Annotated in this window: 52 protein-coding genes, 2 pseudogenes, 1 riboswitch and 1 other annotated feature; of the genes and pseudogenes, 18 read left to right on the top strand and 36 right to left on the bottom strand. The window is 48.2% G+C overall.

Annotated features, from left to right (window positions below; genetic code table 11):
* Positions 1-374: 374 nt before the first annotated feature.
* The 4 genes from LCF57_RS26345 to LCF57_RS26330 all read right to left on the bottom strand — a co-directional run bounded on the left by LCF57_RS26345 (position 375) and on the right by LCF57_RS26330 (position 3,985).
* Positions 375-1,745, bottom strand: coding sequence for an NCS2 family permease (locus LCF57_RS26345; RefSeq protein WP_226003303.1), 1,371 nt, complete (start codon positions 1,743-1,745; stop codon positions 375-377).
* A gap of 488 nt (positions 1,746-2,233) precedes the next feature.
* A complete protein-coding gene (locus tag LCF57_RS26340) occupies positions 2,234-2,620 on the bottom strand; it encodes a MarR family winged helix-turn-helix transcriptional regulator (RefSeq protein WP_413232236.1) in 387 nt (128 codons plus the stop codon).
* A gap of 180 nt (positions 2,621-2,800) precedes the next feature.
* Positions 2,801-3,121 carry an SGNH/GDSL hydrolase family protein gene (locus LCF57_RS26335; RefSeq protein ID WP_226003301.1) on the bottom strand — a complete coding sequence of 107 codons (321 nt, stop codon included), beginning with the start codon at positions 3,119-3,121 and terminating at the stop codon, positions 2,801-2,803.
* An 18-nt stretch (positions 3,122-3,139) separates the two neighbouring features.
* Complete coding sequence (locus tag LCF57_RS26330) at positions 3,140-3,985, bottom strand: LysR family transcriptional regulator (RefSeq protein WP_226003300.1); 846 nt, start codon at positions 3,983-3,985, stop codon at positions 3,140-3,142.
* A 131-nt stretch (positions 3,986-4,116) separates the two neighbouring features.
* Here LCF57_RS26330 and LCF57_RS26325 point away from each other — a divergent pair, with 131 nt between their 5' ends.
* Positions 4,117-5,247 carry a Gfo/Idh/MocA family protein gene (locus LCF57_RS26325; protein ID WP_226003299.1) on the top strand — a complete coding sequence of 377 codons (1,131 nt, stop codon included), beginning with the start codon at positions 4,117-4,119 and terminating at the stop codon, positions 5,245-5,247.
* A 99-nt stretch (positions 5,248-5,346) separates the two neighbouring features.
* Here the strand turns inward: LCF57_RS26325 and guaA are convergent, their stop codons facing one another.
* Entirely contained in the window at positions 5,347-6,885 is a 1,539-nt protein-coding gene (guaA, locus tag LCF57_RS26320) for a glutamine-hydrolyzing GMP synthase (protein ID WP_226003298.1), read from the bottom strand.
* 145 nt (positions 6,886-7,030) lie between these two features.
* On the opposite strand from guaA, the gene LCF57_RS26315 reads away from it, so the two are divergent.
* Positions 7,031-7,687 (top strand): DedA family protein, encoded by a 657-nt coding sequence (locus tag LCF57_RS26315; protein ID WP_226003297.1) that lies wholly within the window; start codon positions 7,031-7,033, stop codon positions 7,685-7,687.
* Here LCF57_RS26315 and LCF57_RS26310 read toward each other — a convergent pair whose 3' ends face one another.
* Positions 7,688-7,867, bottom strand: a complete 180-nt coding sequence (locus LCF57_RS26310; protein ID WP_226003296.1) for a hypothetical protein — start codon at positions 7,865-7,867, stop codon at positions 7,688-7,690. It lies immediately after the preceding gene.
* 276 nt (positions 7,868-8,143) lie between these two features.
* On the opposite strand from LCF57_RS26310, the pseudogene LCF57_RS26305 reads away from it, so the two are divergent.
* The 7 genes and pseudogenes from LCF57_RS26305 (at position 8,144) to LCF57_RS26275 (ending at position 13,405) form a co-directional block, all read left to right on the top strand.
* A pseudogene (locus LCF57_RS26305) lies at positions 8,144-9,677 on the top strand (spore germination protein).
* A gap of 2 nt (positions 9,678-9,679) precedes the next feature.
* Entirely contained in the window at positions 9,680-10,888 is a 1,209-nt protein-coding gene (locus tag LCF57_RS26300) for a Ger(x)C family spore germination protein (RefSeq protein ID WP_226003295.1), read from the top strand.
* A 5-nt stretch (positions 10,889-10,893) separates the two neighbouring features.
* Entirely contained in the window at positions 10,894-11,082 is a 189-nt protein-coding gene (locus tag LCF57_RS26295) for a hypothetical protein (protein ID WP_226003294.1), read from the top strand.
* Positions 11,083-11,124: 42 nt separating this feature from the next.
* Positions 11,125-11,772: a GerAB/ArcD/ProY family transporter gene (locus LCF57_RS26290; protein WP_264083827.1), complete on the top strand. Its 648-nt coding sequence runs from the start codon at positions 11,125-11,127 to the stop codon at positions 11,770-11,772.
* A gap of 2 nt (positions 11,773-11,774) precedes the next feature.
* Entirely contained in the window at positions 11,775-12,002 is a 228-nt protein-coding gene (locus LCF57_RS26285) for a hypothetical protein (RefSeq protein ID WP_226003293.1), read from the top strand.
* Between the two features lie 33 nt (positions 12,003-12,035).
* Positions 12,036-12,272 (top strand): hypothetical protein, encoded by a 237-nt coding sequence (locus tag LCF57_RS26280; protein ID WP_226003292.1) that lies wholly within the window; start codon positions 12,036-12,038, stop codon positions 12,270-12,272.
* A gap of 17 nt (positions 12,273-12,289) precedes the next feature.
* A pseudogene (locus LCF57_RS26275) lies at positions 12,290-13,405 on the top strand (GerAB/ArcD/ProY family transporter).
* 66 nt (positions 13,406-13,471) lie between these two features.
* Here the strand turns inward: LCF57_RS26275 and bcp are convergent.
* The 4 genes from bcp to LCF57_RS26255 are packed head-to-tail and all read right to left on the bottom strand — an operon-like array spanning position 13,472 to position 16,619.
* Positions 13,472-13,948 (bottom strand): thioredoxin-dependent thiol peroxidase, encoded by a 477-nt coding sequence (gene bcp, locus LCF57_RS26270; RefSeq protein WP_226003291.1) that lies wholly within the window; start codon positions 13,946-13,948, stop codon positions 13,472-13,474.
* Between the two features lie 41 nt (positions 13,949-13,989).
* Positions 13,990-14,778, bottom strand: a complete 789-nt coding sequence (locus LCF57_RS26265) for an ABC transporter permease (protein WP_226003290.1) — start codon at positions 14,776-14,778, stop codon at positions 13,990-13,992.
* A gap of 4 nt (positions 14,779-14,782) precedes the next feature.
* Entirely contained in the window at positions 14,783-15,577 is a 795-nt protein-coding gene (locus tag LCF57_RS26260; protein WP_226003289.1) for an ABC transporter permease, read from the bottom strand.
* Positions 15,570-16,619, bottom strand: a complete 1,050-nt coding sequence (locus tag LCF57_RS26255) for an ATP-binding cassette domain-containing protein (RefSeq protein ID WP_226003288.1) — start codon at positions 16,617-16,619, stop codon at positions 15,570-15,572. The genes LCF57_RS26260 and LCF57_RS26255 overlap by 8 nt, the downstream gene beginning before the upstream one ends.
* A 104-nt stretch (positions 16,620-16,723) precedes the next feature.
* Between LCF57_RS26255 and LCF57_RS26250 the strand changes: the two genes are divergently transcribed.
* The 4 genes from LCF57_RS26250 to trpS all read left to right on the top strand — a co-directional run bounded on the left by LCF57_RS26250 (position 16,724) and on the right by trpS (position 22,004).
* The gene (locus tag LCF57_RS26250; RefSeq protein ID WP_226003287.1) at positions 16,724-17,845 is read left to right on the top strand and encodes an LCP family protein; all 1,122 of its coding nucleotides are present in this window, start codon (positions 16,724-16,726) and stop codon (positions 17,843-17,845) included.
* A gap of 83 nt (positions 17,846-17,928) precedes the next feature.
* Positions 17,929-19,245 (top strand): glutamate-1-semialdehyde 2,1-aminomutase, encoded by a 1,317-nt coding sequence (locus LCF57_RS26245; protein ID WP_226003307.1) that lies wholly within the window; start codon positions 17,929-17,931, stop codon positions 19,243-19,245.
* 209 nt (positions 19,246-19,454) lie between these two features.
* Positions 19,455-20,402 carry a DMT family transporter gene (locus tag LCF57_RS26240; RefSeq protein ID WP_226003286.1) on the top strand — a complete coding sequence of 316 codons (948 nt, stop codon included), beginning with the start codon at positions 19,455-19,457 and terminating at the stop codon, positions 20,400-20,402.
* 55 nt (positions 20,403-20,457) lie between these two features.
* Positions 20,458-20,767 (top strand) — a binding site (T-box leader).
* A 241-nt stretch (positions 20,768-21,008) separates the two neighbouring features.
* Positions 21,009-22,004: a tryptophan--tRNA ligase gene (trpS, locus tag LCF57_RS26235; protein ID WP_226003285.1), complete on the top strand. Its 996-nt coding sequence runs from the start codon at positions 21,009-21,011 to the stop codon at positions 22,002-22,004.
* A gap of 170 nt (positions 22,005-22,174) precedes the next feature.
* Here the strand turns inward: trpS and LCF57_RS26230 are convergent, their stop codons facing one another.
* From LCF57_RS26230 to LCF57_RS26165, 14 genes are all read right to left on the bottom strand, one after another.
* Positions 22,175-22,576, bottom strand: a complete 402-nt coding sequence (locus LCF57_RS26230) for a sensory rhodopsin transducer (RefSeq protein WP_226003284.1) — start codon at positions 22,574-22,576, stop codon at positions 22,175-22,177.
* 47 nt (positions 22,577-22,623) lie between these two features.
* Positions 22,624-23,658: a glycoside hydrolase family 88 protein gene (locus tag LCF57_RS26225; protein WP_226003306.1), complete on the bottom strand. Its 1,035-nt coding sequence runs from the start codon at positions 23,656-23,658 to the stop codon at positions 22,624-22,626.
* Between the two features lie 71 nt (positions 23,659-23,729).
* On the bottom strand, positions 23,730-24,842 hold the full coding sequence (locus LCF57_RS26220) for a rhamnogalacturonan acetylesterase (RefSeq protein ID WP_226003283.1): 1,113 nt from the start codon (positions 24,840-24,842) through the stop codon (positions 23,730-23,732).
* A gap of 63 nt (positions 24,843-24,905) precedes the next feature.
* Positions 24,906-25,745 carry a carbohydrate ABC transporter permease gene (locus tag LCF57_RS26215; RefSeq protein WP_226003282.1) on the bottom strand — a complete coding sequence of 280 codons (840 nt, stop codon included), beginning with the start codon at positions 25,743-25,745 and terminating at the stop codon, positions 24,906-24,908.
* Between the two features lie 5 nt (positions 25,746-25,750).
* Entirely contained in the window at positions 25,751-26,659 is a 909-nt protein-coding gene (locus LCF57_RS26210) for a carbohydrate ABC transporter permease (RefSeq protein ID WP_226003281.1), read from the bottom strand.
* A 225-nt stretch (positions 26,660-26,884) separates the two neighbouring features.
* Entirely contained in the window at positions 26,885-28,177 is a 1,293-nt protein-coding gene (locus LCF57_RS26205; RefSeq protein WP_226003280.1) for an ABC transporter substrate-binding protein, read from the bottom strand.
* A gap of 173 nt (positions 28,178-28,350) precedes the next feature.
* Positions 28,351-29,910: a response regulator gene (locus LCF57_RS26200; protein WP_226003279.1), complete on the bottom strand. Its 1,560-nt coding sequence runs from the start codon at positions 29,908-29,910 to the stop codon at positions 28,351-28,353.
* Positions 29,888-31,666 carry a histidine kinase gene (locus LCF57_RS26195; RefSeq protein ID WP_226003278.1) on the bottom strand — a complete coding sequence of 593 codons (1,779 nt, stop codon included), beginning with the start codon at positions 31,664-31,666 and terminating at the stop codon, positions 29,888-29,890. Before LCF57_RS26195 ends, LCF57_RS26200 begins: the two co-directional genes overlap by 23 nt.
* Before the next feature lie 76 nt (positions 31,667-31,742).
* Positions 31,743-31,985, bottom strand: coding sequence for a hypothetical protein (locus tag LCF57_RS26190; protein WP_226003277.1), 243 nt, complete (start codon positions 31,983-31,985; stop codon positions 31,743-31,745).
* Positions 31,986-32,022: 37 nt separating this feature from the next.
* Positions 32,023-32,889, bottom strand: coding sequence for an inositol monophosphatase family protein (locus LCF57_RS26185; RefSeq protein ID WP_226003276.1), 867 nt, complete (start codon positions 32,887-32,889; stop codon positions 32,023-32,025).
* Between the two features lie 174 nt (positions 32,890-33,063).
* Complete coding sequence (gene uvsE, locus LCF57_RS26180; protein WP_226003275.1) at positions 33,064-34,065, bottom strand: UV DNA damage repair endonuclease UvsE; 1,002 nt, start codon at positions 34,063-34,065, stop codon at positions 33,064-33,066.
* A gap of 141 nt (positions 34,066-34,206) precedes the next feature.
* Positions 34,207-34,530: a hypothetical protein gene (locus LCF57_RS26175; protein WP_226003274.1), complete on the bottom strand. Its 324-nt coding sequence runs from the start codon at positions 34,528-34,530 to the stop codon at positions 34,207-34,209.
* Between the two features lie 64 nt (positions 34,531-34,594).
* Entirely contained in the window at positions 34,595-35,683 is a 1,089-nt protein-coding gene (locus tag LCF57_RS26170) for a D-alanine--D-alanine ligase (protein ID WP_226003273.1), read from the bottom strand.
* Positions 35,684-35,755: 72 nt separating this feature from the next.
* Complete coding sequence (locus tag LCF57_RS26165; protein WP_226003272.1) at positions 35,756-36,751, bottom strand: amidase domain-containing protein; 996 nt, start codon at positions 36,749-36,751, stop codon at positions 35,756-35,758.
* 428 nt (positions 36,752-37,179) lie between these two features.
* Between LCF57_RS26165 and acnA the strand changes: the two genes are divergently transcribed.
* Positions 37,180-39,891, top strand: a complete 2,712-nt coding sequence (acnA, locus tag LCF57_RS26160; protein WP_226003271.1) for an aconitate hydratase AcnA — start codon at positions 37,180-37,182, stop codon at positions 39,889-39,891.
* 73 nt (positions 39,892-39,964) lie between these two features.
* Here the strand turns inward: acnA and LCF57_RS26155 are convergent, their stop codons facing one another.
* The 3 genes from LCF57_RS26155 to LCF57_RS26145 all read right to left on the bottom strand — a co-directional run bounded on the left by LCF57_RS26155 (position 39,965) and on the right by LCF57_RS26145 (position 41,963).
* On the bottom strand, positions 39,965-40,312 hold the full coding sequence (locus tag LCF57_RS26155; RefSeq protein WP_226003270.1) for a DUF1648 domain-containing protein: 348 nt from the start codon (positions 40,310-40,312) through the stop codon (positions 39,965-39,967).
* 73 nt (positions 40,313-40,385) lie between these two features.
* Entirely contained in the window at positions 40,386-40,805 is a 420-nt protein-coding gene (locus tag LCF57_RS26150; protein ID WP_226003269.1) for an SdpI family protein, read from the bottom strand.
* A gap of 321 nt (positions 40,806-41,126) precedes the next feature.
* Positions 41,127-41,963 (bottom strand): YitT family protein, encoded by an 837-nt coding sequence (locus tag LCF57_RS26145; protein WP_226003268.1) that lies wholly within the window; start codon positions 41,961-41,963, stop codon positions 41,127-41,129.
* Positions 41,964-42,501: 538 nt separating this feature from the next.
* On the opposite strand from LCF57_RS26145, the gene LCF57_RS26140 reads away from it, so the two are divergent.
* Positions 42,502-42,654 (top strand): hypothetical protein, encoded by a 153-nt coding sequence (locus tag LCF57_RS26140; protein ID WP_010348453.1) that lies wholly within the window; start codon positions 42,502-42,504, stop codon positions 42,652-42,654.
* Between the two features lie 184 nt (positions 42,655-42,838).
* Here the strand turns inward: LCF57_RS26140 and thiC are convergent, their stop codons facing one another.
* A complete protein-coding gene (gene thiC, locus LCF57_RS26135) occupies positions 42,839-44,659 on the bottom strand; it encodes a phosphomethylpyrimidine synthase ThiC (protein ID WP_226003267.1) in 1,821 nt (606 codons plus the stop codon).
* Positions 44,660-44,840: 181 nt separating this feature from the next.
* Positions 44,841-44,953, bottom strand: a riboswitch (TPP riboswitch).
* Positions 44,954-45,049: 96 nt separating this feature from the next.
* Positions 45,050-45,793 (bottom strand): IclR family transcriptional regulator, encoded by a 744-nt coding sequence (locus LCF57_RS26130; protein WP_152380450.1) that lies wholly within the window; start codon positions 45,791-45,793, stop codon positions 45,050-45,052.
* A gap of 298 nt (positions 45,794-46,091) precedes the next feature.
* On the opposite strand from LCF57_RS26130, the gene LCF57_RS26125 reads away from it, so the two are divergent.
* Together LCF57_RS26125 and LCF57_RS26120 are read left to right on the top strand one after the other, a co-directional pair.
* Positions 46,092-47,129: an alpha/beta hydrolase gene (locus tag LCF57_RS26125; RefSeq protein WP_226003266.1), complete on the top strand. Its 1,038-nt coding sequence runs from the start codon at positions 46,092-46,094 to the stop codon at positions 47,127-47,129.
* Between the two features lie 229 nt (positions 47,130-47,358).
* Positions 47,359-48,723, top strand: coding sequence for a Fe-Mn family superoxide dismutase (locus LCF57_RS26120; RefSeq protein WP_226003265.1), 1,365 nt, complete (start codon positions 47,359-47,361; stop codon positions 48,721-48,723).
* A 43-nt stretch (positions 48,724-48,766) separates the two neighbouring features.
* Here the strand turns inward: LCF57_RS26120 and LCF57_RS26115 are convergent, their stop codons facing one another.
* From LCF57_RS26115 to LCF57_RS26080, 7 genes are all read right to left on the bottom strand, one after another.
* Positions 48,767-49,612 carry a biotin/lipoate A/B protein ligase family protein gene (locus LCF57_RS26115; RefSeq protein ID WP_226003264.1) on the bottom strand — a complete coding sequence of 282 codons (846 nt, stop codon included), beginning with the start codon at positions 49,610-49,612 and terminating at the stop codon, positions 48,767-48,769.
* A 144-nt stretch (positions 49,613-49,756) separates the two neighbouring features.
* Complete coding sequence (gene folE / locus LCF57_RS26110; RefSeq protein WP_226003263.1) at positions 49,757-50,350, bottom strand: GTP cyclohydrolase I FolE; 594 nt, start codon at positions 50,348-50,350, stop codon at positions 49,757-49,759.
* Positions 50,351-50,404: 54 nt separating this feature from the next.
* The gene (locus tag LCF57_RS26105; RefSeq protein ID WP_013369414.1) at positions 50,405-50,659 is read right to left on the bottom strand and encodes a YneF family protein; all 255 of its coding nucleotides are present in this window, start codon (positions 50,657-50,659) and stop codon (positions 50,405-50,407) included.
* 107 nt (positions 50,660-50,766) lie between these two features.
* Positions 50,767-52,515, bottom strand: coding sequence for a tRNA epoxyqueuosine(34) reductase QueG (queG, locus tag LCF57_RS26095; RefSeq protein WP_318840810.1), 1,749 nt, complete (start codon positions 52,513-52,515; stop codon positions 50,767-50,769).
* A gap of 102 nt (positions 52,516-52,617) precedes the next feature.
* A complete protein-coding gene (rnhA, locus tag LCF57_RS26090) occupies positions 52,618-53,055 on the bottom strand; it encodes a ribonuclease HI (RefSeq protein WP_226003304.1) in 438 nt (145 codons plus the stop codon).
* Between the two features lie 93 nt (positions 53,056-53,148).
* On the bottom strand, positions 53,149-53,733 hold the full coding sequence (gene lepB / locus LCF57_RS26085; RefSeq protein WP_226003262.1) for a signal peptidase I: 585 nt from the start codon (positions 53,731-53,733) through the stop codon (positions 53,149-53,151).
* A gap of 133 nt (positions 53,734-53,866) precedes the next feature.
* The gene (locus LCF57_RS26080) at positions 53,867-54,292 is read right to left on the bottom strand and encodes a GNAT family N-acetyltransferase (protein ID WP_413232235.1); all 426 of its coding nucleotides are present in this window, start codon (positions 54,290-54,292) and stop codon (positions 53,867-53,869) included.
* Positions 54,293-54,813: 521 nt separating this feature from the next.
* On the opposite strand from LCF57_RS26080, the gene LCF57_RS26075 reads away from it, so the two are divergent.
* Entirely contained in the window at positions 54,814-55,428 is a 615-nt protein-coding gene (locus tag LCF57_RS26075; protein ID WP_226003260.1) for a superoxide dismutase, read from the top strand.
* Positions 55,429-55,584: the final 156 nt, after the last annotated feature.

Raw genomic sequence — 55,584 nt, 5'->3', positions numbered from 1 at the left:
TAGCTCATGTTGAAACTGACGAGATAAAATATCTCATTGTTGATTTTGCGAACAAAATCATTACTCACTCGTTGTTCAGTTTTCAAAGATCAAACATTTCTTTTTGTTGACTTAGCTCATCGCCTTACCAACTCTTATATCTTATCACATCCGAACCAACCATGCAAGCTTTTTTTGAATCTTTTTTATTGCATTCACTCGCAACCTTGTATTTCTTGGCCGGAATTAGAATATACCACATACAAAAATAGTTTGCAAGTATTTATTATATATTTTTGAAACCTTCTATATTAAATGCGTTAAATCCTTAATAGACATAAAAAAAGAGCCCCTCCCTAAATACCAGGGAAGAAGCTCTAAATTCATCTACTATTCTATTCGGAGCCCATAAAGGCAAACCGAATTACTACAATAATAGCAAGCACCCACATAAGCCAGTGAATTTTAACTTTATTGCTGGTAAACAAATTACTGAACACTGCCAGCACAACGTAAGACAAAATACCAGCAGAAATACCGTTAGCAATCCCGCCTGTAAAAGGCATCAAAACAATAGTCAAAAACGCAGGGAATGCGAGCAGGAAGTTATCCCAGTCAATATTGCGAACCTGACTCATCATTAACACACCGACAATAATTAGAGCTGGAGCCGTAGCCGCAGAAGGTACAACCAGTGCCAACGGTGCGATAAAGAGGGCCAACAAGAACAGAATACCTGTCGTTACAGCGGTCAAACCGGTACGTCCACCTTCTTCTACCCCTGCGGAGCTTTCTACGAAAGCTGTGATTGTGCTTGTACCCAATATCGCACCGGTACTTACGCCAACAGCATCCACCAGCATCGCTTTACCGATGATTTTCTCGCCTTTTTTCTTATCCTTCATTATTCCTGCACGGGTAGCTGTACCCACCAATGTACCAAACGTATCAAACAACTCCACAAAAGTGAAAATGAAAATAATATCAAACAGCCCAATGTGCAGAGCAGCCTTCAAGTCTAACTGGCCTACCGCCAAGTTAGTGAAATCAGGAATCCAGTGCCCTGTTGTCAGGCTACTCAGATTTGTGACCCCCATCGGAATACCGATCAATGTTGTAGCTACGATTCCAATCAGCAAAGCACCTTTGACCCGAACAACCATCAGCGCTGCGATAATAAGCAATCCGATTAACGCCAGCAACGCATCCTTTTGGTGAACCAAGCTGCCGAGAACTAAATTAAAAGCATGACCTGGAACCGGTTGACCGACATCTGTACCTGGAACGATGCTGACCATAACCAAATTACAGAGCTTAAAGCCCACAATCGTAATGAACAAGCCAATACCTACCGTAATAGCTGTCTTTAAATTTTCCGGAACCGCAACAAGTAACATCTGCCTTACTCGTGTCACGGTTAAAATTAGAAAGACGATACCGGATATAAATACAGCGCCAAGTGCCGCCTGCCAAGTGATTACACCATTAGAACTCAAGACTACCGTCATAAAATAAGCATTTAAACCCATGCCTGGGGCCATGCCGATCGGCACATTAACGAATAACCCCATCAAAATGGTAACCAGACCCGCACCTACTGCTGTCGCAAAAAAGACAGCTTCACTAGGCATACCCGCACCAGTTGGCCCCAAAAAGGTATTATTGACCACCAGAATGTAAGCCATGGTCATAAAAGTAGTAATCCCCGCAATAATCTCGGTGCGGATGTTTGTTCCATGTTCCTTTAATTTAAAGAAACGCTCCATGAGTCGTAATTCCTCCTACGTAAAGCATACTCGTATTGTTGTCGTACATTTGCTGTAATATTCGCATTCATACAGCTATTACATCCGTTATTTTAGGCTCTCACCTACAGCTTGTCAACAGAAAAAGCGAATGTTGTAAATTGAACGCATATGCATTGTTCGGAAAACAGAAAAACCGCCAGGCTGTTATGCACCTGACGGGGTCTCATTTTAACAAATCAGATATTTTTGTACTTATCAAAGGCATTCGCTGCAGATTCTATGTTACCGACAGCATGGTGGGTCTCACTTAATGCGTGGGCGTTAATACAGTCCCTTTAGTGAAAAAGGAAACGCAGCTCCAACTACGGATTTTAGCGGTTACGTCGTATTCCTGTACCAACTCTTCGTCAAAATTGCTTACAATAGAAATGATTCACCCGGTATGCTTTTTTAGCACTTTAAAGCTATTTTCTGAACATCTCCACTGTTTTTCCTCCTCGCATATTTTACATACTCTTTACATTGGTAGACATACGTTGTAACACACCTGTCAAAGCTACAATTTCTTCATCTGTAAAATCACGCAACAGCTTGTCCTGAAAGACCTCTCTTTGCTTCGCCAAACCTTCCAGTTCTTGAACTCCTTGCTCGGTCAGGCAAATATAAGTGACACGCTTATCCTGCTCTTTTTTATTGCGGATAATCAGACCTTCCTGCTCCAGCCTTTTCAGGTGTCGGGTAACCGCTGCTCCGTCCAGTGCCAGTAAATGCTGAAGCTCCAACTGACTTAATTCCTGTCGTTGATGAATATGGTATAAAATCTCGACCTTGGTAAAGCTGGTTTTTGACTGCGCTTCAAAAACAGTATTCATTTCTTTACACAAAAGGTGCATACGATAAAACAGCTTGCTCTTATCCGTGCAATATTCGATGATATTTCCTCCTCCTCCAAATTAATTGACATATCAATTGATATGCCAAGTATTATACGCCCCTATTGAACATATTCAAGCTAAACAACCCGCCTGAGTATTTTCACTTCTGTTGTCCTTGCTATGATTCCGAGCATCTTACTATCGACAAAGAGTGGTGATGTATGTGTGTGCAGCACCGAACGGCGTTTCTCCCATGGAAAAGTCATTTCTTCCACCCATAAAAAAGATCACATCCGCGTGAGGATTCATTTTTTCATATCGCTCACACATCGGCTCAAAGCCCCCGCTGGCTACACTGCTGCCGGATATGCCGTGATTCTCAAAGCTTTGAAAACCCAGGGTGTCGCTGACGATATGCGGATAAGGCTTTTCCCCTTCTTTTAATTCATATCCAAAAGTAATGCTATCCCCCAAAAATACTGCATGGCTCCCCTGGTACTTGTTCTGATAAGTACTCATTGGACACTCTCCTATCCCTTAAATCGTATTATTGAGTTCGATAAATTTATGTTCAATGGCTGTCATCTTGTGATTGGGACGGGTTATTAAATATGTATACATGTAGCCAAAGGTGGGGGGAACCGACAAATAGGATTCCACATTAAATCGCCGTGCCAGCTTTTTGGACATCAAGGTGATTCCCATCCCCATTAAAACAAACTGCACCATCGTATCAAACACCCCTACCTCCACAACCTCGCCATGAGTTAATTGCATGTCCTGATACATCTTCTTCAATTGCGTAAGATAAAGGCAGCCATCCGACAGCACGATAATAGTGGCTCCTTGCAGGACTTGTTTGAGGTCTGAGCCTTCATGAATGTCTTTTCCCACCAGTACCAGATCTTCACGACAACATTTTTGATAATGGATATACGGGCTGGTAGAATAGCCTGTGACAAAGGCAAGATCGAGTTCACCTTCGAGGATCAACGTCTCTATTTCTGTGGTAGTGCCCGTTTTTAATGTCACAGAAACCTGTGGGTACAGCTCGTATATCTTCGTGAGCGCCCTCGTTACTTCGCCTGCCACAATGGACTGCATCGTGCCAATACGCAGTCTCTCCTCCTGCGGTCTCATTTTCATCTCTGTATCTTGCCACAGCAGCAAAATTTGTTTGAACTGAGCATATAGGATTTCCCCTGCGGGAGTCAGCTCCATGCCACGGGGTTTTCGGTAAAATAACGCTGTTTTATAATGGGCCTCCAACTTCTTTATTTTGGCCGTCATATTCGATTGTAAGTGGTTCAGCTTTTGGGCAGCTTCCGTAAGGCTTCTCAGTTCTGCTACTGACACAAATGCCTGCATATTCTCAATGTCCACATCTCCACTTCCCATTAAATAAAATGATATCTACATCACAAACAAACATTATTATTTATGTGTTAAGTGTATTATATTAACCTTGGGCACTATTTTCCAGCCTCATTTAATATTTAGGAGGGTTCCGCAGCATGATGAAAAAGAAGATTCGTACAGGAGTGGTCGGGGGATCAATGAATAACAAATGGGCCAGTCAAACGCACATTCCGGCTTTGCTAAAGCATCCGAACCTTGTTATCACAGCCATTGGTACCTCTCGCATGGAGAGCGCGCGAAAAAGTGCGGATGAAATAGGTGCAGCGCTGGCCTTTGATGATACTCAAAAACTTGCAGCTTCCGAAGACGTGGACATGGTGGTGGTGAGCGTCAAGGTCCCCCATCATTACGGAGCGGTGATGGCGACTATTCAAGAGGGGAAGCATATTTTTTGTGAATGGCCCTTGGGGGCAAATGCTGCGGAAGCTACCGAAATGGCTAAGGCAGCGGAACAGGCGGGCATTCATCATACAGTCGGCTTGCAGGCTCGGCAGGACCTTGAAGTGCAAACAATGAAAAAGCTGGTGGAGAACGGGGAGATTGGTGAAATTGTATCCTGTCACATGCAAGTAGCTACACGCGGGAAAGGAGGAAGTACAGATCAGGATACGGCTTATTTACTGAATAAAGCCAACGGCGCCAATTTGCTAACGATTAACGGCGGACATGCGCTGGATGCGCTGCAATACATCGTTGGTGAATTTCGCGAGCTATCAGCCATTACAGCATCACGCTATAGCCATGCCACGATTCAGGAAACAGGTGAAATTATCCCCAAGGATACAGCCGATCAGATTTTGATTCACGGGTTGTCGGAAAAGGGAACACCGATATCGGTTCACATTCAGGGTGGCGTAAACTCTAAATTTGAGATAGAGATTCAGGGGAAAAAGGGAGCATTGCGTTTGACACAAAAGCCTTCGCTTGGGCATGTTCAATTTGGCAATCTGACGCTCGAAAAACTTATGTATGATCCAGGTAGTAATAAGGGTTATGCGCCTAATGAGACCTTAGAACAAATAAGTATAACTGCTGAGCCTGATGGTGAACCGGATTTCCCCAAAGAAGGGGTAACCCTGAATGTGGCGAAGGTTCATCATATATTTGCCAAGGACATTTTAACGGACACCCGCTTCGCTCCTGATTTTAATCATGCCTTAAAGCTGCATCAGCTACTGGACCGCATTGAGGAATCGGCAGCAACCGGAAAAAAGATCGTGTGGTAAAAAGCATATAATTAGAACAACAAAGCCTTAAAGCAAAAAACCTTCAAAACCACGATAGATGTGGAGTTGAAGGTTTTTGTCTTGTTACCAGTCTACAGCCTATTCCCACTCAATGGTAGCTGGTGGTTTGGAGGTTACATCATACACGATACGGTTTACATTTTCTACTTCATTAACGATACGTACCGAAATTTTCTCCAACACGTCCCATGGGATACGCGCCCAGTCGGCGGTCATGCCGTCGATGGAGGTTACTGCGCGAATTCCTACGGTGTAGGAGTACGTACGGGCATCGCCCATAACACCAACACTCTTCATATTCGGCAGAGCGGTGAAGTATTGCCAGATTTCCCGATCCAGACCGGCTTTGGCAATCTCCTCGCGCAAAATATAATCCGATTCACGGACAATTTTGAGCTTGTCCTCTGTCACTTCGCCAAGTACACGAATGGCGAGACCCGGACCCGGGAATGGCTGACGCCATACAATTTCAGCTGGAAGTCCGCATTCTTCACCGACTTTACGCACTTCATCCTTGAACAATGCATTCAGTGGTTCGATCAGCTTGAACTTCATGTCTTCTGGCAAACCGCCCACGTTATGATGTGATTTAATGGTTTGTGCCGTTGCTGTTCCGCTCTCTACAATATCTGTGTACAACGTGCCTTGTGCCAGGAAGTCAAAATCATCAAATTGAGCTGATTCTTCTTCAAAAACATAGATAAACTCGTTACCGATGATTTTACGTTTTTGTTCAGGATCATCGACTCCTGCCAGCTTGGACAGGAAGCGCTCACGGGCATCAATTTTGACAACTTTCATATCAAATTTGCCAACGAACGTTTCCATTACACTTTCGGCTTCGCCCTTGCGCAGCAGTCCGTGATCAATAAACATACATGTCAGTTGATCACCGATGGCTTTATGAATGAGCATTGCTACAACGGAAGAATCCACGCCGCCACTTAAAGCACATAATACTTTCTTGTCGCCTACTTGCTGACGGATTTCACGGATTTGATCTTCAATGAACGATTCCATCGTCCAGTTGCCTTCACAACCGCACACTTCGTACAGGAAGTTACTAATCATCTCATTACCTTGAACAGAATGACGTACCTCTGGATGAAACTGTACTGCATACAGATTCCGTTCCGGATGACTCATAGCGGCAATCGGCGCACTCTCCGTTCCTGCATCCAGTGTAAAGCCGGATGGCAGATCTGTAACGTGATCCCCGTGGCTCATCCATACCGTTTGACGGGAATCCAGACCTTTAGCCAATCGGGAACCCTCATTGAATAGCACGTCTGCTTTGCCGTATTCACGCTTGCCCGCACGTTCTACCTTACCGTCCAGTTGGTGAGCCATCAGCTGCATACCATAGCAAATACCAAAAATAGGGATGCCAAGATCATAAATTGCCCGGTCCACCTGAGGGGCATTGTCTGTATATACGCTGGAAGGGCCGCCTGAGAAAACAATCCCTTTCGGCGCCAGCTCTCTCAGCTTCTCCGCAGACGTATTGTATGGAAGGAGCTCACTATATACACCGAGATCCCGAATTCTTCTTGCGATTAACTGGTTGTATTGTCCTCCAAAGTCGAGAACTACAACGATTTCATTAGGCTTATTCATTACCGTGCCTCCCTCAATTGTTCGTTTCATTATACGCAACGATAAAACAGGACGTCAAGAAATCATGCGGAGTTGAGTGGACATGAAAAGATTGTTAAAATAAATTGATTATAAATTACTTAATCTGTTCGTAGGAGTGTACACGATGGATGTGCTGAAGTGGATCGCGCAATTGTTCGAAGAATACGGATACGGCGTCCTTTTTTTCGGCTTGCTGCTTGAGTTTATTGCTTTGCCTTTTCCCGGGGAAACCACGATGGCCTATGCGGGATATCTCTCCTATTCGGGTACCCTTGAATTCGGTAAACTGGTGCTGCTGGCTTTTTTTGGCACAACCATCGGTATGACGATTACCTACTTTATCGGAAAATGGGCTGGACTCCCCTTTATTCAGAAATACGGTAAATGGATCTTCTTATCACCGGACAAGCTTCAGAAAACACAGAAGTGGTTTCAACGATACGGGTACTGGCTTATTTTCCTTGGATATTTTATCCCAGGTGTTAGACATTTTACTGGCTATTTTTCCGGAATTATTGCTCTTCCTCTCCGTAAATTTGCCTTGTATGCATACAGCGGTGCTCTGTTCTGGGTTATTTTATTTCTAAGCATCGGCAAGCTGTTTGGTCCGCAATGGGATGCCATTTTCCATTTGGTCGAGCTGTATGCACTACGAATTGCGGGAGTCGTTGGGTTCATGATCCTGCTGTATATGATTTACCGGTGGAGAAGCTTCCTGTTTAGCTCGCTACGCAAATCCGAAAAATCTGTGAAAACCAGCAACAAGGATGACACGGAGTAGTCAAACTCCTGCTGTCTTACGATTACGGATCCTAACGTAATACATCGAAATCACGATAGATATCATAACAAACCCCGCGCCCCCAGCCAAGCCCAACATACGAGGCTCCATCATTTCTACCGCTACCCCTGCTCCAAACATAGATAACCCGATTATCCCCTGGCTCCACGCTGTCAGCATGCCCAACAATGGACCCTATAAATGCAATGGGGTCTCCCGCATTACTAGTGTATCCAAACAAATGATCCCCACCCCACGCCGGGATATTCAGGTGATGAGCACACCCGCCACAGGTTAATCATATTCTTTAACTCCAATTCGAAAGGTAACATTTAAATTATAATCTAATTAGTTATTTATCTAATTTATAGGAATCACCAGTCAAACGATCAAGGATAAATTCATATATTCAGAGCATACTAAGCCAACAAACTCCAATATCGGAGGATTTTACGTATGCAAAATGAGAATAAAAGCTGCCCACTTACTCATGTGTCCTCTTGTTTGAAGGAGAATGTAAACCATATTGAAAACTCCTTTGGCAACAGTGGGGACATAATTATTAAAGAGCTATTATGGATGCAAAAATGGCCGTCAGCTTTGTTTTATATTGACGGTCTGGTTAATACTCAACTGCTCCATGATTCCGTTCTGCGTTCACTTATGCGGGTCAACGAACATCATGTACCGGAAGGCACCGAACCGTTCGACTATTTAAAGGATCAAGTATTGAGCTGGTAACTCCGGCAGTTTGGACGAAATGGATGCTCTATTCAACCGGATGCTATCCGGCGGTATTATCATTTTGCTGGACGGATACACCAAGGGCATATGGATTGATGCGGTTGGCTGGGAGGATCGCAATGTCAGCGAGCCCCAATCCCAGACCGTTGTACGCGGTCCAATGGAGGGCTTTACTGAAAATCTGCGTACCAATACAGCTCTGATCCGCAGGCGGATTCGCGATCCGCGTCTTTGGATGGAAACAAGACAGATCGGGCAAGTCACCCACACGAATGTGGCCGTGATGTATATCAAAGGCATCGCTGACGAAGGCGTTATTCAGGAGCTGAGAGAACGTCTGGACCGAATTGATATTGACGGCATTTTGGAAAGTGGCTACATCGAGGAGGAAATTCAGGATGTTACCCTTACTCTTTTTCCTACGATATACAACAGTGAACGGCCGGATTCGGTCGCTGCCAGTCTGCTGGAAGGAAGAATCGCCATATTGATAGACGGGACACCTTTTGTTCTGTTGATTCCTGCGCTGTTCGTGCAATTTTTCCAGTCGCCAGAGGATTATTATCAACGTGCCGATATCAGCACTTTGCTGCGTTTGCTGCGTTTCTTTTCCTTTTTTATCGCTATGCTTGCACCCGCAGTTTATATAGCGGTAACTACCTTTCATCAGGAGATGATCCCTACCAACTTACTGATCAGCCTCGCCGCACAAAGGGAAGGCGTACCATTTCCGGCTTTTGTTGAAGCCATGCTCATGGAAATTACTTATGAGATTCTGCGTGAAGCCGGGGTACGTATTCCCAAGACTGTCGGGCAAGCCGTATCCATTGTAGGCACACTGGTCATTGGGCAAGCAGCCGTAGAAGCAGGGGTTGTCTCGGCGGCTATGGTCATTGTCGTGTCCATTACAGCCATCTCCAGCTATGTTATTCCAGAAAACGGTCTGTCCATAGCGGTCCGAATTGTACGCTTTGCCTTAATGATGCTTGCCGCAGCCTTTGGACTTCTTGGAATATTGATGGGATTGATCGTACTTTTGCTGCACTTGACCAGTCTGCGATCCTTTGGAGTATCTTACATGAGTCCGTTTGGCCCCTATGTAGAAAGCGATATGAAGGATACACTATTCCGCTTACCCTGGCCTCGTATGACTACACGGCCTCAGTCCAACTCTATTCAAAATACGATTCGCCAAAAAACGAAAAAAAGACGGATCGGCAATAAATCACAAAGTAGAAGGGAATAACCATGAAACAGACAATTCATGTGCTCTTCGTCTGGGGGCTGATCGCATTACTATTGAATGGATGCTGGGACCGTAAAGAATTAAATGAACTAGGCATCGCTATTGGAATCGGGGTGGATATGGAAGGAGAGCAGTATCAGGTGACAGCTCAGGTGGTCATTCCTTCTGCAGTAGCTTCCAAGTCTGCAACAAGTGGAGGCTCCCCGGTAGTTACTTATCAGGCCACAGCGCCCACGATTCAAGAAGCTATTCAAAAAATGACAGATACAAGCCCACGCTCCATCTATTTATCACATATTCGTATGTTGATTTTAGGTGAAGCTTATGCAAGAAAAGGAATTTCCGATGTGATTGAGGCCTTGATGCGGGAGCCTTTTACAAGAAGTGATTTTTATATTGCGACAGCCAAAAATAATAAGGCTTCCACGATTTTAAAGATACCGACTGCTCTAGAGAAATTACCAGCTAATAAAATGTTCGCTTCATTGGATACCTTAACCAAAACATGGGCCCCTGCCACCAAAGTAACCATGGATCAATTACTTAGCAATCTGGCAGACCCTGACATCCAGTCCACTTTGCCCGCTTTGGAAGCTATTGGAAGCATAGAATCTTCCATAGACAAAGGCGTAGAAGATACCTCAAGCATATCTCCTAAAACTACATTGAGGTTCTCTGGTATCGGTGTATTAAAAAAAGACCGCTTGCTAGGATGGCTGAATGAACAAGACAGCAAAGGATTCAACTATATTCGGAATGAAGTGGAGACGACAACGGGGCATGCCGACTGCGAGGGGGGTGGTAATATCGCCTTGTTAACTTTAAACAGTGATACTAAAAATAAAGTCATAATCCGTGATGGAGAGCCTGTTATTGTAATATCGGTTACCAACAATAGTACTGTACGAGAAGTCAACTGTCAGCATATGAAGTTAAGCAGTATGGCCGATATTAAAGAAATTGAAGCCGCAAGTAATGAAAAAATTGTTGAAATTTTAAAGCATTCCGTAGAAACCGTACGACGTGAGTTTAAGTCAGACATTTTTGGATTTGGTCAGCTGATTTACCAGTCGAATCCCGAACTTTGGAAAAGGATGAAAGAAACCAAAGAAAATCCATTTATGGACTTGCAGATTGAATACAAAGCAGAAACAAAAATCCAAAAAATTGGTACCTTGTTTGAGTCATTCCAAAAACAAATGAAGGAGTGAGCTTGGTGGAGGAGAAAGGGCGTATAAGCATCAGGAATATAGCTGTACTCGTATTTTTGAGTATTTTCGGAGACTGTGTATTGGTATATCCCTCCATCATTACGGGCATTTCCAAACAGGATGCCTGGATTAGCTCATTTTTAAGTATCCCTGCAGGATTAGCTGTGCTGTGGCTACTCCTGCGGGTACATTAGCTTTATCCTGAACTCACCTTCATCCAACTCTGTCAGCGAATTTTGGGTCCATGGTTAGGCGCTATCATCTCTGTATGGTACTTGTTTCATTTATTGATGAATTCAGCGATTTATTTAAGAGAAGTCGGGGATTTTTTGAACAACCAAACTTACGTCGTTACCCCTCTCCCTGTGATCAATTTAATCTTAATCCTTGTCCTTATGTGGGGACTGTATATGGGGCTGGAGCCTATTGCACGTACTGCTCAAATATTATTTCCATTATGCTTGGCGTTCACTTTATTTTTAATCCTGTTTTTACTGCCACAATGCGACAGTCAGCAGCTTAAACCCATAATGGAGCAAGGTATTCCTACGATTATCGAAGGCAGCATTTTTGCAGTTTCGTATCCATACGGAGAATTAGCATTTTTACTGATGATTCTTCCTTATGTAAGCAAACAACCAGGTCTGAAAAAGTCCGTTTTACTATCTGGACTTCTGGCCATCATTTTGTTAAGCGTGCTGCTACTTGTTTCAATCATGGTACTAGGCCCTTTTGTAACAGAACACAGCGTGTACACCTCTTATACGTTATCCAAAAAGATTAGCATCGGGAATTTCTTGCAAAGAATTGAGTCCATGATGAGCACAGCTGGATTATCACTACCTTTGTTAAAACCATTTTGCACTTCTATGCCTTTACATTAGGAATGACTCAGCTACTGCGGTTAGACAATGTACGGACCTTTCTTGGCCCCAGCTTCATGATCCTGTTTGGTTTGATTATCGTTTCGGCACCCAATATTACATATTATCTGGACACGATCGTCCATGCCTTGATTTATTGGGATTTGACCGATTCGGTTGTCCTTCCTCTACTGCTGCTTGTTGTATACAAGTTTAGATCAAAAGGCAGTCACACTCTGGGACCCGGGTAACCCCCCTCACCCTTAACGGAAGGAGCAATATCATTGCTGATTACCATTACTGTCATCTGTATCGCTCTAGCCATTGCCGCCAAGGATTTACCAGGCTTGTATCGCAAGCGTCGGATTAAGGATATGTTAGTGTACGTCATTATGCTTGGATTAGGAATATGGCTTAGTGTCCTTGCTGCCAAATTAGAGGTTACGCCAAGCCCGCTGATTCTGATTGAAATAATCTATAACCCCGTTAACACTTTTGTGTCACATTTATTTGGTTTTTAGAAAGGAGGCAGCCACAAATGTCAAAAAAAGCACGTATCAGTGTTCGGCAAGTGACTGTCCTTATGTTTATGTGTTTAATCGGGGATATGCTCTTAATCTATCCGACTATTATTACGCATATTGCTCATCAGGATGCCTGGATCAGCTCTATACTGTCCATTCCGTTAGGCTTAATTGTTATTTACGTGCTCGTTCGCGTTCATGAGCTCTACCCGAGCCTTACACTTATTGAAGCGATCCGCAAAATTTTGGGGCCCGTGTTCGGAACCATTGTCTCCTGCTGGTATTTGTTTTATTTTTTAATGAACACCGCTCTTATTGCGAGAGAGGTGGGCGATTTCCTGACTACACAGTTATTTGTATAAACCCCTCTGCGTGTTCTGCTCGCTATGGGAATATCCTTAATGGTGCTTACTGCGCTAGCGGGAATTGAAGCTTTCGGTCGTGTTAGCGAGATGCTATTACCAGCGTATATATTAATCTTCTCTGCTCTGATCCTTGCACTCCTGCCACAAGTTCAGCTTTCTAATTTACGGCCTGTTTTGGAAAACGGGCTAGCTCCTGTTGCTAAAGGAATGGTTCCAGGCGTGGCTATGCCTTTTGCCGGAATGTCTATTATGCTCATGGTTTTTCCCTATGTAAACAAAAAAGCCCATTTTAAAAAGGACATGTTGCTCGCTTCTCTTATAGGCGGAATCGTGATTAGCCTGTTTCTGCTGCTCTCCCTTCTTGTGATTGGACCCTTTGTGACCAATTACAGTCCATACATTTCTTCTGTACTCACGACACAAATTAATGAACTGAATTATATTACACGCGTTGAATCGCTTGTTGCTATAACCTGGGCACTGGCTGCCTATTTCAAGGGAGTTCTTTTCTTCTACGCCTTCACTTTTGGAACACCCCAGTTGTTCCGAATTTCTAATAGTCGTCCATTCGTCATACCCGCAGGCGGGATTGTGTTTGGAATGACCATTTTAATAACACCAAATGTTTACTATTATGTAAGAACTCTTGTTTATCCATTGGCAGCCTGGAATATTACAAACGGCTTTATCATTCCGCTTTTGTTATGGGGTGTGTACCTTTGTCGTCAAAGGTGGAAGCAACGGCAGAATCTATCGAGAAATTAAAAAACCTTCATCAACCGGAGCATCTGCATATAGAAGCCGGTATCCGAAGGTTCTTTTTTTCTTAACTTACGCCTGTTCCCGAATGTACTCCAGGGCAGCATCGATATGCCCTTTGACTCTCAAGCCACGCCATTCATGAATTACAATACCATTCTCGTCGATCAGGAATGTAGAGCGGACGATGCCCATATACTGCTTGCCATACATTTGTTTCTGCTGCCACACACCGTACGTCTCAGCCACCTGATGCTCTGCATCGGATAGCAGCTGAAAAGGCAGCCCGTACTTGGCAATAAACTTGTCATGCTGCTTAAGTGGATCAGGGCTTACCCCCAGAATGACTGTATTCAAATCTTCAAACTCCGTATGCTTATCCCGAAAATCACACGCCTGTGTCGAGCAACTGGAGGTCAAATCCTTCGGATAGAAATACAGCAATACCCTGCTGCCTCTATAGTTAGATAGCCTAACGTTCTTTCCCTCACTTCCCGGCAATTCAAAGTCCGGTGCCGGTTGTCCAATAACGGTAGATGTCGTGGACACCTCATCATCTCCTATCTTTTGGGGTTCTGATGTGATCCGGCCTAAGAGCCTGCTCCCCTATAACGCCGAATACCCCAATTCCATGCCAATAAGCCCAAAGTCAGAAACACAGCGCCCATCACAGGAGTTAAGAGCGCCATATGCCGCATATCCTCCCGCTGAAGGAACAAGGACGCCGGGTATACGCCAACAAAAGCAAAAGGCAAAATCCAGGTCAGCACAACCTGAATGGCCCGGTTATAAATCGTTACCGGATAACGGCCATAGCCCTGAATATTGTACATAAGTGGAATAATTCCTGTCGGTGCGTCTGAAAAGAACGAAATGGAGGTCAAGATGGTGTAGATCCCTGTATAAATCGCTACGGCGCTCAAGCTCATAATGATGAGTGCCGGAATAAACCACCATGCCATATGCAAGTCCATCTGCGCCCCGCTGATTCCCATAATAATCAGTCCAATCACCGATCCCACCAGCGATGGAGGGTCGATATTTTCAAGGAAAATCTGGAACAGATTATACGCGGGACGGGTCATCACCCGGTCAAGCTCCCCTTTTACGATATATCGTTCGCTAAAGTTCCAAAGGTTGACAAAACAGGTAAATAGTCCGTATGGAACCATGAAAAAACCGTAAACGAACACCACTTCATTTTCACTCCAGCCGCCCAAACTGTCTGTATGCATAAAAATGACTAGAATAAAAATAAGGTTTGTGGCCTGAAACAGCAGGTCTGAAATGACTTCCACCCAAAAATCGGCCCGATAGGTGAGCCGTGATTTCGTGTAATTTTTAAAATATTCGCTAATGAGACCCAAATAGTACATCATCGGCTTACCCTCCCTGCACGAACAGACGTCTGCGCGCCAGTCGCCAAATGACGACCATCGGCACGAGCAGAACGACCAGCCAAATGATTTGGATACCCAGCACATTCCAGATGCCAACGCCTTTTACACGTCCTGTGAAAACAGACCCCGGTAAATAGGTAATCGCCTGAAACGGCATCCATTGGGCGATCGTTGCCAGCCAGCCCGGAAACAAACTGATGGGTAAAATCAACCCGGAAAACAAGTCTACCACCACACGCTTCATACGCATCATACCCTCGTTATTTTCGATAAAAAAGGCCGTCAAACCCGTAATAATATTAATCTGAGTGTTAATCAAAAAGCTGAAAAATAACATGACCAGAAAACCAATCCAGGCTACCGGGTCACTGGGGAGCTTCACCGGAAACAGCAGCATCGCAATCGCCATGCCTGGAATCATAAATAACAGGAAGCGGAACATCCCCTCACCGAGTCCCTGCATACATTTAACGAGCACATAGTTATACGGCCGGATCATCTGAATAGCAATGCTTCCATCCCGAATATCCGTCGAAATTTCACGATCCAGATTGTTAAAATAAAAAGCCCTCGCCATCCATGAGACCGCTACATATGTCGTCATCTGAGCAGCGGTAAAGCCGCCAATACTGCCTGCGTCCCCATATATCGCTTGGTATGTGAAATAGTACACGCCAATATTCATGGAATATATAAGTATACCTGAATAATAGTTCACACGATAAGCAAGCATCGTCAGAAATCGGATACGAATAAAATCGGTATATACGCTAAGCATGAACTTTGGCCTCCACTGCCGGGAGAATCGGATCGCCCTTGCGTTCTGCCGAGCCAGACTGATAGATACTGCGGACGATATCATCTGTGTTCGTTTCAATGATTTTGATGTCCGTAATGTCGGTGCGGCCAACTACACTGGCGAGAACATCCGATACGTTAATATGCAGAGGAATCCATACCTTGGCAGCCAAATCGTTATCCATCGTCCAGGTCAGCGGCATATCGGCAGTCCATGCCTGCAATTGCTCCAGCCCAGTCGTCGTGCCAAACTGAAACCGTACTTCGCGTCCTGTCCCCCACCGCGTCTTCAGATCCTCCAGACCACCATCATAAATGATATTCCCATCATCCAGCATAATGACGCGCGAGCACAACGCTTCAATATCCTGCAAATCATGGGTCGTCAGCAAAATGGTCGTGCCGTAATCCCGGTTCATGTCCTTTAGAAACTCACGGATTTCGGACTTCACCATAATATCAAGTCCAATGGTCGGCTCATCCAGAAAAACAATGGATGGATTGTGTAGCAGTGCAGCTACCAGCTCACAACGCATCCGTTGCCCGAGACTGAGCTTGCGTACCGGGCGACTTAGCAATTCCTGCAGTTGAAGTCTCTCAACCAGCTCATCCAGTCTGCGTTTGAAGTCAGTAGCTGGAACCTGATATACTTTGCGCAGCAGTTGAAAAGACTCGATCACACCGATGTCCCACCAAAGCTGGCTGCGCTGACCAAAAACAACGCCTATGTTGCTTACAAATTTCTCACGATCTTCGTAGGGGATATAACCACCCACCTTGAGATGCCCCGATGTCGGCACGAGAATGCCTGTCAGCATCTTGATCGTGGTAGACTTTCCGGCGCCGTTCTCACCGATATAGCCGCATATTTCTCCTTGAGGGATACGGAAGGATATATCTTTGACCGCAGCCACCTCGTTATATTCTCGGGAGAATAAATCAAGGAAGGCGCCTTTTAGGCCCTCGCGGTTTTTTTGTACCTTAAATGTTTTGCGCAGATCCTGCACATCAATTGCCAGCATGTTATACCTCTCAGTCAGGATTTTACAAAATCCGTAGTTAAATTGATTGTGCTCCAAAAAGAAATTATAATGTAATGAATTGAAAAGCGAAAGGGAGAGCATCCATGACAAGCAGAACCAAAAGGACGATATGGTCGGTTCTGGCCGTGGTTATCGTCGCAATTGTCGGCTTTGCCGTGTATTATTTTTCATCCATCTATAATCAATTGAACAATCTGCATAAAGAGGGTGCTAACTCCCCCTTCAAAAATGTACAGCAGGTCGATCAGGTTCGTACGCCGGACCCGCCCAAATGGGAAGGAACGGACATGGTCAACATTTTGCTGATGGGTGTCGATGGGCGTGGTATCCAAAAAGGGGAAGTCCCCCGCTCAGACAGTATGATGGTGGCATCGTTGGATCCCGTCAAGAAAAAGATTCACCTCTTCTCTATTTTGCGTGATACGTATGTGGATATTCCCGGCTACGATAAAAATCGTATCAATACCGCCATTACCCACGGACCCAATACAGCTATGAAGGCGGCTGGTGATCTGCTAGGCATTCAGGTGCAATATTATGTGTATACCGATTTCCAAGGATTTATTAAGCTGGTAGACGCTGTGGGCGGCATTGATTTTGAAGTAGAGAAGGATATGCACTATACAAGCAATGCGGATAAGCATCAATACGACATTGACTTGAAAAAGGGCATGCAGCATCTTGACGGCAAAACGGCGCTTCAGTACGTACGCTTCCGCCACGATGCCATGTCCGACTTCTCCCGGTCAGGACGTCAGCGCGCATTTTTAGAGGCGGTAGCCCAGAAAATGCAGACAACGACCTCCATTGCCAATCTACCAAATATTTTGGAGCAAGTGAACCCTTACATTGACACCAATCTGAGTGTCAACGATATGTGGAAGCTGGCGAACGTCGGCTACCAAAGCACGTTTGCAGGCAGCGAGCAGGTTCCACCGATGAAGCTCCTCGGAGAAGAACATGTAGGCGGCGCACAGGTGCTTACGGTCCGCGATCCGGAAGAGCTTAAAAAGTATGTGCAAGACATATTCAACAATCCTCCTGTGCAGACACAGGAGCAAAACAAAGATCAGAGTGAAACGAAGCAGCCGGACAGCGCATCATCGTCCAAGACCGATAAGCCTTCTTTTACAGGAGGCAGCAAAACCAGTAATGACGATGCTTCGACGCAATCGACAACCAAGACAGGCCAAAAAGAGCTATAATGGATTATGCAGGGGCAGCCGTGAACGCTGCCCTTTGGCGTGTGTATACCCTATTTTAATGAACGGAAAGGAAGTTGTGGATGATGAAACGGGAAAACTCCGAAGCATTATATAAAGAAGCATTGGAGCATATTGTCGGAGGCGTCAACAGCCCTTCGCGCTCCTTTAAGGCTGTGGGCGGCGGTGCTCCAGTATTCATGAAACGCGCCCAAGGCGCTCATTTCTGGGATGAAGATGGTAATCGGTATATTGACTATTTGGCGGCATACGGTCCTATTATTACCGGACATGCCCATCCCCATATTACCAAGGCCATTAGCGAAGCTGCGGCGAACGGGGTCTTGTATGGAACCTCCACAGCATTGGAGATCAAACTGGCCAAGATGCTGAAGGAAGCTATTCCTTCTCTGGACAAGGTGCGGTTTGTGAATTCCGGCACAGAGGCGGTCATGACGACGATCCGTGTGGCACGCGCCTATACCGGGCGGAACAAGATCATCAAATTCGCCGGCTGCTACCACGGTCACTCCGATCTGGTACTCGTAGCCGCAGGCTCCGGACCATCCACGCTGGGCATACCGGACAGCGCAGGCATTACGACCAACATTGCGAGCGAGGTCATTACCGTGCCTTTCAATGATCTCGATGCGTTGCGCCAAGCCCTGGAGCGTTGGAGCGACGATGTGGCGGCAGTCATGGTCGAGCCGATTGTCGGTAATTTCGGCATGGTGATGCCACAGCCCGGCTATCTGGAAGGACTGTGCTCCATGGCGCGAGCGAACGGCTCGCTCGTCATTTATGACGAGGTCATTACCGCGTTCCGCTTCCACTACGGTTCCACCCAAACGTATGCAGGTCTAGACAATCATGATGCGATTCAGCCGGATTTGACCGCGCTGGGCAAAATCATGGGCGGCGGTCTGCCGATTGGCGCGTATGGCGGCAGCAAGCAGATCATGGAGCAGGTTGCCCCACTCGGCCCGGCTTATCAGGCGGGCACTATGGCCGGCAACCCGGCCTCCATCTCGTCAGGCATCGCCTGCCTTGAAGTCCTTCAAGGGGAAGGTGTGTATGAAGAGATGGAACGTCTGGCCGTGAGACTGACGGATGGGATTCAGTCCTCCGCCGACCGCTACGGCGTGCCATTGACGATCAACCGCATTCGGGGATCGTTCTCGACGCATTTCTGCGATCATCCGATCACAAATTACGCTCAGGCGCAGGATACAGACAGCGAAGCGTTTGCGGCATTCTTCCGTCACATGCTGGATCGCGGTGTCCATCTGGCACCATCTAAGTTCGAAGCCTGGTTCCTTACAACAGCGCATACGGACGAAGATGTGGATGCTACGCTGGAAGCGGCGGACGATTCCTTCCGTGCGATGTCACAGGGTAAATAAGCAGATTAGCAAGCGATAAAATATGGATTCGATAAGAGCCGGAAGTCGTCTCAAGGACGGGGAAACCCACCTTTGAGACTGCGTTCCGGCTTTTTTTATGACGTAAACTGTACCCGTACAATTGTGGATTTTATGGATTGTTTCAGGTTATGACATCCGGGTATATTGAGAAGGCCACAGGTTGAAATTATCCATGACGGAGGTTCATTATGCACAGTCGTTCAAGAAATGGGGCAGCCTATCTGGCTGCTCTCATTTACGCAGCTATACTTGGGTTTTCATTTTTATTTGTGAAGTTGACCGTCACGGAGGCTAGTCCGCTGGATGTCATCGCTCACCGCTTTGCGTTGTCATTTATCGCTTTGACCATTCCAGTGCTGCTGGGGTGGATCAAAATCAGTATCACGCGTCGTGACATTCTACGTATTTTACCACTGGCGCTGCTTTCACCTTTAGTGTATTTCCCCTTGCAAGCTTTCGGGCTGATGAGCACCTCTTCATCGGAAGGTGGAATTATTCAAGCGACCGTTCCCATTTTCACCCTACTGTTGGCCTCCTATTTCATTAAAGAGCGCACAACAGGGGTTCAAAAAATATCCTTACTGCTCTCTGTTTTTGGCGTAATTTTTATATTTGTGATGAAAAGCGGAGCGCCCCTGGCTTCGAATAGCTTTGGCGGCATTCTTTTGCTCGTGCTGTCTGCCGTTTGCCTAGCTGGCTATAATGTACTGGCTCGTCCACTAACACAAAAATACAGTCCGATGGAATTGACCTATGTTACTTCCATTTTGGGATGTGTCGTTTTTAACTTGGTGGCCCTGGGATCTCATGCCATAGACGGTTCCACGAGCGCTTATATCGCTCCTCTGGTAAAGCCTGATTACTGGCTGGCACTGGCTTATCTGGGCATTTTGTCTACCCTCGTCACCTCGCTGTTATCGAGCTTTGCCTTGAAGTGGATCGAAGCCTCGAAAATGAGTGTTATCGGTAATTTATCCACCCTCATTTCCATGATGGCAGGTGCTTATATTTTGAAGGAGCAGCTTGCCTACTATCACATTATAGGCGCTATCATAATCATTGCCGGCGTGCTGGGCACTAATTTCGGAGGACAAAAACGCTTCACGCCCAGCCAAACCAATTCTGGCAACCGTTAAAAGTAGACTGAAAACAGGTATACATTTCACTTCAGGAATGGTAGACTGTATAAAATTGTATGCGATGATGAAAAGAAGTAGGCAGAATGTGAAGCTTCAGAGAGTCGGCGTTGGGTGGGAGCCGATGTTTTACTTCTGTTGAAATGGGTTTCGGAGCACCACGTTGAACACTGCTTCCTGGTGGAGCGGTCAGTAGGCTAGGCGGAATAGTCCATCCGTTATCAAGGGACAGGATATCGACGGTATATGAGTTGAGGCAGTGTTAGCACTGATCGGAAACGCGTCCGTATCTGGTGAGAGGATCGTTTGTCAGAAGCAAACGGTCAATCCAGGTGGCACCGCGAGGCACAAGCTTCGTCCTTGGAACGCAATCGCTATGTATAGTGTATTGCGAAATTGCAGCAAAACGGTATTGTCCGTAGGCTGTGATGTTCCAAAGACGGAGCTTTTTTGTGTTGGTTTTGAAGCTAGATCGTCTGCGATGGACTTGAAATTGAATTTGAATTTGATGGGAGGTGATGGCCGTGGAGGACGGCTGGTGGTGGCGTGTACACCGTGTAATATTGGCAGCAATTTATAACGTATTGAATTTAGGGAGGAATATGTATGCAATCTGTACCCGATATTATCCTGACTGGCGACCGTACGACTGGCAAGCTCCATCTCGGCCATTACATCGGCAGTCTTCGTAGCAGAACAGAGCTTCAGCATGAATACCGTACCTTTATTATTTTGGCAGATGTGCAGGCGCTGACTACGCATTTTGACCATCCAGATGTGCTGGCCACGAGTGTCCGTCAAGTCGCTCTCGACTATCTGGCAGCAGGCATCGATCCGAATCAGGCTACCCTTTTCATCCAGTCCATGATTCCGGAAATTGCAGAGCTGGCACAGTATTTTAGCATGTTCGTGACGGTCAATTCGCTGCGGCATAACCCGACGGTAAAAAATGAAGCACGGCAACGCGGCGGGCAAGAGATGTACTACGGTTTTCTCGGTTATCCCGTTAGTCAGGCCGCCGATATCGCAATCTGCAAGGCAACCCTAGTTCCAGCCGGTGACGATCAGATTCCTCATATAGAGCAGACGCGTAAAATCGTTCGCCGCTTCAATGAACTGTACCGCCCCGTTCTGCCCGAGCCACGTATCTTACAGGGTGGACGGCTAACCGGGCTGGACGGCAATAGCAAAATGAGCAAAAGTCTGGGCAACGCGCTGTATCTCGATTCCTCTACCGAGGAGATCAGTACCAAGCTTGCACGGGCAAAAACCGATCCTGCGCGTATTCGCAAGCAGGATCCAGGTCACCCGGACATCTGTCCCGTATACGAGTATCACCGTTATTTCCGTCAGGACGGCATGGCCGATATCCATGAGCAGTGCTCCAAAGGAGCCATCGGCTGTACCGATTGCAAAAGGCTGGCGGCTCACGCTGTTAATATGCTGCTGGAGCCCATGCGTGAACGACGTCATGCTTTTGCGGCACGGATGGGAGATGTTGACGAGATTTTGATCGAGGGCACACGGAAGGCCCAGACTACAGCGAGGGAGACGATGAGCGAGGTACGTGATGCCATGGGGATTCGCTATTTTGGGCGTTAAAATGCGCTGATATAGCTACTTCGTATCGCGGAGCGAATGCGTATTACGTATTATGATGAGGGCAGTGAGAACTATTGTCCGGTATGCTTCTGCCCTTCCAAAAAAGACATCTCCAGGCGATAGCAATTCCGGCCTGGAGATGTCTTTTTAACAGTTTACAGTGCGTCGGATTAGACCGGGTATGCCATCACACTCATTAACGCCAGCTCTGGCTGTGTCGTGTCCAGCCTGCTGTATTGAATAATCACGGGTACATTGCTGGTGACTGTAATCGCATAAGGAATGCCTGTTGGAATCCGTTCGCCGGACTTTTCCAGCGAAGCTGTTCGGATATGGCGGGTTCGTCTTCCTTCCACCATCTCGATCACCCCCTCCAACGGCTCCCGATCCTCAAAATAGATGTCTATGCTCAGCCTTGCCGCTTCGTTCCCACAGTTCAGCACGCATATGCTCTCATGGCTGACCAGCTCTCCCCGGCTTTCCGGTGGAATATATCCATCAGGGATGACCCAGAACAAGCTGCCCCGCGGCTGAATCGCTACCTTTTGCCGAGGAATTTCAGTATCTCCCATGATAACCGCCTCCTTTTACCAAAATGACTTGGTCAAGCAACGATCTTCTACCCGTAAGGGTTCTCCTTGGTACGCAGCAATTGAGCCAGGAAAGCGAGCGCCAATCCCTGACCCCAGCCCTGAATGCGTTTGTATGGTACGTTTCGATAGCCGTCAATATCGTTCATTACAGCCGTTCCAGCGGATACACCCGTCACCGTGCCGTCCTCCTTAATCCGGGAAAGGATGCCGTCGATCGCCTTTTGCGTGTATTTGTTAAACAGTCGACCCTGCATAAGCAAGGCAGTCGCAATCCCTGCGGAACCGGACGTTTCCAGATAAGAGGTATCATCATTCAGCACCGTATGCCACAGTCCTTCCGGAGATTGCAACCTTACCAAGGCACTGAGCTGGTCACGCAGCGAACCGTCGATGATCATGTAGGAGGGATGCTGCACCTCTACAAATTTCAGCGCCTTGGCCATCGTCAGAGCCGCCCATGAGTTGCCGCGTGCCCAGTATATCCCCGACATGCGGCTTTGGTTCGCATGATCCCAGCCGTGATAATACAAATTCGTATCCGGGTCCTGCAAAAATTCCTCATGCCCGTGATATTGCCGAATTCCGTCCTCCCAATATTCCTTGTTGCCCAGCAAATGACCCATGCGCAGCAAATAATAGCCTGCCATAAACATCGTATCCACCCACGCTTGCTGCGGAAATACGTCATGAAGTGAATTCACTGTATGCTGGAAAATGCCGTCAGCGAACCGTTCGGCCTTTTTCGCCAGAAATTCCGCCATCTCAATAGCGATATCCAGATATTTTTGCTCCCCTGTGGCCTGATGCAGCGTCAACAAGCAGTGTCCGACAGATACGCCGTTCACCGATAGAGGCGGAAGTCCATCCTCGATATTTTCGTCAACCCATTCTCTCAGCTTGGTCAAATACGTTTCGTTCCCTGTCGCTTCATAGGCTTCGCATACCCCGTAAAAGGCCACTCCACCCGGCCAATCCCAGCTATAGTCCATTTGAAACGTGCGCTCCACTACCCGGTCGATCACCTGTTTAATTTGTTCCTCATCAAAAATCAATGCAGGCATTTCCTCGTCTCCCCCTTTGGTCATTTTCACGTTAATTGCCTCCTTGCCACCTGTTCCAGAAAGGTCATCGGTCAACGTAAGTACATGCGCAGCGGTTGCAAATTCAGTTCCTTCACAGCCGCCGCCACCATGTCTGCAATCCGTACCGCGCCATTCTCATGAAAATGCGTATTATCCTCCAGACCGCCGGAAAAGTTCATGTATTCACCGGGCAGCAGCCACATAAAAATTTCCTTGCTTTGTTCGGGACCCAGCCCTTCATATAATTCCTGCGTACGAGCAGACAAATCAATCAGCGGTACGTCCGCTTCTTCTGCCAGCTCGCGAACCGCCGTTATATAGTCACCATGCGTGTCGGACAGCGTACCATCCTCATTGAAATAGCGACGATGTACAGGCGTAACCAGCACCGGGGTTCCCCCCTTGCTTCTCGCTCCGTCGATATACTGGCGCAGATGCTCCTTATAGGTTGTAAAAGGCTCTGTAGCCCGCTCTGGGTCAGGCTTCTGATCATTATGACCGAATTGGATGAACAGGAAGTCCCCTGCCTTCATTTCGCCCAAAATGACGTTCAGCCGTCCTTCATCCACAAAGCTTTTGGAGCTTCGCCCCGATACGGCATGATTATCCACGCAAACATCATGCTTGAACAGGGCGGGCAAAGCCTGGCCCCAGCCTGTATACGGATAGCCGGAGGCGCCCTGATCCGTAACGGTGGAATCTCCGGCAAGAAATAGCCGGAGGGTCTGTGGCGCTGGCGTAATCTCCAGCGCATTGAGCCGCGGTGCGTTGCCTGATACGGCGAGGCGCAGCTGGCCGCCCCGGACAGGCACTGCAAACCAGGCCTCCGCGAGCTGGCCTGGCAGCGTGTGTACCGGGGGCAGCATATGCTTGCCCTCGCCAGCCTTGATCCGCGTCAGCGTTTCCGCAAGCGGATCGCCGAGCAGCATATAGACGAGATACGTCCCGTCCGGCATATCCACGACAAAAGCAGCGTTCAGCGGGATGCAAAAGCTGCTTCGCAGCCGTGTGAGCGTATCCTTCGCCGGGCTTTGCCTTTGTCTGCCGTACACCTGCTCCGTAGCTTCGAAGCCGTAGCCTCGTTCAGCCGTATATGAGCAATCCGGGGATACCCCCTTGTAGCCAGCAGCAGGCTCCCCCGGACCAAAATCAAACTTCCACATTCCACTCACCTCTCCGCGATCACCTTCAACCCCTGTAAACCCAACGGTATACAGCCTGGTGCTTTACCCCTTCAAGCCACTTGAGCTCATTCCTTCTACAATTTGCTTCTGGAAGGCGAAGAATACAGCGATAACCGGCACCAGACTCAGAATGGACATTGCGAACATTCCGCCCCAGTTAGAGGCCGACTCGCTATCGAGGAACATTTTAAGTGCAATAGATACGGTATATTTCTCCGGCGAATTCAGATACAGCACCGGACCGAGCAAGTCCTCCCACTTCCAGTAGAAAGAGAAGATGGCCGCCGTAGCCAGCGAGGATTTGAGCAAGGGCAAAATAATTCGGAAATACAGCCGGAATTTGCCGCATCCGTCAATCGTCGCTGCTTCATCCAGCTCTATCGGTATCGTTCGTATAAACTGAACCATCAGGAAGATAAAGAACGGCATCCCGAAAAACGATGGCACGACCAGTGGCAAAATCGTATTGACCCAGCCGAGCTTGGTAAAAATAATGTATTGCGGTACCAGCACCACATCCCCTGGCAGCATAAGTGTCATCATCATCAGGGCAAACCAAAAGTTGCGCCCCTTGAATTTCATACGAGCGAAGCCAAATGCAATTAACGAGGAGGAAAGCACCGCTCCTATCGTTGCAATCAAGACAATCGTGAGTGAATTCAAAATGTACGTGCCGAAGCTGTATCCACTTGTGCCCTTCCAGCCTGTCACGTAGTTTTGCCAAATCCATTCTGTAGGGAACAGAGAACCTGCCGTGACGAATATCGTCCGACTCTCCTTGAACGAACTGAACAGCATCCAAAATACGGGATACAGCATCAGGAGCGCCAGCGCAGCAACCAGAATGTGATAGATCGGCCATTTGAACGTTTTCCATGCCATCGGTATCAGCGCCCCTTTTCCGTTTCATAGAATACCCAAAATTTGGAGGTGAAAAATAAAATTGCTGTCAGTATCGCGATCATAATGAGCATGACCCAGGCCATAGCTGCCGCATATCCCATATTGCTGAACATAAACGCCTGCCGGAATAAATACAGCGAATGCAGCATCGTTCCATCCATCGGACCGCCCTCACCCTTGGAAATAACGTAGGCCGGAACAAAGGTCATAAAGGCGCTGATCGTCTGCATAATCAGGTTAAATAAAATAATCGGACTGAGCAGAGGCAGTGTAATACTGAAAAATTTTCGCACTGGCGAAGCGCCGTCCACACTGGACGCCTCGTACATTTCAACCGAAATATTCTTCAAGCCAGCCAGAAAAATAAGCATGGAGGAGCCGAATTGCCATACGGACAAGGTGATCAGCATCGCAAGCGAAGCATTCGGATCACCAAACCATTTCACCGGGGTTGCCCCCAAAGCCAAAAGCAAGCTGTTTACAATGCCTTCATTGCTGAAAATGTTGCGCCACATGATGGACACCGCGACGCTCCCCCCGATAATGGATGGGAGATAGTACATCGTCCGATAGGTGCCGACCATACGCGATTTGGTATTCAAAATCATAGCTACAAATAGTGCGAAAATCAGTCGCAGTGGTACACCAACCAATACATACGTAAACGTGACTCGGATCGAATTCCAGTATTTCGGGTCGCCTGTGAACATTTTCTCGAAGTTCCCCAGACCAATCCATTTGGGCGGGGTGAACAGATTGTAGGTTGTAAAGGACAGATACAGCGAAATAAACATCGGAATTAATGTAAACGCCAGAAAGCCCACAATAAACGGGCTGATAAACGCATATCCGGTCATATTAGCTCTCAAGCTCTGATGATTTCGCAAGCTCATCAAGCCTCCCTTCTGTCGGATTTTGTTGATTAGCCAAATTTTATTATATCGATAAATCATTGTTACACGCATTTTATTAAGATGCATGTAGAAGCTGCTGCTGCGGTTTGGTTCGTCGGTTAACCGTACGCAATCATGCTACACCTACGCACGGTTAGCCTAACGAAACTGGCCTTCGTCCCTTGTCAAAACGGTGTCACCCGCCTAAGGAATCCATTGCATTACTTATTGCTTGTTATTCGCTAGAATGGTATTCGCATCTGCCCGGAATTTAACCGCTGCATCCTCTGCCGTCATTTGCCCGAAATTGACCTGCTCAATGTAATCGGTCAGGGTGGCAATCACTTCCGGTGATCCAACTGGCGGCGGTGGGCTCATTGGAGAAGCCTTTAGCTCCATGGAAGCCACAAAATCAAATACCTGCTTCGTAGGCTCACTCAACTCCGGTGCCACAGCTTCCTTGATTTTGGCGGAAATCGGTACGCCCCGCTCGCCTTTAATCAATTTATTCGCTTCTACATCGTTCATCCAGAAATCAATAAACTTAGCCGCTTCGTCCTTCACCTGTGAACGGGAAGCGACTGCCCAGTACATCGTAGGCTGCATGTATATGCCTTTTTCCATATTCGGTCCAAACATCGGAGCCAGCGCCATCGGGCGGTTAACGACCTGCTGTAAGCCCACATACTGATTGGACCACTGCCAAATGCCGATGCCTGTTCCTTTTACGAGATCAGATTCCTCAAGAATCCCCTTGGTTTGGTTCATAATTTCAGGAGGCGGGGTCGCTCCCTTCTTAATCAGCTCAGCCAATCCGCTGAAGAAATCAACAAACAGCTTATCGTCGTCATACCCCAATCCTGTTCCTTCCGCATTGTAGAGAGACTTTCCATGTGTCCGCAAATAGTAGTGGAAGAAAATATCGGCAGCCATGGAGCTGTCAAAGTAAACTTTATTGGAGCCTGCCTTCAAAGCCAGCTCTTTGTATTGATCCCATGTCCAGTTGTCAGGAATTTTGTCTATGCCCGCTTTTTTCAGCAAGGCCGGGTCATACTGGAAGCCCAGCACATTGACACCTGTTGGAATACCGTATTGTTTTCCGGCGATGATCCCGGTTTTGAGTACATTTTCATTTACGTCAGCGACCTGAATTTTCTGATTCAAGTAAGGCGCCATATCCTCCAGTTGGCCGTTCTTCGCATATTGGCTAATGTATGAAATGTCCATCTGCACGATATCCGGCAGCTGGTTTGCCGCCGCCTGCGGGGCGAGCTTTTTCCAGTAGTCATCAAAAGAAGCATATTCCACATCAATCGTCACATTCGGATTTTTTTGCTTATACAAATCAATAACCTTCTGCGTGTATTCATGACGCGTATCCGATCCCCACCAAGCGATCCGCAACTTTACCTTCCCGTCTGCACTTGCACCCGAATTGCCGCCGCTGTCCGCTCCGCTACATGCCGTCGTCAACACGAGCAGCATAGCCATGATCAGAAACCATCCCTTTTTGCCCACATATCTCTCCCCTTTTCGCTGTTCTAGAAAGGAGCCATGTTACAAGTGACAAGTATTTACGCCAATTTGATAGCGTTTACATTTGCTCCTGTTTGTTATTTTCCCAAAAGCAGAGAAGCATTGGAATACACAAATCAGATTTCAAGGTTTAAAAAACAGAGGGGCTTCAGCACTCATCCCCGTTCGTGTGACTTGATGTACTCGGATGGCGTCATACCCACCCATTTTTTGAATACCTGGCTAAAATATTGGGCGTTCCCGCCGAAACCGAACCATTCCGCCAGCTCAAACACCTTTACATCTCCCGTCTCCCGAATATGCTCAGCCGCACGTTCGATTCGATAACGATTAACGTAATGCGAAAAGTTTTCACCCGTTACCTTTTTGAAAATTTTTCCCAGGTAATCGGAATTCATGTATAGCATTTGCCCGGCCACTCCGTTCAGTGACAAATCGGATTTTTGATAGTTTTGTTCAATAATGGTGATCATTTTATCAACGGTGGAGGATTGGCGGCTCACATTGTTTTTATAGTAGATTGCGGTCATTCGTCCGGCGGCCTCCTGCACAAATGATTTGAGACAAGCAAGCGTTTTTTGCTCTGCCAGCACGGCCATTCGACTCGTAAACTCGGAACGCTCCTCTTCAGGACATATACGGATCATAGCGGCATACAGCTGAAGCACATAGGAACGGGTCACGGAAATTTCCAGCTTCATACGGGACAGGATGCCGAATAATCGATCCACTTCCTGTGCAACCTCCTCCGTATTTCCGGCCTTGATCAGCAGACCAATCTTTTCCTCGTCCAGCTCCAAGTCTGCCGTCTCCCGCGGGTCTTCGGTCGCCAAATCTTCCTTCGTAATCAGACTGCCCTCTCCGGTGTAAAAACGGTGATTCATACAATGCAATGTCTCCCGGTACATCCCCCGCGAATGCTGCATACTATCCGACTCGCTAACCGCGACCGTTACCTCCAGCTTGTAAAAACGGCGAAACGTCGCACGCACCGCATCAAGCTGCTCCATAAACCTGGACGTATCGTCCCCGCTTTCCAGTACGATAAGCAGTTGCCCTTGCATGGTCGTACTGAGCAGGACATGATCCATTACATCCGCTGCAATATTTTGCAGCGCAAACAGATGCTCCGGCTCATGCGATTCCTCCACCCGCAGCAGCAGCATTCGAACCTGCTTATCTTGCAGCTCCAGACCGAATAAACGCTCATAAAAAGCGATATCACGGCTTCCGTAAGTTTTATAGGAAATAAACTCCTTTAAAAAGTGCTCCTTGACATGAGGCAGCATGCGCTGAAAATCAAGCTTCATCCGGTTCACAAACTGCTTTCGTTCCTCCTGCTCCTCCCGTTCCTGACCCAGCTCGGTCAGCGCCTCATGAATTTGCCGCTCATTGCAGGGCTTCAATAAATAGTGCTTTACCCCGTATTGCATGGCTCGACAAGCATAGTCAAAATCCTTATAGCCGGACAACAGAATGAAACGAACATCCGGAAAATGCTCCGTCGTTTTGGCAACCAGTCCGATGCCATCCAATCCAGGCATAGAGATGTCGCTGATCACAAAATCAGGCGGACTGGCCTGAATCTGATCATAAGCCTCAATCCCATTGCGTGCCGTCCCCACCAATTGCGTCCCTGCTTTGCTCCAATCCACAACCTGTGATATGCCTTCCAAAATCATACGCTCATCATCAACCAGTAGCACCTTGTACATGACCCTGTTCCCCTTTCACATATGGAATACAGACATGAATCGACGTTCCTGTTCCTGACTCGCTGTGCAGCTCTATCCCCCATGGGGTACCGAATGTCAGGTTAATCCGCTCCTGAATGTTGGTAAGGCCGATGCCTTGTCCACGGGTCGTGACCTGCCCGCTTCGCAGCTTTTCCAGAAAATCCTGTGTCATTCCCAGTCCGTCATCCTCCACTCGCAGAAAAAGTGCACCTTCCTTCACCCTGGCAACAATAGAGATCCGACACGGCTCAATTTGTGGCTCCAGCGCATAATGGATTGCATTCTCCACCAAGGGTTGAAGTGTCAGCTTCGGTATTTGCGCATCCATCAGCTCCTCTGGCACATCCAGATGGAAGACAAGACGCTCATCGAAGCGCGTTTTTTGGATCGTGACGTAGCTCCTCACAATATCCAGCTCTTTCCGAAGTGGAATGAGCTGCTCTTCAAAGCTGACCGCACTGCGCAGCAGAAAGGCAAGCGCCTCCACCATTTCTGAGATACGATCCTGCTTATTGGCCTTGGCGAGCCAGTTCACAGACTCTAATGTATTGTATAGAAAATGCGGATTAATCTGCGCTTGAAGCGCCTTGAGCTCCGTTTCCCGTAGCAGTAGCTGCTTGGCAACATTCTCATTAATGAGCTCACGAATGCGGCGGATCATCTTTTTATACGTTCGATGCAACAGGCCAACCTCATCATGTGTGGAAAGGGGAACCGCACCGAGTGCTTCCTCTTCCAGACGGTCAAGATCGCCTTTTTCAATTTTACGCATATTCTGAATTAATTGAACGATTGGTCTGGTAATGCTGCCAGACAACCGGGTTCCCAGTGCCAGTGCAATAAGCAGTATAATTACAAAAATTGCGCTTACAATTTCTTTGATTATGGTAATACTGCGAAACATATCATCAAAGGGGGTCATATGCAAATACGTCCAGCCCGTATAAGAGGATTTGATTTGGGCTGCGAAAAAGGTCCCGCCTGTGTAGGTTGCAATTCCGTAAGGCTGCTTCCGCGCAAGCTCGGCCTTCATATCGCTTTGACTCAAAAGCGGTGTTTCGGGATAAATCATCTGCTTGCCATCTGTAATCATCAGCTCTCCGTCACGGCCGGAGGTCTGCACACGATCCGCTACAATCCGGTCAATCCGCACACGAATCGCAAGCGTTCCGAGTCCATTTAACGTAAAATTGGTATCCGTAAAGGATTTGAACTGCCGTGCTGCCAGCAAGGAGGAGTGACCTGCCGCATACCATGCGTTGGAACCGTCATATTCGACTGCCAGCTCAGACAGGGTGGATCGAAGCTCTGGGGGAATGCCTTCACGGTTGCCTGCGCTCATGACCTGCCCCTCTTTGTCAATCACCATCATAGAATAGATATAGGTTTCAGAGCCTGCGAAGACGACAAGCCTATTCGTTATTTTTTTGCGCAGCACCATTTTGGTATAAGGCGAGGTTTCTTTTTCCAATTGTAGCAAATAACGTTGAAGCTGCTCATCTGTTGTTACTTTAAAAGTGGTCTTTTCAACATCCCTGAGTTCATTTTCAATGCCAATCGAAGAAATATTCAATACTTCGGATGTTTTTTTGTACATTTGATTATCATAAATATGAAATACGTATTTTAGAATAACTGCAAAAACCGCAAAATTGACCAACATGAGCACTATAATTAACAGAATCATTTTATGATGGATTCCAGCATTTTTGTAAGCGCTCTTAAAATAGGCCATCCGTGTATGTCGCCTCCTTTATAACATACAAAATACCCCATGCCTGAGTCATTCGGCAAGAGGTATTTGTGTGTGCTTAGCGTCGGTCGGAGGGCTCCGATTGGTTCGCCTTGCTCATATATTCGTCGTATCGGTCGTCCAGTTCCCGCGCCATACTGCGGTATTTGCGGGTCTCCTCGACAATGGGATCGATATGCGTTTGAATCCGCACCTCATATTTAGGACTGAGCCGCTCCCGTTTTTTGGCCTCATTCTCACGAATTTCGCCTTCTGTCAGCAATTCACTAAGCTCGCGCTCCAAATCTTCGGATTGGCCCATCATCCTTCCTCCTTCAGCGATAAGCGATATAGGTGTATTATAACCCGGTTGCATCTGCTTCTTTCAACACTTGAATAAGTTGGGAATGAATAGCTGTATTCGTAGCTGCAATATGTCGCACGCTCAAATCATAAGGTCTGCCCAGCGTATCTGTGATCGTTCCGCCCGATTCCTGTACCAGCAAAGCCCCCGCTGCCACATCCCAGGAATTCAAACCGATTTCGCAATAGGCTGACAGCCGTCCCGACGCCACATAAGCCAGATGCAGAGCTGCCGAGCCGAGCGCCCGAATCCCTCGTACCTGCGGCGTAAGAACCTGCGCGATTTTCATATTCAGCGGTTGTGCAAACGCACGATCCGGTGGGAAGCCGATGCACACCAGACTATCTCCCAGTGTTTCCTCTCTCGATGCCTGCATCCGATTGCCATGTACATAGGCGCCCTTTCCTTTTTCCGCCACGAACATTTCATCACGGGACGGATCATAAATGACGCCGACAATCACCTCTCCACGGTGGGCCAAGGCAATAGACACGCTGTAGAATGGCAGACTGTGCACAAAATTAGTGGTGCCGTCTACCGGATCAATAATCCATAAATATTCCTCTTCGCGGGCAGCCTCTAATGCGCGGGCCGAAGCTTCGGCTCCCGGCTCCACGCCCTCTTCACCCAAAATGGCATGATCGGGAAAATGGGTAAGAATCAGCCTGCGGATCATCTGCTCCGCACCTTTATCCACCTCAGTCACCAGATCCACAGGAGATTGCTTGGTGTTCAATTGTTCAACCGTTCCCAGTCTGCTCTTAATCCATTCCCCTGCTTTGGATGCCGCGTTAATAGCGACGGCGGTATAGCTTTTTCCTGATACGATATAGGGAACCTTTTCGTTTTCATGTTCGTTCAACGTGTTCACTCTACTTTCTATATCATTGTTACGTGGTTTGCGAAGCTGCCATACAGCACAGTCTCTTAACCATCTCTGTTAAAATACTACCTTGCTAGTTTACACATTCTAGTATACACAATATATTTCATAAAGTTTCTCTATTTGGGAAGATTATCCGCATAATCCTACTCATTAAGGCGTAATTTCCACGGATGCTCCATTCAGCACTTTAACCCCGTCACCCTCCTGAAGGCGCAATTGATCCATCAATCCAAACAACGCTTCATCCTTACGCTTGGCTTCAAGCATGACGTCTATCCGATCCGTATATCCGGCAATATTGCGCAAAAAGGTAAGCAACGGCTCGACCTCAACACCGTCCGCATGACTTCGGGGATCTTTTTCGCTTTTGGGACTGGATGCATGGACTTTGGGCGGCAATGGGTGATCAGGAGAAGACCCCGCTTGGGCCCATCCCCCTTTCCAGGTAGACAAAATGTCGGGCCATAGCTCCCACGGCTTCTCGCCCTCGTTATTCACCCATTGATGATGAATGTCGAGAACCATCGGCAGCCCTGTCAACTTGCAGGCTTCCAGCGTTTCAACAGCATTGAAAGTCTTATCATCATTTTCCAGTGTCAACCGTTCTTTTAACGAAACCTCCAACGCACCGACCTGCTCTACAAAACGCTGACCCGAGGTCACCTTATCTCCGTATGCCCCACCGATATGAATGTTGTTCTTGGCATCTGCACCGAGTCCCATCGCCTCCAGCATTGCTTTATGATACTGAAGGTCGTTAATCGAGCTTTGCAGCACTTCGGGACGAGGGGTACTCAGCACCGTAAAATGATCCGGGTGAAATGACACTCTCATTCCATTCGCCTTGACATAGTTCCCCACCTCTGCAAAATCAGGTGCAAGCGCCTGAAATGAGTCCCAATCCCGCAAATCCTGATGGGTTGCCAGCGGAATCAGCTTGGATGAGAACCGATAGACCTCAACATCATTCGCCCGGTTATGACGCAGCAGCCTCAAGGTATTATGAAGATTTTCGGCTGCAATCCGCTCCAGCTTACGGATCGCGGCCTCCCGGTCTCCAATCTTGTTAAAGCTGGCCAGCGTCATGGTTTTAGAGGGTGATGCATTTTGCACGGTGACCGACATGGCCACATAGCCGAACCTTACTATCATAGGGTGTCCTTCCTTTCAGCAGATCGCAGTACAGGCAAGGCCGTTTTTGATTAGACGCCTAAAGCCTTTTTCTACTGATCATACCCGGAAAAGCACCTGCTGATTCGGTGTTGGGTACACATATGCAAGAAGAACACAGCTTTAGGATTGCTGCTGCGCTCCAAAAAACATTTCATCCGCCAAGGCGGTCTGAATTCTCGATTCCTCTTCATTCAGCTTGCGAATGAGGATCATTTCAACCTCGGTCACTTCCTCGCCCTGAAAATTGATTTCGGCGATACAGCCCACAATCTGTACGATGGCTACTGCCACGTTGTCCACACTGTAAGCGATGACCTTCTGGCCTGTCGGGAACACACGTAGACCGGATTTAACCATTTTGCCGCGTCCATATTCCAGCAGTTCATACAACTCCTGTTCGCTCTTGAATTTACACACCGAGTTAAATTCAGTTTGAAAGCCCATGTTTAGCCCCACCTTTCCTTACATATGAATAAAAAGGAGAGTGCTCAGCTCCCCTTGGTTCGTTTTATGAGTTCTCGTAGTGAAGTGCCGACCTGCGTTCGTAACGCTCCAGTGCGAGTGCAATCATGCGGTCCAGCAGACTCTGATAGGATACTCCGGTTTCTCGCCACAACAATGGATACATGCTGAACGGTGTAAAGCCCGGCATGGTGTTCACTTCATTGATCAAAATATGTCCATCCGAGCGTCTGACGAAGAAATCAGCACGGGAAATCCCGCAGCCTTCCAGAGCGCGGAATGCTTGTAATGCGGCCTCACGAATACGATCTGCCACTTCCTCATCCAACGGTGCCGGAATGAGCATTTCCGATTGGCCGTCTGTATATTTGGCAGCATAATCATAGTAATCGCTGGACGATACAATTTCACCCGGTACGGAAGCAATCGGCTCGTCGTTGCCAAGCACGCTGACCTCAATCTCACGGGCATCCACGTACTCCTCCACAATCACCTTCAGATCAAATTGCAAAGCCAGTTCTACAGATTTCTCCAGCTCTTCCCGGTTATTGGCTTTGGAAATACCGACACTTGACCCCAGATTCGCCGGTTTGACAAAGCACGGATAACCGAGCTCAGTTTCAATGCTGCGCACCAGATCATGACTGGTTTGTGCCCACTGTGTACTATTAAAATAACAGTATTTCACTTGCGGCAAACCTGCATGCTCAAACAGCTTCTTCATGACGCCTTTGTCCATCCCTGCGGCGGAAGCCAGCACTCCTGCACCGACATAAGGCATATCCGCCATTTCGAACAGGCCCTGAATCGTTCCATCCTCGCCAAAGGTGCCGTGCAGCAACGGAAACAGCACATCCAGCGTCTGCTCTCCGTACAGCTTGCCGAACAATGTATCTAATGCCGCTTTAGTACCCCCCTCAACACGTTCCAGCTTCAATTGCTCTAATGAAGCCAAAGGTGCGCTAAGCAGCGGCCCTCTGCGCCAATCTCCAGCCTTTGTAATATAAAAAGGAATAATCTCGTATTTCTCATAATTAAACGCGTTCATAACCGCATACGCCGTTTGCAGCGAAACCTCATGTTCACCTGATTTGCCACCGTACACCAGCCCTACGGTTAATTTTTGTTTTGCCATGCTATCCTCCGCTTTCCTGCTTTCGTCATTGTGCCTGATTTGCATCACTGTACCTGTTATTCATCATCTCTTTTAAAAATAGTCGGCGATATGATAAAAGCGATATACCGTGTTATCTGTCCACGCATACGAATTTTTGTAGTCCCAATAACGATGTCTGGAGCTTACCGTATGTGCATTGACAAGCGGCATGCCGCCCGCATCAAAGGCCGTTACCACCGTGCTGTGTTGAAAGGTTCCGTCACCATCCCAATCGTAAAAAATGACGTCCCCCAGCATAAGCTGCTCCGGACGGCTCACCTGTTCAGCAGTTAAGCCCCACGAACTGGAGCCCAAATACCGCTCCAGACTGTTGGAAACCGCCCAACTGTAGCTCCACAACTCACGTCCACCGACCCGTCCTTTGTACCACCAGCCCGATTCTCTTTTACCAGTATAGTGGATCGGTGCGCCCCCTGCAAAGAGGCATTGCGAGATATAATTGGTGCAATCCACATCAAAACCTTCAAACTCCGGGTTGAAGCTATCCCACCATTGATCTGCATAGGCCGCCGCTTCTTCGCGGCGATATCGGCTGGGGCGTGCCGATGAGCCAAAACCCAGCACACCGCGATTCAGCAGCGGCAGATTCCCTCCTTGGTTAAACGACGCCTCTTCAAAAGGAACCTCTCCCCCCGCAGGCTTCCTTTCTGCCGGATCGCGCTCGATTCTCGTCACCTGCCAGGCCTCTCCCTCGCGCGTGAACGTCAATCGCTCCCGTTCAATGCGATCCTCCCGGTGGTTCATCCCGCCCTTCTCATAAAAGAGCCGGACATGCAGTTGTACGTCTATTACGGCCTCATCTGGAGTATCCTGCACAATCCGCAACGGCTTGGCGCGTGTCTCGCTGCGCAGGGGTACAGCATCCCGTTCGTTATACCACTGTTCCAATCTGGCCGCACGCGCTGCTCGTTCCATCCGCTGATCCACCTCCAGATATTCATCCGGCTGCGGTACCCCGTTCACCTCACTGCGATTATACTGATTCACGTATGCAAAAAGAGCCTGCTTCCATTCCCGCTCCCCCATCCCTATCCCTCCATATTCGTCCCGCTACCCTTCTTTTGCAATTAGCCGGGATGATGTATAACTTCCTTTCTTTCCTCTCTGGACTGATATGCTCTCTATCTAATAAGTATGAATCTCTAAAGCTTGGTATGAACATCGAAACATGAGGAAGTGGAACGTTTTATTTTCCAGTCTGCAACGAATAATTTAGGCCAAAAAAACTTTACGGAACCGCCTGAAAACGGTATACTTAATCCAAAAGCAATCATTTTGAAATCAAGTTTCATCTAATGAAACGAATTGCATTCATCTCAACCTCTAACACGCAATGAACCACTGAAGATGAAATTGAGAACGCAACCAATTTAAACCAACCGTGCAAGACATCAAAAAAACAAAACGACATTCCTATTCACCCCACAAGCATTCACTTCAAGGAGGTAATACCTATGTCAGGAAAAGATCAATTCTCCATTGCCCGCAGTCTCGAAGTCAATGGCAAGCCTTATCGCTATTACAGTCTTAAGGCATTGGAGGAACAAGGAAAAAGCGGTGTTGCCAAACTGCCTTTCTCCATTAAAGTGTTGCTGGAAGCTGCGGTTCGCCAATTTGACGGACGCGCCATTACAGAGGAGCATGTGCAGCAGCTGACAGGCTGGGCTGAGGATCGTGACACTAACAAGGAAATTCCATTCATTCCGGCACGCATCGTGCTTCAGGATTTTACAGGTGTTCCGGTAGTTGTCGATTTGGCAGCCATGCGTGATACCGTGAAAAAAGCGGGCGGTGATCCAAAGCAGATCAACCCGCTCGTCCCGGTTGATCTCGTCATCGACCACTCGGTTATGGTTGATGCTTTTGGTACCAGTGACGCGCTGGACTACAATATTAATGTAGAGTTTGAGCGTAATGAGGAGCGGTACCGTTTTCTGCGCTGGGCTCAAACGGCATTCAACAACTTCCGCGCCGTACCGCCATCTACGGGGATCGTCCATCAGGTCAATCTGGAGTATCTCGCATCCGTAGCCGCCACCAAATCCATTGACGGCGAGACGGTCGTTTTCCCAGATTCCCTCGTGGGAACAGACTCCCATACCACGATGATTAACGGACTTGGCGTTGTAGGCTGGGGCGTCGGCGGTATCGAGGCAGAGGCGGGTATGCTGGGGCAGCCGCTGTATTTTGTCACTCCCGATGTCATTGGCTTCAAGCTAACGGGCAGTCTGTCGGAAGGGGCTACTGCTACGGATCTGGCGCTTACAGTAACTCAAATGCTGCGTAAAAAAGGCGTGGTCGGCAAATTCGTGGAATTTTACGGTCCCGGCCTGGCTAACATCAGCTTGGCTGACCGTGCGACCGTTGCCAACATGGCACCGGAATACGGCGCAACAATCGGTTTCTTCCCGGTTGATGCCGAAACCCTGGCTTACCTGCGCAGCACTGGACGCTCTTATGAGCAAGTCAGTCTCGTAGAGGAATATTACAAAGCGCAAGGCATGTTCCGCACAGCCGGTACACCGGACCCTGTGTTCAGCGATACGATTGAGCTGGATCTGGCTTTGGTTGTACCGAGTCTCGCCGGACCCAAACGTCCGCAAGACCGCGTAGAATTGAGCCGTATGAAGGAAACCTTTGAAGGTATTATCCGTACCCCGGTGGACAAAGGCGGTTATGGACTGAGCGATGAGAAAATCGCACAAAAGATTCCACTGACCCATCCAGATGGCTCCACCAGCGAATTGGGTACAGGAGCGGTCGTCATTGCGGCGATCACAAGCTGCACGAACACCTCCAACCCAAGCGTTATGCTTGGTGCGGGTCTGCTTGCCAAAAAAGCCGTGCAGCGTGGACTCAAAAAGCCGGGTTATGTTAAAACCAGCTTGACACCGGGTTCCCTCGTCGTGACGGAGTATCTGCAAAAGGCCGATTTGATCGGCCCGCTGGAAGCACTCGGCTTTCATGTAGCTGGTTACGGCTGCGCGACCTGCATCGGTAACTCCGGGCCGCTTCCTGACGAAGTCAGTCAGGCCATTACAGACAACGATCTGACCGTGGCCGCAGTCATTTCCGGTAACCGGAACTTTGAAGGCCGTGTGCATGCCCAGGTCAAAGCCAACTATCTCGGCTCACCTCCACTGGTTGTCGCTTATGCGCTGGCAGGTACGGTGAACATTGATCTGGCGAATGATCCGCTCGGCTACGATCAGGACAATCAGCCGGTGTACCTGAAAGACATCTGGCCGACCTCCGAGGAAATCAAGGAAGCCATCAGCCTGTCTCTCAGCCCGGATATGTTCCGTCGCAAATACGAGAATGTATTCACTGCCAATGAAAAATGGAACTCCATTCCGGTTCCGGAAGGCGAGTTGTATGAATGGGATGAAAACTCGACCTACATTCAAAATCCGCCGTTCTTTGAAGGACTTCAGGATGGCGTACAGGATATCAAGGAAATCCGCAATGCCCGTGTGCTTGCCCTGTTGAATGATTCGGTTACAACAGACCATATCTCACCAGCAGGCAACATCGCTCCTTCCAGCCCGGCAGGACTGTACTTGAAGGAGCATGGTGTAGAGCGTAAGGACTTCAACTCCTACGGCTCCCGCCGTGGTAACCACGAGGTCATGATGCGCGGTACATTCGCCAACATCCGTATCCGCAACAACGTAGCTCCCGGCACGGAGGGCGGCGTGACCAAATATCTGCCAACGGATGAGGAAATGTCCATTTACGATGCGTCCATGAAATATCAGGCAGCCGATCAAAACCTGATCGTCATTGCCGGCAAGGAATACGGTACAGGCAGCTCGCGTGACTGGGCAGCCAAGGGTACGCTTCTGCTGGGCGTTAAAGCCGTCATTGCCGAAAGCTTCGAGCGGATTCACCGCAGTAACCTGGTGGGCATGGGCGTGCTGCCACTGCAATTCCAGGAGGGCTACGGCTGGTCCAGCTTGGGTCTGAACGGCCGCGAGACCTTCGACATCCTCGGCATAGACAATGACGTGAAGCCAGGTCAAGAGCTTACGGTTGTAGCCAAACGCGAGGATGGCACCAAGTTCGAGTTCCCGGTAACTGCCCGTCTGGACAGCACCGTCGACATCGACTACTACCACAACGGTGGTATTCTGCAAACCGTATTGCGTCAAATGATTCAAGCGTAAAGAACGAATGAATAATGAAATCCCCTCCAAAATGCAGTGAAAACTGCAAGTTGAGAGGGGATTTTTACATGCTTCAGGCCTTTAAAAGAAAACATATACCTAAAATTGGAAATATGAGGGTTATAAGAAGTGTCAAGAGACCAGGCAGGCTTTCCATGATTGCAGAGCCTTCTTCGCTCTTGAACTGACGACTGAGATAGGGCTGGAACATAAGCATAATCATAAAAGATATGAGGCTAATCCCACACAACAACCATACCTCAGGGGAGGATTTGTCAACAAAACGGTCAGCCACATCATTGAAATTGTAGTGGATTGCTACATTCCTGGGCATTCTCGGATACATGAAAAGGTAGATGAGGAAAGGCAAAGCAGAAAGAAGAAAGGACAATACATTAAAAATATTCAATCTATTGCGCATGGAAATCCTCCTAATAAAGCTAAATCGATTCATATCATACATGTTCAGCAGTCTATATTATGATACCTATGGCTTAGAAAGAGAGAGAAGCGAGCACCATATACACATTAACTTCTTGTCCTAATCCTACAGCGATCCCCATTAAGCCAAAGGCTATCCAAGTATAAGCAGAGATACGATGCGTCTTCTTCCATGCCGTTTCATTCGAAAGCAGCCAAGGGAACTTCAAACCAATTAAGCGGTTAGGTGTTATTGAAGCAAAAGACATCCCCACTGCTAAATGCAAAATAGCCGATAAAAATAAAGCTAATTTTAGTGGGCTGAATAGAAGCTCGCCCGAATATTTGAACATGAGTGCAAGGAAAATCAAATCAAGTACAATAAATACACTTGCACAAATCTTACGATAAGGTACTAATATGTCCTCAGAAAAGGAAGCTCTATGCTTTGAATACCTTGGATTCAATATTACGATAGCTAATGTAATAATCATAGTAACTAATGGAAAATATAACAATGCTATACGATCCTTAGTGGAATGTAACGAGGAGGAAAAGAAAGCAAAATTCATAACATGCAGCACAATAAAAAAAATACATGCGTCCACGGCTTCTTGAATTCTTCTTTTACATCATAATTACTCTTACTCTCCATGTCGCCAAACCCTCCATATAACAGAAACTGAGTGACTCCACTTTATTATGCGTATTTTCCAATACCAAAAATGGAATAAACATCACAAAAACAAAAAAGCCGATCCCTCAGGACCGACTTCCTACCCTATTCTCCTTTAACCTTACCTTCACACCGCCAGTTACTTCGAAATGTCCAAAAAGCCCTCTCCGAACACATCCCGCACATCATGAATCGTGATAAACGCTGCTGTGTCGATAGCTTTTACAATCTTTTTAAGCGCCGACACTTCTTGCTTACTAATGACGATATACAGAACTTCCTTCGGGTTTTTGGTGTAATATCCGTGGCCTGACAGAACGGTAACTCCACGATCCATTTGCGTAATGACCATCTCTGCAATTTTGTCTTGATACTCGGAGATAATCATGACCGCTTTCTTAGGGTTTAACCCCTCAATCATGAAATCCATAACCTTGGTACCCACGTACAGGATAACGATGGTCAGCATCAATTTTTCCGGACCAATAATAAAATAGGAAGAGAACGCTACGATCAAATCAAAAAACAGCAGGGCATAGCTGATATTCCAATCCAAATATTTATTGGCAATCCGCGCCAAAATGACCGTTCCTGCCGTTGTGCCCCCTACCCGCACGATTAAGCCAATTCCGATTCCGACCAAAACCCCGGCAAACACGGCATTAATCGTCAGCTCATGCGAGTCAATCTGCCAGTCAGCCGTTAAATGCAAAAATAATGAGTTAAATGCAACTGCAATGACGGTGTATAACGTTGTTCTAGCATCCAGAAATTTATATCCAATAATTAACAACAGACCATTAATCACCAGATTGACGATTGAGGGAGACCACTGAAACAGGTAGTACAAAATAATCGTAACCCCTGTTACACCCCCTTCGCCAAACTCATTCGGGATCACAAACAGATTAACTGCCAGCGCGAAAAAAAACGCGCCCAGAATGATAAATGCTATGTCTGCAATTCTTTTTTTCATATATGTCATGGTCCTTTCCCAAACATTCCAACGGATGAATAGCCAAAGGAATTTGCTGACTCAAGCTGTCAAAATACGCTTACAACCAGTTCATGGTATCTACTTACAAACCTAAAGTCAATATAACTTTGACACTTTAATTCGCCACCAGACTGCCTTAATCCCGGCTTCAAGGCTTTGCAAAATTCGATTGCACTCGCTCCAAAGTACAAAATAGTAACGAAACCAAGCCATTTCGACAAAAAAACACAATCCCGACTACTAAACTAAGAAAACGGGCCTCTAGCCCTTGTTTTGGACCTAGGCACATCCTCCCTCAAAATGACCATCCTCCTAATACACATTTTGGACGCATACGACCATCTTCCTGTTTTATGTCAAAATCGTTTTACTTTGAAAAAATGCGGGTATAATGATTGCAATCTTACCAAGCAACCAACATGGCATTACGACATCAAGTACATACAAATAGTCCTATACAGACGTCCTAAGCAACTCAATCTGGATTTGACAAAATGGAATTGGAGGAACAAACCACATGAATACAATGAACTTAACCGTACACACCCTGATGCCCTTTCACCACCAATACCAACGTGCCAACGCAGTGAGTATGCAGAAGAAAGAAGATAGCTCGGAGAAGAAGCTCAGCTTTCAGGACATTTTAAATGAGAAAATGGGTAAAAAATAAAGCAGCCTTTTTCGGTCGCTTCATCTTGCGTGACATAAGCTCAAAAGCCGTGTTTCCCTACATCGTCTGTAGAGAAACACGGCTTTTTTGGAGTTATTTACATGCGGACGCATAAGCGACTATCCTCACTTAAGCTTGCCAGCGTAAGTAATCCGGCTTCCCAATAGGTTGACCCACTTCCAACCTATTGCCCCGCATCCCGATATTGCTCTGCCTTTTCACGCATCCCGGCAGCTACAGCCTCTTCTGTATTCAGCCCCTTGTCTGCCGCATAGGCGCGAATATCCTGCGTAATCCGCATGCTACAGAATTTGGGACCGCACATCGAGCAAAAATGTGCTTCCTTGGCCCCCTCCGCCGGTAGCGTCTCATCATGGTAGGATAGAGCACGCTCGGGGTCGAGGGAAAGGTTGAACTGGTCGCGCCAGCGGAACTCAAAACGAGCCTTGGATAAGGCATCATCCCGTTGTTGCGCCCGTGGATGGCCTTTCGCCAGATCGGCAGCATGTGCCGCAATTTTGTAGGTAATAACTCCTTCACGAACATCATCCTTGTTCGGCAGACCCAAATGCTCCTTTGGCGTAACGTAGCACAGCATGGACGTCCCGAACCAACCGATCATGGCTGCTCCGATGGCCGAGGTAATATGATCGTAGCCGGGCGCAATATCCGTCGTGAGCGGTCCCAAAGTGTAAAAAGGAGCTTCCTTGCAAATTTCCATTTGTAAATCTACGTTCTCCTTGATTTTGTGCATTGGAACATGCCCCGGACCTTCGATCATGACCTGGACATCATGCTTCCATGCGATTTGCGTTAGCTCACCCAGTGTTTCCAGCTCTGCAAACTGCGCTTCATCATTCGCATCATAGATGCTGCCCGGACGTAGACCATCCCCGAGGGAAAAGGCGACATCGTATGCTTTCATGATTTCGCAGATTTCCTCAAAATGCGTGTACAAAAAGTTCTCCTGATGGTGGGCAAGGCACCAAGCCGCCATAATCGACCCGCCTCGGGAGACAATTCCCGTCATTCTATTCGCCGTCATCGGAATATAGCGCAGGAGCACGCCCGCATGAATTGTAAAATAGTCTACACCCTGCTCCGCTTGCTCAATCAGGGTATCGCGATACAGCTCCCACGTCAGTGCCTCAGCTTGGCCGTTTACCTTTTCAAGCGCTTGATACAACGGTACCGTTCCAATCGGCACTGGAGAATTCCGGATGATCCATTCACGCGTGGTATGGATATTACGGCCTGTGGACAGGTCCATGACCGTATCCGAGCCCCAGCGCACAGCCCAGGTCATTTTCTCCACTTCCTCCTCAATGGAGGATGTAACCGCCGAATTTCCAATGTTGGCATTGATCTTCACGTGAAAATGACGTCCAATCACCATCGGCTCATTTTCCGGGTGATTGATATTGGAAGGCAAAATCGCCCGTCCCGCCGCCAGCTCCTGTCGCACAAACTCGGGCTCCACCCCTTCACGAATTGCTGCAAATTCCATCTCGGGCGTAATGATTCCCATCCGAGCATAGTGCATTTGTGTCACCGTGCGCCCTTGCGACGCGCGTAGCGGACGATGGGTCACGCCGGGGAATTCCGCTGTCTCCCGCTTGGAACCGGGCTTCAGCCCGTTGTCCTCCGGCTTAACCGTACGTCCCTCGTAAGCCTCGACATCGCCCCGTTCCAGCACCCAGGCCCGTCGAAGCGGCGGCAGGCCCCGTCGGATGTCCACCTGATAGGCCTCGTCCGTCATCGGACCACTTGTGTCATACACGCGCAGCGGCGCATGATGCTCTGTACCCTGCGGCGTATGTGTGGGATGCAGCGCGATTTCACGCTCTGGCACGGCAATATCCGGCCGCGAGCCTTGAATATACACCTTCCGGCTCCCCGGAAAGGGCTTAACCCCACCAGCTTGCTCCGCACTTGTCTTCTCTGAACCTGTCTTTCCTGGCTCTGCTGCCTTCATTTCAGTTTCTTCTGTTTCCGTCGGTTTCATTGTTCGTTCCTCCCGTTTCGATGAAATGACACACCGATCCGGAACCATTCCCAGGGTGGCTGATCTATGCAAAAAAGCCGGTTCCCCAGGGAACCGGCTAATCTAACGAAGAGCTATCCAAAAGTACGCACACAGAATAATATATTCCATGCGCCTTCTTAGGCAGCAGCTGCGTATACATTTCAATGGCCGATTACTTCCCTACGCTGGTATGATCCAGATCAGGTGCAAAGGGTCCGGAATCTTGTACGATTCCATCTCAGCCCGGCATTACAGGCTCCCCCAGTAACTGTGATACTTCGATTTGCATGAGGCGGCGATAACAGACATCCCGCCATCCTCATCAGATTACTTTAAATTTACTGCTTTGGCAACCCTACTCTAGTCCTGTTACGGGAGCATAAGCCCCATTTCCTTCGCAGCTTCGATCAAAATTGGGGCAAAATCATGCAGCGTCTCAGGTGCAAGTCGGCTGACCGGACCAGATACAGACAAGGCCGCAGCGACCTGTCCCTTCCGGTTGACCACAGGCGCCGCTACAGCGGCAGCGCCTGGCTCCCGTTCTTCATAGCTGGTTGCATATCCCTTCTCACGAATGTCCTGCAGCTGAGCTTTATAGACCTCCGGGTCTACGGAGGACGGCCATTCATCCCCCCTGAGTAGAGCTTCCAGCTCCTGCGGCGGCATAAAGGCTGCCAGCACCTTGCTGGAAGCCCCTACAGCCAGCGGCATACGCGCACCCACCGGCGCAACGCGGCGGATCGCCTGGTTGCTCTGAACGGCTTGAATGCGAATACGCATACTGCCGTCCCGCAGGTACAAGCTGACCGTCTCACCCAGACGGTCACGCAGTCCTTCCATCGCAGGCTGCAGCAGCACTGCCGGCTCATCACTTTGTGACAGATGGGTGGACAACTCCCATATGCGGAAGCCGAGCCGGTATTTTTCGGTTGCGGCATTCCGAACGACAAAGCCACGATCCTCCAGCGTAGTCAGCAGCCGATGAACCGTGCTTTTATGTAGCCCAATTTTGGAGGCAATCTCCGTCAGGCCAAGATCCGAATCTGCGGTAAAACACAGCAATATATCAAGCGCACGCTCCACAGCACGAACGGTTAATTTACGGTCTTCCATCGTGAACCGCTCCCCTTGCATCCATTTTCGTTTCACACCATGAAACATGGTTACATAAATTATATAGAATACCCGCGGCTACTGTAAACCAATGTTTTTGTGACAGCTATATTACAAAAGAAGAACAAACATCGACAATTCTTTGCATCATTTTTACTTTTCCAGTTCAGGCGTTGACTTTGGATAATCCCCATCATACGATAATAGGTATCAATAAGGACATACACTATCATTTTCAAGTGAATTTGTACCTAAATTCTATAGCATGAAGTTCAATTTTATATAAGGAGGCTCTTACATGATTTCGACATCCCAGCGCAGCTCTCAGCTACAAACCGCTGTTCAGGAGCCGTCCATCCCACTGATTAATCCCCGTCTGCTGCGGTTCAAGCACATTGTGATTGCGCTGCTGCTATCGGTCGTATTTTTTCTGCTGTTTTGTTTTATTGCCCTGCATGCCTACATCGCATGGGTACTGACGAATCCAACCGTGGCACCGCTGTACTCTAACCCGATGCAGGCGAAGGGAATGCCCTATGAGGAAGTCAGCTTCCCTGCCAAGGACGGCAGCCGCATGGTGCAAGGCTGGTATATCCCAGCGGATCAATCGCGGAAAACCATTATTTTCAGCCATGGATATGGGGCCAACCGCGAAGAAAGCTGGATTCCCATGTATGATCTGGCACATTATGCCCACCGTTTAAACTTTAATGTGGTCATGTTCGATTACGGTTTTGCGTCTCAAAACAGCAAAGCAGTCGCGACCGGAGGCAAAGCGGAATCCCAACAGCTTCTTGGGGCGATCCAGCTTGCGAAGCAACGCGGCTCGTCGGAGATTATCGTATGGGGCTTCTCAATGGGGGCAGGAACCGCCCTGCAGGCGGGCTTGCAAACCAAGGATGTGGACGCGATGATTTTGGACAGCACCTTCCTGTTGGAGCCGGATACGCTGTACCATAACATTCATAATCAAATTAATCTGCCACGCCATCCGTCTTTGGAAATTCTCGAGTTGCTGTTTCCAGTTTTGAACGGCACCAGCTTGCATCAAATTCCATATCAAGAGGTTAAAAAGGAAAACTATCCGTTCCCGATTATGTTTGTGCATGGTACGCAGGACGAAAAAGCTCCTTATCCCATTGCGGAAAAGCTCGCTGCCAATCAGACCAATCCGCTTTCCAGTGTGTGGATTGTCAAAAACGGGCTGCATGAGCTTATTTTCAGAGAGCATCCACGTGAATATTTGCGGCGGGTATCGACGTTTTTAAGCAGTGTGCAGGAGCTGGAGGACAAGAAGACCATCGCTAATGCGAATAAGCCAACGACTGCGAAGTAATGAAATGATATAGAGAAGCCTGATTATGGACACTTCACTTGTGCCTTAGTCAGGCTTCTTTTTCTGCATCCCAATGGCATTCATGATTCTGCATGACATGTGATATCTGACGGAGAGAGTTTATAGACATATTCCCTACGAGAGGGCGAATATACTGGGTACGTATGCATCCGGGGCAGATTCTTTCTCCAAACCGGAAAGCCATAGCGGGATACGGGAGGTAAAAACAATGCTGAGTACTTATGGGGCTTTTCTGCCCTTACGCGTGCTGGAGGAAATCCGGCATTGGAAGCAGCAGGAAAGTTGGCATGTGGAAGTGATTAAGTCCGCTACTGAGGGGCTTGAGCCTGCATATGTGCAGCTGCTCGATGATTGGCGAACTGTATTTGAACAGACTGAACGTGCTGCTGTTGAGCTGCTTGAAGAGCAGCGAAACGTCCACGCTCACGCAGATCAGGCTTGGCAACACTCATGGGATCAAAAATCGGCTGCTCCACAAGCACATACACACGAACTGGCTAAACCATCAGGACAGTCAAGGGAATGGGGTGAGGCGTCATCATCTGGAGAGGTGCCATTGCCAGAGACTGCCTCACAAGATCTGCATCGTCGGCTGGACGGATTGCTGCAAACTGCAAACCGCCAGTCACAGGAGTATGTGCGCCAGCTCGGCCTGCTGAACGAGCACAGTCTTGCGTTACGGCAGCAGCCCAGATCCGCCGGAATTGTGCTGCACGCGGCCCATGAAAGCCAATATTTCCTGATCTCCACTACACCCTTTCAAGAGCCTGGCTCCATCGCAAGGGCCGCTGGGTTGTATCATGTGTCAGCCGAGGGTGAGCACTACCCTGAGGATGCGTTTCGAGAGCGGCAGGCGGGCATACGGGGAGAAGGCACATGGGCATCTAAAGGCGTTCAGTCCGGTCAGACACAGCCTTCGGCAACGGAAAAAGCTTCCCCCGGCCGCTCGGTTCCTATTGGGGGACATCGGTTACCGCCGCTCCCTTATCCCTATAATGCGCTTGAACCTTACATTGATGAAAAAACGATGCGTATTCACCATGACAAGCATCATTTGAGCTATGTGAATGATTTGAATAAAGCAGAGAAGAAGCTGGAAGAGGCCCGCAAAACAGGTGATTTTGACCTCGTAAAGCACTGGGAACGGGAGCTGGCGTTTAACGGTGCAGGCCATTATCTGCATACTCTTTTTTGGACGATTATGAGTCCTCAAGGCGGCGGAACACCAAGCGGGCCGCTGGCTGAGCAGATCAAGAAGGATTTTGGCAGCTATGAGGCATTCAAAAAGCATTTCAGCTCAGCCGCCGAAAAGGTTGAGGGCGGCGGCTGGGCGATTCTGGTGTGGAGTCCGCGTGCGGGACGGCTTGAAATTTTGCAGGCCGAAAAGCACCAGAATCTGACTCAGTGGGAGTCCATTCCGTTGCTGGCGCTTGATGTGTGGGAACACGCCTATTACTTGAAGCATCAAGCTGAACGCAACAAATACATCGAGGATTGGTGGCATGTCGTCAACTGGCCTGAGGTGGAAGAACGCTATGCTCAAGCCTCCAAGCTGAAATGGCAGCCCTTCTAAGCTGATTGCCATGTGAGCTAGTGTGCTAAATCCATGCTCTACCTTACACTTGTGAATCGTATCGTTCTCTAAGTGCAGCTATCTGTTCTGACAATCCTTGCGGTTGCACCAACGAGCCATCGACAGGTAAAATCGTAGCCCGGCTTTCGATCACCCGGCGCAGAGATGCTGTATAGGCCTCAACAGATGGCACTCCAGCCAGCTCTGCCAGGCTGCCCATTGTTGCCGGATTTACCCGCGGATAATCCGGCTGCGGTACGCCCGCCTTCGTATCTCCGGCTGCCGCCGTATAAAACTGCTGCACCGCCTGTGCACGCCCCGCACCACTGCCCTCAATCATCACGAAAGCCGTGATGATATACGCCTTGGCTTGACGCCGCTGCGCAATGCCGCAAAACTTGCGGCCTCGAACGCTGACATCGTAATCACCGGGACAGAAGGACCCGGTGATTTCCCCGGTCTGCGCCTCGGCAGACCACGGGGCCAGCGCATCGGCAATCAGCCCCGCCATGAGCCGGAAATCCTCATGCAGGCTGATCGCATGCTGCGGATTCGGCAGGATCAGGGACAGGTTCAGTACCCCCCTGTCCAGCATGACGGCTGCTCCGCCCGAGGGGCGCACGCACACCGAGATTCCCGTGCTGCGTACATGCTCCATCGCCAGCGGCGCGTATGGAAGCCTGCGGTCGCGGTGACCGATGACAAGCGCAGCCGGATGCCGCCACAGGTGCAAAATAGGCGCAGCACCTTTTCCAACTTGCCGACAGGCCAGCTCCTCCCAGGCCAGCGGAGACAAAACGTCCATCTGGGTGAGCGTAAGCGGCGCTTCAATCCATTGCAAATCAGGCAAAACGGTTGTTTTTTCTGTTGAGCTATGTACGTTCTCCATACGTTATCCCCTATCTTAAAAAGAACTGTTATTCATACGCTAATCGTAATTTTGGCTGTCCACCTATCCCATGTTAGCAAAAAAGGGTGGCTACGCCTATGCGTAAACCACCCCTTTCATCACCTAACCGTTACGCCCGTTCGATCAATCCTTGATCAGGGACAGAAACTCTGCGCGCTGTGCTGCATTATCACGGAACGTGCCGCGCACCGCAGACGTTACCGTTTTACTGCCAGGCTTTTTGACGCCTCTTGCACACATGCACAGATGCTCGCCTTCCACGACCACCATAACCCCGTGAGCCGAAACCGCTTCATTTAGAATATCCGCGATCTGTGACGTAATCCGCTCCTGAACCTGCAATCGACGGGTCACAGCCTCCACCAGACGGGCAAGCTTGCTCAATCCAACAATTTTACCGCTGGGTACATAGCCGATATGCACTTTTCCGAAGAAAGGAGCCATATGGTGCTCGCACTGGCTGTAATAGACGATGTCCTTCACAATCACAAGCTCCTCGTGATTCTCGTCGAATGTCACACCCAGCGCATCCCGAGGATCAACCTCATAACCCGCAAATATTTCCTCATACATGCGCGCTACGCGTGCCGGTGTTTCTAACAGCCCTTCACGCTTGGGGTCCTCACCGATCAGTTGTAAAATCTGCTCCACATGGTACTCGATTTTATCCCGGTTATCCGCAGCTTTGCGGTTAATATAATCTTTTACGCCAGCCACAGTAATCCTCCTCTATGCAGCAACCTCATGCGACATCCGTGCTCACGCTGCTCATTATTTCCGACGGCCCTGATTTTTACGCGCACCTGGCTGATTTTTGGAAAACTGCTGGTTCTTCATCATCTGCTGGGCTTTCTGCATTTGCTTTCCATTCAGGTTGTAACCCATCTGCTTGGCCATTTTTTGCAGCGTTTCAGGGTCGTTTTGCATCTTCTCAAGCTGTTTGCGAAGATAATAAGCACCGATGAAAAATCCCCCAACCAAACCAACAATCAGGGTAATAATCGGAATGACAATATTCCACACCACGAAGTCGTCACCTCTGTATATTTATATGAAACATCATGCATTACACACGAACCTATCATAGCAAAACATGAGACAGCTAGCAAATCACAATTTGCAAACATATGTCCTTATTCTTTCTCCAACTCCAGCAGCTTGGTCTTGACCGGCAGGCCTCCCGCATAACCGACCAAGCCTCCGTTTGCTCCTGATACCCGGTGACATGGAATCAGGATGGGCAACGGGTTTTTGTTGTTTGCTCCGCCGACTGCACGTACGGCCTTGGCTCGCCCGATGGACTCCGCAATATCCTTGTAGGACACGCTCTGTCCATACGGAATATTTTGCAGTGCACGCCATACCTGCTCTTGGAAGGGAGTCCCTCTCAAATCATAGGCTATACTGAATTCCCGTCGTTCTCCGGCAAAATATTCACGCAGTTGATCTGCGGCCTCGCGCAGTTTTTCCGGTTCCTGCACATAGACATATTCCCCGATCCACGTTCTGGCCCATTGCTGAAGCAGTGCCTCCTTCGCATAAAAAACGCCAAACTCTATTCGACACAGCCCCCGATCCGTTGCGCACAACGTTAAAGGGCCCACAGGTGTCTCCATTTCATCGTAATAAATGGTGGTTGGACCCTGTGAATCATCGGCCGTTACTTCTGAATTTGACAATTCAGAACCCTTTTGCTGTTCTGCCTGCTGTTGCTCCTCCAGTTTGGAATGCGCCTGCGCGATCATTTCGCGTACTTGCTCATGTTGTTCCTTCTCTGATGCTTGCTTGATCGCTGTCATAGCGTTTTCTCCTCCTATTCGGCTCAAAGCCCAAGCCGCCGTGCCCCGAAGCTCGGGGCGCGGATCATCCAACAGAACCTCCGTCAGCTTGGGTACGGCACTGATATCCTTGAAATTGCCTAGCCCGATAATGGCATTGCGCTGAATTGGCTTTTTCCCCCGCCAAGCTGCCGCGCTTTGACCAAAGCGTTCCTTGAATTCACGATTGCTCAAATCCAGCAACGGCAGCAGCAGTGGCTTCACAATTTCGGGATCGGGTGTAAGCTCAGGATGATGATTCCAGTTAAGGCCCCGATTTTTGGGACATACCATTTGGCAGGTATCACATCCGTACAGCCGATTCCCTATTTTCAGCATAAACTCTTCATCCAGAAAGCCTTTCGTTTGTGTCAAAAAGGACACACACCGCTGCGCATTCAGCTGCCCCGGTCCCACAAGCGCGCCCGTAGGACACGCGTCCAAGCATTTGGTGCATTCCCCGCAGCCGTCCGTGACGGGTTCATCTGGTTGAAAAGGAATGTTCGTCAGCAATTCGCCCAGATAAATCCATGATCCCAGCGTCGGTGAGATCATCATTGTGTTTTTGCCGCTAAAGCCGATACCTGAGCGTTCCGCTACAGCTCGATCCGACAGTTCCCCGGTATCCACCATGCTTTTCAACATCGCATCAGGCACCCGCTCACTTATAAAGGCCTCAAGCTTCTCCATCGCCTCGCGCAGCACAAGATGATAATCCTTCCCCCAGGCTGAACGTGCCAAAATACCACGGTACTTGCCCTTTTCCGACTTTGGCGGATTCTTCATTTTGGCAGGATACGCCACCGCAATGGCAATCAGGGATGCAGGCTGTGAGCCATATAGCTCCGGATAAATCCGCTTATTAATATCCGGCTCCTCAAAGCCGGATTCATAGCCTTTGGCCCGATGCTCTTCCAATATAGCTTTCAGAGACAGAAAGGGGTCGGCGGATGCGAACCCGATCGAGTCGATACCCAGCCCCGGAGCCGCCTGAATGATTTCCTGCTTGAGTGATGCCCAGGTCGAGGCGGTTCCGGCAGCCGTTGATACTAATCCGCGTTGCATCCGATACTCACCTCTCTTTCATTCCTTCGTACGTAATCACTTGTATGAGGAATTTGTAATAATCCTCATATCTCAAATTTCAACAGAAAACAGCAACAGATGCTACCGTAAATTTTTAACAGCGCTGGTCGCCAGAAAATCACAGCGATTGTTCAGCTCGTTGTCACTGTGCCCCTTCACCTTTACATATTCAACCTCATGCTTGCCCATCAGTTCCCACAGTTCTTCCCACAGCTCTTTATTTTCAACGGGCTGATTTTTACTGTTGCGCCAGCCGTTACGGAGCCAATTCTTAATCCAGCCCTGTTTGAAGCAATTGACGACATAGGCAGAGTCACTGTGGACTTTGACGTGACAAGGCTCCTTGAGCAACTTTAGCGCTTCGATCACAGACTTGATCTCCATGCGGTTGTTTGTTGTCATTTTCTCGGCTCCGGACAGTTCCTTGCGATGATCTCCATACAGCAAAACGACACCCCACCCCCCAGGACCCGGGTTTCCCGAACATGCGCCGTCGGTATATACCATCACTTCTTTCATATTCCTCTTCCTTTCCTGATTCGCAACCGTCTGCTCCGTCATGATCCTGATCGGTTCACACGCGTTCCGCATTGATTTCAAACTATCGTTGCTCTATAGCCACTTCCAATCAGATATCGGCCAAAAAATAAACTCCGCACGCCCCAGCAAATCCTGAGATTTAATGCTGCCGAAATAGCGGCTGTCCTTGCTTGCGGCAGTATGGCGATTATCTCCCATGACAAAAAAGTGACCCGGCTCCACCGTAAAAGGGCCGTAATCACCATCCTCCACCCTGGAGTTGGTGTAAGGCTCATTTAGCAGTTCACCGTTCACATACAAACGATTATGTTCCACCCGAATCACATCCCCGGGAGTGCCTATCACTCTTTTCACTAAAAATCTCGGGCTGGACGGCTTGGAGTCGGGATCTTTTAAAATCACGATGTCTCCCCTGGCCGGATCATGAAAATTGTAAACCAGCTTGTTAACGAACAAATGCTGGCTCTCCATGAGTGTCGGCTGCATCGAATGTCCTCTGACCGTGGACAAATTAAACACGAACAGGTTTAGAAGCAGCAAGACGATCAGCGCAATCAGAAGGGTGACCAACCAATCGCGTAAGTAACCAGAGCGACCTGCCTGTTTTGATGTTTCCGGTGAAGGAAGCGGGCCTGACGAAGGAGCCAAAGCGTCCATAATATACCTCCTTAACCCTGTTATAAATAGAAAAGCATATCCCGTACCCGATTGCAACGGTTACTCAGATATGCTTAAATTGGAAATATTAGCCTTAAAAATATTCAATTCTCTTTATATCGATGATTGCCGTTTAATGAGGAGCCAAAATACTGAGCTTCTGAAAAGCCTGTAAAATCTGGTTTGCTCCATAGCCCATTGCTTCATACAAAGGCATGGCCGCGCTGTTATGCTTGTCCCCGGCTACCAAAATACGGCTAACCTTACGTTGTTGAAAACGTTGCTCCATGGCCTCTACAAGCGATTTCCCAATGCCCATCCGACGATGATCGGGGTGAATAGCAATACGATAATAACAACCATGATTGTGATCTATCGTGCCAATCAGGGCACCAACGATCTCTCCCTCTTCTTCCGCAACGACGATCAAACCGGAATCCCACGAAAGCTGACGGGCAAAAGCACCCACCGTCTCTTTGTAGCACTCCTCTGACAAAGCAACTTGCATGAGTTCAGTTACTGGATTCACATCACTTAATTGAAAGGAACGAACGTGCATAAGTAATATCTCCCTTTTCGTAAGCTTAATAAAAAAATGAGACAACGCCGTCATTTTTACATAAATCCTTAATGTTCTTAGCATGGTGTTAATCACAAGGCATTATGATAAAAATGCATACGATCTGCTATATATAAAATGATCAACAGGAAAAGGGTGTGTGCCCTCAAATTCGTCAGGTCCAAAGACATGACAAGATATAGCAGACGACAAAAAAGCCGAAATTTCTGCTTCCTTGATCATTAAACCATACTTTTAATAGGAATACATCCCTTTTTCTCATGTAAACGCTGTATATGAAGCGTTTACATTTTTGTATCTTATAATTTCCCTCTTATTACCTATATTTTGTGTATTCCAGTCGGGGTTTGGACATGCTAGCTACCAGGTCGTATTTCCCAGTTTGCTATTTTACAAACAAAAATGTTGATAAAATAGCCTGAATGCGGTTTAATATAACTGTAGAGGGTATTATTACATAGGAATACCTTACCCAACCATATAACCAGGAGGGATTTACTATGGCATTTCAATTACCAGAACTTCCTTACGCGAAAGACGCACTGGAGCCGCACATTGATGCGCTGACAGTAGAAATTCACCATGATCGTCACCATAACACATATGTAACAAACCTGAATGCAGCTTTGGAGAGCGCTCCTGAACTGCAAAGCAAAAGCCTGGAGGATCTGATCTCCAATCTGGACAGCGTTCCTGAAAGCATCCGCACTGCGGTTCGCAATAACGGTGGTGGACACCACAACCACAGCCTGTTCTGGGAAGTTATCGGTCCTAACGGCGGCGGACAACCAACGGGTGCCATTGCTGAAGCAATCAGCAACGAGCTGGGCGGCTATGACAAATTCAAAGAAGACTTCACTAAAGCAGCTACAACACGCTTTGGTAGCGGCTGGGCTTGGCTGGTTGTCGGCAAAGACGGCAAACTGGCAATCACTAGCACTCCTAACCAAGACAGCCCACTGTTTGAAGGTCTGACTCCGGTACTTGGACTGGACGTTTGGGAGCATGCTTACTACCTGAAATATCAAAACAAACGCCCGGACTACATTGCAGCATTCTACAATGTTATCAACTGGGATGAAGTAAACAAACGTTACGCGGCAGCAAAGAAATAAGTCAGTAACAACATTCACTACTCTATAATAAAGGCTGTCTCCAAGTAGAATTTTGGTCATACCCCTGTCAAGTAGACAAGTGAAAAAAGGCTAAGCAGCCAGCGCGTGCCGGTACTCAATCGGCGCGCGCTGTTTGAGTTTGGCCTGAAATCGTTG

The organism is Paenibacillus sp. BJ-4 (genome assembly GCF_020404765.1).
GTDB lineage: Bacteria > Bacillota > Bacilli > Paenibacillales > Paenibacillaceae > Paenibacillus.
The sequence above is the reverse complement of the archived record's forward strand: the minus strand, read 5'-3'. Positions and strand labels throughout refer to the sequence as shown.

What these genes read in the sequence shown, in the direction of transcription:
- LCF57_RS26075 (WP_226003260.1), top strand. Translation starts at nt 54,814, where the DNA reads ATGGCATTTCAATTACCAGAACTTCCTTACGCGAAAGACGCACTGGAG.
- LCF57_RS26145 (WP_226003268.1), bottom strand. Translation starts at nt 41,963, where the DNA reads ATGAAAAAAAGAATTGCAGACATAGCATTTATCATTCTGGGCGCGTTT.
- LCF57_RS26340 (WP_413232236.1), bottom strand. Translation starts at nt 2,620, where the DNA reads ATGCACCTTTTGTGTAAAGAAATGAATACTGTTTTTGAAGCGCAGTCA.
- LCF57_RS26165 (WP_226003272.1), bottom strand. Translation starts at nt 36,751, where the DNA reads ATGGGGGAGCGGGAATGGAAGCAGGCTCTTTTTGCATACGTGAATCAG.
- LCF57_RS26310 (WP_226003296.1), bottom strand. Translation starts at nt 7,867, where the DNA reads ATGCTGACAGCGTGGAGCCAGGGGATAATCGGGTTATCTATGTTTGGA.
- LCF57_RS26170 (WP_226003273.1), bottom strand. Translation starts at nt 35,683, where the DNA reads ATGGCAAAACAAAAATTAACCGTAGGGCTGGTGTACGGTGGCAAATCA.
- LCF57_RS26130 (WP_152380450.1), bottom strand. Translation starts at nt 45,793, where the DNA reads ATGGAAGACCGTAAATTAACCGTTCGTGCTGTGGAGCGTGCGCTTGAT.
- LCF57_RS26245 (WP_226003307.1), top strand. Translation starts at nt 17,929, where the DNA reads ATGAAACGGGAAAACTCCGAAGCATTATATAAAGAAGCATTGGAGCAT.
- LCF57_RS26315 (WP_226003297.1), top strand. Translation starts at nt 7,031, where the DNA reads ATGGATGTGCTGAAGTGGATCGCGCAATTGTTCGAAGAATACGGATAC.
- LCF57_RS26300 (WP_226003295.1), top strand. Translation starts at nt 9,680, where the DNA reads ATGAAACAGACAATTCATGTGCTCTTCGTCTGGGGGCTGATCGCATTA.
- LCF57_RS26325 (WP_226003299.1), top strand. Translation starts at nt 4,117, where the DNA reads ATGATGAAAAAGAAGATTCGTACAGGAGTGGTCGGGGGATCAATGAAT.
- LCF57_RS26225 (WP_226003306.1), bottom strand. Translation starts at nt 23,658, where the DNA reads ATGCCTGCATTGATTTTTGATGAGGAACAAATTAAACAGGTGATCGAC.
- LCF57_RS26215 (WP_226003282.1), bottom strand. Translation starts at nt 25,745, where the DNA reads ATGGCATGGAAAACGTTCAAATGGCCGATCTATCACATTCTGGTTGCT.
- LCF57_RS26125 (WP_226003266.1), top strand. Translation starts at nt 46,092, where the DNA reads ATGATTTCGACATCCCAGCGCAGCTCTCAGCTACAAACCGCTGTTCAG.
- LCF57_RS26335 (WP_226003301.1), bottom strand. Translation starts at nt 3,121, where the DNA reads ATGAGTACTTATCAGAACAAGTACCAGGGGAGCCATGCAGTATTTTTG.
- rnhA (WP_226003304.1), bottom strand. Translation starts at nt 53,055, where the DNA reads ATGAAAGAAGTGATGGTATATACCGACGGCGCATGTTCGGGAAACCCG.
- LCF57_RS26250 (WP_226003287.1), top strand. Translation starts at nt 16,724, where the DNA reads ATGACAAGCAGAACCAAAAGGACGATATGGTCGGTTCTGGCCGTGGTT.
- LCF57_RS26260 (WP_226003289.1), bottom strand. Translation starts at nt 15,577, where the DNA reads ATGCTTAGCGTATATACCGATTTTATTCGTATCCGATTTCTGACGATG.
- LCF57_RS26140 (WP_010348453.1), top strand. Translation starts at nt 42,502, where the DNA reads ATGAATACAATGAACTTAACCGTACACACCCTGATGCCCTTTCACCAC.
- trpS (WP_226003285.1), top strand. Translation starts at nt 21,009, where the DNA reads ATGCAATCTGTACCCGATATTATCCTGACTGGCGACCGTACGACTGGC.
- LCF57_RS26190 (WP_226003277.1), bottom strand. Translation starts at nt 31,985, where the DNA reads ATGGGCCAATCCGAAGATTTGGAGCGCGAGCTTAGTGAATTGCTGACA.
- LCF57_RS26120 (WP_226003265.1), top strand. Translation starts at nt 47,359, where the DNA reads ATGCTGAGTACTTATGGGGCTTTTCTGCCCTTACGCGTGCTGGAGGAA.
- acnA (WP_226003271.1), top strand. Translation starts at nt 37,180, where the DNA reads ATGTCAGGAAAAGATCAATTCTCCATTGCCCGCAGTCTCGAAGTCAAT.
- LCF57_RS26155 (WP_226003270.1), bottom strand. Translation starts at nt 40,312, where the DNA reads ATGCGCAATAGATTGAATATTTTTAATGTATTGTCCTTTCTTCTTTCT.
- LCF57_RS26255 (WP_226003288.1), bottom strand. Translation starts at nt 16,619, where the DNA reads ATGCTGGCAATTGATGTGCAGGATCTGCGCAAAACATTTAAGGTACAA.
- LCF57_RS26195 (WP_226003278.1), bottom strand. Translation starts at nt 31,666, where the DNA reads ATGGCCTATTTTAAGAGCGCTTACAAAAATGCTGGAATCCATCATAAA.
- LCF57_RS26220 (WP_226003283.1), bottom strand. Translation starts at nt 24,842, where the DNA reads ATGTGGAAGTTTGATTTTGGTCCGGGGGAGCCTGCTGCTGGCTACAAG.
- LCF57_RS26265 (WP_226003290.1), bottom strand. Translation starts at nt 14,778, where the DNA reads ATGATGTACTATTTGGGTCTCATTAGCGAATATTTTAAAAATTACACG.
- uvsE (WP_226003275.1), bottom strand. Translation starts at nt 34,065, where the DNA reads ATGATAGTAAGGTTCGGCTATGTGGCCATGTCGGTCACCGTGCAAAAT.
- LCF57_RS26175 (WP_226003274.1), bottom strand. Translation starts at nt 34,530, where the DNA reads ATGGGCTTTCAAACTGAATTTAACTCGGTGTGTAAATTCAAGAGCGAA.
- LCF57_RS26230 (WP_226003284.1), bottom strand. Translation starts at nt 22,576, where the DNA reads ATGGGAGATACTGAAATTCCTCGGCAAAAGGTAGCGATTCAGCCGCGG.
- LCF57_RS26210 (WP_226003281.1), bottom strand. Translation starts at nt 26,659, where the DNA reads ATGAGCTTGCGAAATCATCAGAGCTTGAGAGCTAATATGACCGGATAT.
- guaA (WP_226003298.1), bottom strand. Translation starts at nt 6,885, where the DNA reads ATGAATAAGCCTAATGAAATCGTTGTAGTTCTCGACTTTGGAGGACAA.
- LCF57_RS26150 (WP_226003269.1), bottom strand. Translation starts at nt 40,805, where the DNA reads ATGATTATTACATTAGCTATCGTAATATTGAATCCAAGGTATTCAAAG.
- LCF57_RS26080 (WP_413232235.1), bottom strand. Translation starts at nt 54,292, where the DNA reads ATGCACGTTCGTTCCTTTCAATTAAGTGATGTGAATCCAGTAACTGAA.
- lepB (WP_226003262.1), bottom strand. Translation starts at nt 53,733, where the DNA reads ATGGACGCTTTGGCTCCTTCGTCAGGCCCGCTTCCTTCACCGGAAACA.
- queG (WP_318840810.1), bottom strand. Translation starts at nt 52,515, where the DNA reads ATGCAACGCGGATTAGTATCAACGGCTGCCGGAACCGCCTCGACCTGG.
- thiC (WP_226003267.1), bottom strand. Translation starts at nt 44,659, where the DNA reads ATGAAACCGACGGAAACAGAAGAAACTGAAATGAAGGCAGCAGAGCCA.
- LCF57_RS26200 (WP_226003279.1), bottom strand. Translation starts at nt 29,910, where the DNA reads ATGTACAAGGTGCTACTGGTTGATGATGAGCGTATGATTTTGGAAGGC.
- LCF57_RS26115 (WP_226003264.1), bottom strand. Translation starts at nt 49,612, where the DNA reads ATGGAGAACGTACATAGCTCAACAGAAAAAACAACCGTTTTGCCTGAT.
- LCF57_RS26345 (WP_226003303.1), bottom strand. Translation starts at nt 1,745, where the DNA reads ATGGAGCGTTTCTTTAAATTAAAGGAACATGGAACAAACATCCGCACC.
- LCF57_RS26240 (WP_226003286.1), top strand. Translation starts at nt 19,455, where the DNA reads ATGCACAGTCGTTCAAGAAATGGGGCAGCCTATCTGGCTGCTCTCATT.
- LCF57_RS26285 (WP_226003293.1), top strand. Translation starts at nt 11,775, where the DNA reads ATGACTCAGCTACTGCGGTTAGACAATGTACGGACCTTTCTTGGCCCC.